This is a genomic window from Acidovorax sp. SRI_002, from assembly GCF_057586455.1.
In genome coordinates, this window is sequence record NZ_JBYCZW010000001.1 from 1 (window position 1) to 57671 (window position 57671).

At 65.2% G+C, this 57671-nt stretch carries 46 protein-coding genes and 1 tRNA gene (1 of these 47 running past the window's edge); 18 read left to right on the forward strand and 29 right to left on the reverse strand.

Annotated elements, in window-relative coordinates; translation table 11 throughout:
* The first annotated feature begins 287 nt into the window (after nt 1–287).
* On the forward strand, nt 288–1598 hold the full coding sequence (locus AC2YJX_RS00005; protein WP_487254870.1) for an HD-GYP domain-containing protein: 1311 nt from the start codon (nt 288–290) through the stop codon (nt 1596–1598).
* A gap of 9 nt (nt 1599–1607) precedes the next feature.
* On the opposite strand, the gene AC2YJX_RS00010 is transcribed toward AC2YJX_RS00005, so the two are convergent.
* On the reverse strand, nt 1608–2213 hold the full coding sequence (locus AC2YJX_RS00010; RefSeq protein ID WP_487254871.1) for an IPTL-CTERM sorting domain-containing protein: 606 nt from the start codon (nt 2211–2213) through the stop codon (nt 1608–1610).
* Nucleotides 2214–2400: 187 nt separating this feature from the next.
* Here AC2YJX_RS00010 and imuA point away from each other — a divergent pair, with 187 nt between their 5' ends.
* Genes imuA through AC2YJX_RS00025 form a run of 3 tightly spaced genes read left to right on the forward strand, consistent with a single transcriptional unit; the run spans nt 2401 to nt 8075 of the window.
* The gene (gene imuA / locus AC2YJX_RS00015; protein WP_431152878.1) at nt 2401–3285 is read left to right on the forward strand and encodes a translesion DNA synthesis-associated protein ImuA; all 885 of its coding nucleotides are present in this window, start codon (nt 2401–2403) and stop codon (nt 3283–3285) included.
* Nucleotides 3248–4801, forward strand: coding sequence for a DNA polymerase Y subunit UmuC family protein (locus AC2YJX_RS00020; RefSeq protein ID WP_487254872.1), 1554 nt, complete (start codon nt 3248–3250; stop codon nt 4799–4801). The genes imuA and AC2YJX_RS00020 overlap by 38 nt, the downstream gene beginning before the upstream one ends.
* A gap of 16 nt (nt 4802–4817) precedes the next feature.
* Nucleotides 4818–8075 carry an error-prone DNA polymerase gene (locus tag AC2YJX_RS00025; RefSeq protein ID WP_487254873.1) on the forward strand — a complete coding sequence of 1086 codons (3258 nt, stop codon included), beginning with the start codon at nt 4818–4820 and terminating at the stop codon, nt 8073–8075.
* A gap of 42 nt (nt 8076–8117) precedes the next feature.
* Here the strand turns inward: AC2YJX_RS00025 and AC2YJX_RS00030 are convergent, their stop codons facing one another.
* Entirely contained in the window at nt 8118–8633 is a 516-nt protein-coding gene (locus tag AC2YJX_RS00030; protein WP_487254874.1) for a M23 family metallopeptidase, read from the reverse strand.
* Nucleotides 8634–8676: 43 nt separating this feature from the next.
* Nucleotides 8677–10968: an AsmA family protein gene (locus AC2YJX_RS00035; protein WP_487254875.1), complete on the reverse strand. Its 2292-nt coding sequence runs from the start codon at nt 10966–10968 to the stop codon at nt 8677–8679.
* 204 nt (nt 10969–11172) lie between these two features.
* Here AC2YJX_RS00035 and AC2YJX_RS00040 point away from each other — a divergent pair, with 204 nt between their 5' ends.
* Both AC2YJX_RS00040 and AC2YJX_RS00045 read left to right on the forward strand, forming a co-directional pair.
* On the forward strand, nt 11173–12090 hold the full coding sequence (locus AC2YJX_RS00040; protein WP_487254876.1) for a pseudouridine synthase: 918 nt from the start codon (nt 11173–11175) through the stop codon (nt 12088–12090).
* A 153-nt stretch (nt 12091–12243) separates the two neighbouring features.
* Nucleotides 12244–14274, forward strand: a complete 2031-nt coding sequence (locus tag AC2YJX_RS00045) for a Cache 3/Cache 2 fusion domain-containing protein (protein ID WP_487254877.1) — start codon at nt 12244–12246, stop codon at nt 14272–14274.
* Nucleotides 14275–14320: 46 nt separating this feature from the next.
* On the opposite strand, the gene AC2YJX_RS00050 is transcribed toward AC2YJX_RS00045, so the two are convergent.
* Complete coding sequence (locus AC2YJX_RS00050; protein WP_121506543.1) at nt 14321–14683, reverse strand: hypothetical protein; 363 nt, start codon at nt 14681–14683, stop codon at nt 14321–14323.
* Between the two features lie 233 nt (nt 14684–14916).
* On the opposite strand from AC2YJX_RS00050, the gene AC2YJX_RS00055 reads away from it, so the two are divergent.
* Together AC2YJX_RS00055 and AC2YJX_RS00060 are read left to right on the forward strand one after the other, a co-directional pair.
* Nucleotides 14917–14990 (forward strand) — tRNA-Gly (locus tag AC2YJX_RS00055).
* 197 nt (nt 14991–15187) lie between these two features.
* Entirely contained in the window at nt 15188–16333 is a 1146-nt protein-coding gene (locus tag AC2YJX_RS00060; protein ID WP_487254878.1) for an ROK family protein, read from the forward strand.
* Nucleotides 16334–16401: 68 nt separating this feature from the next.
* Here AC2YJX_RS00060 and AC2YJX_RS00065 read toward each other — a convergent pair whose 3' ends face one another.
* The 7 genes from AC2YJX_RS00065 to AC2YJX_RS00095 form a co-directional block, all read right to left on the reverse strand.
* Entirely contained in the window at nt 16402–17892 is a 1491-nt protein-coding gene (locus AC2YJX_RS00065; RefSeq protein ID WP_055398084.1) for an NAD-dependent succinate-semialdehyde dehydrogenase, read from the reverse strand.
* Nucleotides 17893–18025: 133 nt separating this feature from the next.
* Entirely contained in the window at nt 18026–18847 is an 822-nt protein-coding gene (locus AC2YJX_RS00070) for an ABC transporter permease (RefSeq protein WP_121419982.1), read from the reverse strand.
* A gap of 21 nt (nt 18848–18868) precedes the next feature.
* Nucleotides 18869–20134: an ABC transporter permease gene (locus AC2YJX_RS00075; protein ID WP_487254879.1), complete on the reverse strand. Its 1266-nt coding sequence runs from the start codon at nt 20132–20134 to the stop codon at nt 18869–18871.
* Between the two features lie 34 nt (nt 20135–20168).
* On the reverse strand, nt 20169–21200 hold the full coding sequence (locus tag AC2YJX_RS00080) for an ABC transporter substrate-binding protein (protein WP_010458579.1): 1032 nt from the start codon (nt 21198–21200) through the stop codon (nt 20169–20171).
* A 66-nt stretch (nt 21201–21266) separates the two neighbouring features.
* Entirely contained in the window at nt 21267–22367 is a 1101-nt protein-coding gene (locus AC2YJX_RS00085; protein ID WP_487254880.1) for an ABC transporter ATP-binding protein, read from the reverse strand.
* 43 nt (nt 22368–22410) lie between these two features.
* Nucleotides 22411–23703, reverse strand: coding sequence for a 4-aminobutyrate--2-oxoglutarate transaminase (gene gabT / locus AC2YJX_RS00090; RefSeq protein WP_487254881.1), 1293 nt, complete (start codon nt 23701–23703; stop codon nt 22411–22413).
* 633 nt (nt 23704–24336) lie between these two features.
* Entirely contained in the window at nt 24337–26145 is a 1809-nt protein-coding gene (locus AC2YJX_RS00095; RefSeq protein WP_487254882.1) for a right-handed parallel beta-helix repeat-containing protein, read from the reverse strand.
* A gap of 480 nt (nt 26146–26625) precedes the next feature.
* Between AC2YJX_RS00095 and AC2YJX_RS00100 the strand changes: the two genes are divergently transcribed.
* Entirely contained in the window at nt 26626–28044 is a 1419-nt protein-coding gene (locus AC2YJX_RS00100) for an aminotransferase-like domain-containing protein (protein ID WP_218300990.1), read from the forward strand.
* Nucleotides 28045–28199: 155 nt separating this feature from the next.
* Here AC2YJX_RS00100 and AC2YJX_RS00105 read toward each other — a convergent pair whose 3' ends face one another.
* The 9 genes from AC2YJX_RS00105 to AC2YJX_RS00145 all read right to left on the reverse strand — a co-directional run bounded on the left by AC2YJX_RS00105 (nt 28200) and on the right by AC2YJX_RS00145 (nt 36774).
* The gene (locus AC2YJX_RS00105) at nt 28200–28874 is read right to left on the reverse strand and encodes a GntR family transcriptional regulator (RefSeq protein WP_055398092.1); all 675 of its coding nucleotides are present in this window, start codon (nt 28872–28874) and stop codon (nt 28200–28202) included.
* Between the two features lie 67 nt (nt 28875–28941).
* Nucleotides 28942–29961, reverse strand: a complete 1020-nt coding sequence (locus AC2YJX_RS00110; protein WP_487254883.1) for a TRAP transporter substrate-binding protein — start codon at nt 29959–29961, stop codon at nt 28942–28944.
* Between the two features lie 58 nt (nt 29962–30019).
* Nucleotides 30020–31285: a TRAP transporter large permease gene (locus AC2YJX_RS00115; protein ID WP_121419988.1), complete on the reverse strand. Its 1266-nt coding sequence runs from the start codon at nt 31283–31285 to the stop codon at nt 30020–30022.
* A gap of 25 nt (nt 31286–31310) precedes the next feature.
* The gene (locus tag AC2YJX_RS00120; RefSeq protein ID WP_487254884.1) at nt 31311–31946 is read right to left on the reverse strand and encodes a TRAP transporter small permease; all 636 of its coding nucleotides are present in this window, start codon (nt 31944–31946) and stop codon (nt 31311–31313) included.
* 149 nt (nt 31947–32095) lie between these two features.
* Entirely contained in the window at nt 32096–33463 is a 1368-nt protein-coding gene (locus AC2YJX_RS00125) for an FAD-dependent oxidoreductase (protein WP_487254885.1), read from the reverse strand.
* Nucleotides 33460–33720: a 2Fe-2S iron-sulfur cluster-binding protein gene (locus AC2YJX_RS00130; protein WP_304505252.1), complete on the reverse strand. Its 261-nt coding sequence runs from the start codon at nt 33718–33720 to the stop codon at nt 33460–33462. Before AC2YJX_RS00130 ends, AC2YJX_RS00125 begins: the two co-directional genes overlap by 4 nt.
* 23 nt (nt 33721–33743) lie before the next feature.
* Complete coding sequence (locus AC2YJX_RS00135; protein ID WP_487254886.1) at nt 33744–34859, reverse strand: NAD(P)/FAD-dependent oxidoreductase; 1116 nt, start codon at nt 34857–34859, stop codon at nt 33744–33746.
* 27 nt (nt 34860–34886) lie between these two features.
* Nucleotides 34887–35822 carry a 4-hydroxyproline epimerase gene (locus AC2YJX_RS00140; RefSeq protein WP_487254887.1) on the reverse strand — a complete coding sequence of 312 codons (936 nt, stop codon included), beginning with the start codon at nt 35820–35822 and terminating at the stop codon, nt 34887–34889.
* A 34-nt stretch (nt 35823–35856) separates the two neighbouring features.
* Entirely contained in the window at nt 35857–36774 is a 918-nt protein-coding gene (locus AC2YJX_RS00145; RefSeq protein WP_487254888.1) for a dihydrodipicolinate synthase family protein, read from the reverse strand.
* A 255-nt stretch (nt 36775–37029) separates the two neighbouring features.
* On the opposite strand from AC2YJX_RS00145, the gene alaS reads away from it, so the two are divergent.
* Together alaS and AC2YJX_RS00155 are read left to right on the forward strand one after the other, a co-directional pair.
* Nucleotides 37030–39657, forward strand: a complete 2628-nt coding sequence (gene alaS, locus AC2YJX_RS00150) for an alanine--tRNA ligase (RefSeq protein WP_487254889.1) — start codon at nt 37030–37032, stop codon at nt 39655–39657.
* A gap of 100 nt (nt 39658–39757) precedes the next feature.
* A complete protein-coding gene (locus AC2YJX_RS00155; RefSeq protein ID WP_487254890.1) occupies nt 39758–42751 on the forward strand; it encodes an HD domain-containing phosphohydrolase in 2994 nt (997 codons plus the stop codon).
* Between the two features lie 60 nt (nt 42752–42811).
* On the opposite strand, the gene AC2YJX_RS00160 is transcribed toward AC2YJX_RS00155, so the two are convergent.
* The 5 genes from AC2YJX_RS00160 to AC2YJX_RS00180 form a co-directional block, all read right to left on the reverse strand.
* Nucleotides 42812–43864: a GGDEF domain-containing protein gene (locus tag AC2YJX_RS00160; RefSeq protein WP_055398103.1), complete on the reverse strand. Its 1053-nt coding sequence runs from the start codon at nt 43862–43864 to the stop codon at nt 42812–42814.
* A gap of 33 nt (nt 43865–43897) precedes the next feature.
* A complete protein-coding gene (trmB, locus tag AC2YJX_RS00165; RefSeq protein WP_487254891.1) occupies nt 43898–44659 on the reverse strand; it encodes a tRNA (guanosine(46)-N7)-methyltransferase TrmB in 762 nt (253 codons plus the stop codon).
* On the reverse strand, nt 44656–45633 hold the full coding sequence (gene gluQRS, locus AC2YJX_RS00170) for a tRNA glutamyl-Q(34) synthetase GluQRS (protein ID WP_487254892.1): 978 nt from the start codon (nt 45631–45633) through the stop codon (nt 44656–44658). Before gluQRS ends, trmB begins: the two co-directional genes overlap by 4 nt.
* Entirely contained in the window at nt 45630–46772 is a 1143-nt protein-coding gene (locus tag AC2YJX_RS00175) for an NAD(P)/FAD-dependent oxidoreductase (protein WP_255669567.1), read from the reverse strand. The genes gluQRS and AC2YJX_RS00175 overlap by 4 nt, the downstream gene beginning before the upstream one ends.
* A 97-nt stretch (nt 46773–46869) precedes the next feature.
* Nucleotides 46870–47808 (reverse strand): LysR substrate-binding domain-containing protein, encoded by a 939-nt coding sequence (locus AC2YJX_RS00180; RefSeq protein ID WP_055398106.1) that lies wholly within the window; start codon nt 47806–47808, stop codon nt 46870–46872.
* 104 nt (nt 47809–47912) lie between these two features.
* On the opposite strand from AC2YJX_RS00180, the gene AC2YJX_RS00185 reads away from it, so the two are divergent.
* The 4 genes from AC2YJX_RS00185 (at nt 47913) to AC2YJX_RS00200 (ending at nt 50735) form a co-directional block, all read left to right on the forward strand.
* Complete coding sequence (locus tag AC2YJX_RS00185; protein ID WP_121506527.1) at nt 47913–48614, forward strand: pirin family protein; 702 nt, start codon at nt 47913–47915, stop codon at nt 48612–48614.
* A gap of 47 nt (nt 48615–48661) precedes the next feature.
* Nucleotides 48662–49075: a DoxX family protein gene (locus AC2YJX_RS00190; RefSeq protein WP_055398108.1), complete on the forward strand. Its 414-nt coding sequence runs from the start codon at nt 48662–48664 to the stop codon at nt 49073–49075.
* Nucleotides 49076–49186: 111 nt separating this feature from the next.
* Complete coding sequence (locus AC2YJX_RS00195) at nt 49187–49741, forward strand: flavodoxin family protein (RefSeq protein ID WP_436130175.1); 555 nt, start codon at nt 49187–49189, stop codon at nt 49739–49741.
* A 109-nt stretch (nt 49742–49850) separates the two neighbouring features.
* A complete protein-coding gene (locus AC2YJX_RS00200) occupies nt 49851–50735 on the forward strand; it encodes a pirin family protein (RefSeq protein ID WP_121419998.1) in 885 nt (294 codons plus the stop codon).
* Nucleotides 50736–50816: 81 nt separating this feature from the next.
* Here the strand turns inward: AC2YJX_RS00200 and AC2YJX_RS00205 are convergent, their stop codons facing one another.
* The 4 genes from AC2YJX_RS00205 to AC2YJX_RS00220 form a co-directional block, all read right to left on the reverse strand.
* Nucleotides 50817–51584: a sulfurtransferase gene (locus AC2YJX_RS00205; protein ID WP_121422718.1), complete on the reverse strand. Its 768-nt coding sequence runs from the start codon at nt 51582–51584 to the stop codon at nt 50817–50819.
* Nucleotides 51585–51703: 119 nt separating this feature from the next.
* Nucleotides 51704–52558, reverse strand: coding sequence for a MinD/ParA family protein (locus tag AC2YJX_RS00210; RefSeq protein WP_121506525.1), 855 nt, complete (start codon nt 52556–52558; stop codon nt 51704–51706).
* Nucleotides 52559–52568: 10 nt separating this feature from the next.
* The gene (locus AC2YJX_RS00215) at nt 52569–53342 is read right to left on the reverse strand and encodes a GGDEF domain-containing protein (RefSeq protein ID WP_055398112.1); all 774 of its coding nucleotides are present in this window, start codon (nt 53340–53342) and stop codon (nt 52569–52571) included.
* Nucleotides 53343–53459: 117 nt separating this feature from the next.
* Nucleotides 53460–55151, reverse strand: a complete 1692-nt coding sequence (locus AC2YJX_RS00220) for a SulP family inorganic anion transporter (protein WP_121506524.1) — start codon at nt 55149–55151, stop codon at nt 53460–53462.
* Between the two features lie 142 nt (nt 55152–55293).
* On the opposite strand from AC2YJX_RS00220, the gene AC2YJX_RS00225 reads away from it, so the two are divergent.
* The 3 genes from AC2YJX_RS00225 to AC2YJX_RS00235 all read left to right on the forward strand — a co-directional run.
* Nucleotides 55294–55785 (forward strand): BON domain-containing protein, encoded by a 492-nt coding sequence (locus AC2YJX_RS00225; protein ID WP_436130177.1) that lies wholly within the window; start codon nt 55294–55296, stop codon nt 55783–55785.
* Between the two features lie 86 nt (nt 55786–55871).
* Nucleotides 55872–57110, forward strand: coding sequence for a PLP-dependent transferase (locus AC2YJX_RS00230; RefSeq protein WP_487254893.1), 1239 nt, complete (start codon nt 55872–55874; stop codon nt 57108–57110).
* A gap of 110 nt (nt 57111–57220) precedes the next feature.
* A protein-coding gene (locus tag AC2YJX_RS00235) for a DUF2189 domain-containing protein (RefSeq protein ID WP_487254894.1) crosses the window boundary here: on the forward strand, nt 57221–57671 show its 5' portion. Its footprint extends 398 nt past the window's final position; only the first 451 of its 849 coding nucleotides appear in the window; it begins with the start codon at nt 57221–57223; its stop codon lies off the right edge, out of view.

The window sequence follows — 57671 nt, forward strand, 5'->3', positions numbered from 1 at the left end:
GCCGCCAGAGAATTTCAGGGTTTACCCAAATTTTTAGCCTGAAAAGAAGGCTTGAACCGCTTTTGCATGCAATGAATGAGGCGTTTATCCGGAATGGTGATCCATGGTTGCAGGACGGCTGAATCGGGTAGTGAATGGCGTGCAGGGAAGTCTCCCGGCCTTGTGAAACACGGGGGGGCGGCGACTGGGACTTGATCTGGCTCAAGACTGTGTGGGGCCCGGGTATTTTTCGTGGATGCCCCTCGGAGAGAACGCTCTATAGTCCCGAATAAGCTTTTGTTATCTGCATGACGGACACCCTTGCGCCTGCGGGCATCGACACTTCGGACAGCCCCCACTACTTGCGCGCGTTGACCGACATGGCTGACCGGCGCACGGTGGTTGCTGACGCAGCCATTTACACCGACAAAGGTATCAAGCTGGTCGAAAAAGGCGCGCGCATCGACAGCCGCCTGTATGACCGCCTGGTGCAGCACAAGCTGCGCGAGCCCATTGACCGCCATCTGTCCATCGAGAATCCCGTGGACGTACCCGCTTTGCTCGCGGCGGGGCAGGCCATGAGCGAACAGGAGGTGCTGCCCAACCTGCTGGCAGAAGCCCTCGGCTCGGCGGCCCGGCTGCTGGCGCCGCTGCGCTCGCTGCCCTTGCCTCCATCCATGGCCTGCAAGCTCACCGTGATGCGCGATCAGCGGCCCGGACTGTTTCAACACAGCCTGCAGATGATGACGGTGGCCGTGTTCCTGGGCATCAAAAGCGGTCTTGCTGAGCGCGACTGCGCCAATCTTGCGGCAGCAGCCTTGCTGCACGATCTGGGGGTGCTGCACATGGATCCGGCCTGGGACGATCCCGACCACAAGGTCGTTGGTGTTCAGCGCAAGCATCTGGTGGCGCACCCCATCACCGCCATGCTCATGATCCGCGATACCCAGGTCTATCCCCGGGCTGTGGATGTGGCGGTGCTGGAACACCACGAGCGCATGGATGGCAGCGGCTACCCGCGTGGCCTGGCCGGTGCAGACATCTCTGTCCTGGGCCGCATCCTGTTGCTGGCCGAGGTGGTGGCGGCGTTCTATGAAAAATACGACGACATGCCCGCGCAGCGCCTGTCGCTGGTGCTGCGGCTGAACCATCGCAAATTTCCATCGGCCCTGGTGGCGCACATCCTGCCCCTGCTGCAGGAAGAAGTCGCCCGGGAATCTGCCCTCATGCCGCTGGGCAACGATGCCTCGCGCCAGATCGATCTGCTGGCCGAAGCTTTTGAATGCTGGGATCAGCTCAAGACCGCACTGCCTCCCGAAACCAGTGTCAAGGCACTGCCGGGAAGCGCCTTTGTGTTCCTCGATGCGCGGCTGCTGGCTTTGCAAAAAGCCTTGCTGGAGGCCGGTTCACACCCTCGGCAGCAGGGTGAACTCATGGCCCAGTTGCAGGGCGATGCCATTGGGATGGCTGAAGTGGCGCTGGTGGGGCGCGAGGCGCTGTGGCAGCTGCAAAGTATTGTGAATGCCAGCTATCGCCGCTGGCCGCAACTGGCAGACCGCGCCACCCCTGCGGATGCAGCGGTGGCGGATTGGTGTGATTGGGCAGTGCGGAAGCTTTGAAAAGGGTGGTCAGCCCACCCGGCTTCGCAGCCAGAACCGATGGTGCATCGCCCAGCCAGCCATGAGCACCGCGAGGACCAGCAGCCCCCATTCAGACAGCGTCGGAATGGATGCTGGCGGCGCGATGCCGATGTGGACCGTGAATGAATCCGCTGTCGGGCCCGTGCCCCAGGTCCAGAGATAGGTGCCCGGTGTGAGCCCCAGGCTGGCCAGCGAGGTCGCAGTCCAGGTGGCCGAGGACGTGAGCGCAGAGCCCGAGACGTAGCCTGCCGGGGCGAAGACGAAACCGGGCATTGTGCTGTCCAGGCCCACCATGTCGCCAGATCCTGCATTCGCCCCGACAGGGCCTCCGCCTCCGAACGCTGGTGGGCCGGATATCCCCAGGTAGGCGTCCACGGTGCCAGCCGTGCCGGTGAAGACCAACCCAGCCGAAGCAATGACCCCGGGGGACAGAGGCCCGCTGCCCGCAGGCGAGAGGGCCCCCAGATTCATGCTGCCACTGCCACTGGCGATCACATTGCCACCGCTTTCAAAAAAGTAGAGCGTATAGGCAGCGAACGTGTTGCCGGACAGGAGCAGCAACAGGGCGACTGCTGCCGATTGGATTGTTTTCATTCAATGGACCCTCTCTTTTTTGTCCTGCCCATTGTAGGGAGCGTGGTGTGCGTTGGCCCAGTTTTATAGAGCCTGGGACGCGTTGCCTCCAAAAGCCCCTCACCCCAAAGTCTTCTCCGCCAGTTGCCCCGGTGCTCGAAATACTGGTTATATTTACAGTATTCATATTGTTCTTCTCGTCTTCGCCATGCCTGCGCTACGCCACTCCCTGGGGGTTGTCGCGTCCGATCTGCCATTGACCGTGCCCGGTGTCTGGCATGCGGACGCATTGGGTGCGGGCCAGTTGCAGGTGCAGTCCACCGGTTATGGTCCTCTGGATGCGCAGTTGCCCGGTGGGGGCTGGCCGGTGGGGGCGTTGAGCGAGGTGCTGCAGCCCCTGGCGGGCCTGCACGAATGGCAGCTGGTGCTGCCTGCCCTGGTACAGGCCACTGCCCCGCGCTCGGGGGCGGTGGTGGTGGTAGCGCCGCCTTGCGAGCCTTTTGGACCGGCGCTGCAGGCCCAGGGCTTGTCAGCCGAGCGGCTGTGTGTGGTGCGGGCCGATGCCGCCGCTGCGCTCTGGGCGGCAGAGCAGGCGTTGCGTTGCCGGGAGGTTCTGGCAGTGATGGCCTGGCTGCCGCAGGTGCAGCCCGCAGCCCTGCGCAGGCTGCAACTGGCAGCAGCGCAGCAACGTCAACTGCTATGGGTGTTTCGCCCGGCCAGTGCTGCGGCGCAGGCCTCACCTGCCTTGCTGCGGCTACAGGTGCAGGGGATGGCCATGCCGGGAGGTGTATGCACAGTCCCCGGGATGCAGGTGCACATTCTCAAGCGCCGGGGGCCGCCCCTGGCGCAAGGGCTGGATCTGCCGGGCTGTCATCCCCGGCTGGCCCAGGTGCTGGCGGCCCAGGCCGGGCGCCGGCGTGCAGCGCAGGTGGATGCTGGTAGCACCTTGGTGGCAGGTCGCCTTGCTGCGGCAGCCAAGGCATCGGGGGCGTTGCCCATGCGCCCTTCATTGGAGCTGCTGGTGCCGTTGGGGGCGGGGCCAGAGGGGAGGGCGCATGCACTGGATCGCGCTGCCATTGCCCTGGTGCGATGAGGCATCCGCACCGCCTGCAGGGGCTGTGCCCACCGCTGCGGCAGGCTGGTGGGCCCTGCGTTTTACCCCGCGTGTGACGCTGGTGGATGCAGAGGCCGTGCTGCTGGAGGTGTCGACCACCGAGCGGCTGTGGGGCGGGCGCGAAGTGCTGCTGGCCCAGGTGCTGCAGGCTTGGGCCTGGGCCGGGGCATCTGCCAGGGGCTCTGCCCCCCCCGCTGCCCAGGTCGCTGGCGAGTGTGGGCCTGCAGGGGAAGGGACGGCGGCGGGCGCACAGCCGACGGGCGCACCCGTGATCTGGGGCAGTGGCCCCACAGCCCTGGTGGCGCAGGCCCGGCTGCGTGTGGCGTTGGCGGGGCTGGCTCTCCCTGCACAGGGGCCGCTGAGCCTGCCTCTACACACACTCACAGCCTTGCGCCCGCATGTGGCCAGCCTGGAGCGCATGGGCTGCCGCACCTGGGGGGCACTGCGGGCGCTGCCCCGCGCCGGGGTGTCGCGGCGTTTTGGTGCGGCGGTGCTGCGGGTGCTGGACCAGGCCGTGGGAGATGCCCCTGAGGCCCACGCCTGGCTGGAGCTGCCCGAGCAGTTTGTGCTGACGGGCGAGTTGCCTGCGCTGGCAGAGTCGGCCGATGCGCTGCTCTGGAGCGCCAGCCGCTGCCTCACGGCCTTGCAAGGCTGGCTGCAAGCGCGGCAGCAGGGCGTGCTGGGCCTGGAGCTGACCTGGCGCCATGACCTGCGGCGCATCGATGGTGTGGCCATCGCCCCCACGCAGGCGCTGCAGGTGCGCACGGCGCAGGCCACGCAGGACATAGGGCATCTGCGGCGCCTGTTGTCTGAAAATCTGGCGCGCACCTCGCTGGCCGCGCCGGTCAATCAGATCACGCTGCGTTTGCTGGAGGCGGCCCCGCTGCCACACCGCAGTGCGAGCCTGCTGCCGCCCGACCATCTGGGCGGCGGAGACCCTGCTGGCGCCCAGGGCGAGGCTTTGCACCAGTTGCTGGAGCGCCTGTCAGCCCGGCTGGGAGAAGACCATGTGCAGGCCCCGGTGCTGCAGGCCGACCACCGCCCCGAATGCATGCAGCAATGGCGCCCGGCGGCCGAGGTGCTGCGCGTGACGGCGGCGGCCTCAAAGCACGCTGCAGCCCGGAATGCCTCCGTCAGTGTTGCCAATACGGCGCTGGATGCAGCTCCCGATGCCCTGCTGCTGCCCACCTGGCTGCTGAACCCGCCCCGGCGGCTGGCGGTGCAGGGCAACCGCCCCTGCCACCACGGCCTGCTGCGACTGTTGGCCGGGCCCCACCGCTTTGAAGCGGGCTGGTGGTCTGCGGCCGGGGAGGGCGCAGGCCCGGCCCCCGGTGAAGGTGCCCTGGCTTTGCGCGACTACTTTGTGGCGCACAACGATGTGGCGGGGCTGGTGTGGGTGTTCCGCGAGCGGCTGGCGCCGGTGCCGTCCGTATCGGACGGCCCCCCAGCCGCCGTGCGGCCCCATCGCTGGTTCCTGCATGGGGTGTTTGGGTGATCTCTGCGGAGGCTCCATGGGCCTGACACCTTCCTCTGCATCGCCTGCACAAGCCACCGTGCTGCCGGGCTATGCCGAGCTGCACTGCCTGTCCAACTTCAGCTTCCAGCGTGGAGCATCGCATCCACAGGAACTCGTGAAGCGCGCGCTGGCGCTGGGCTACCAGGCCCTAGCGCTGACGGACGAATGCTCGGTGGCGGGTGTGGTGCGCGCCTGGGAGGCCGCCAAGGAATGTGGTTTGCACCTCATCGTGGGCAGCGAGTTTTTGTGGGGTGATGACCTGCGGCTGGTGGCCCTGGCGCGCGATGCCGAGGGCTGGGGCAATCTGTGTGAGTTCATCACCGCGGCCCGTGCGGTCGCATCCAAGGGGCAGTACCACGTGGGCCCGCGCAGCCCCTGGGGATTGCTGCAAGGGTGCGAGTTGCTGCTGGCGCCTATCCGGCAATGCTTTGATGCTTCTAATTTGATAGCTGTTAGCGCTTGTCTATCCAGCGCTAGAGGCCAATTTGACTCATATTTTGATGGCCATATCTGGTTGGCGGTCGAACTGCACCTGGCCCCAGACGACAGCCTGTGGCTGGCCACGCTGCAGCGTGTGGGTGCGGCGCTGGGCTTGCCGCTGGTGGCAGCGGGCGATGTGCACATGCACGCCCGTTCGCGCAAGCCGCTGCAGGATGTGATCACCGCCGTACGCCTGGGCCGCAGCGTGGGCGAATGCGGGTTTGCGCTGCAGCCCAATGCCGAGCGCCATCTGCGCCGACGCGTGCGGCTGGCGGGCATCTACCCGCCCGAGTTGCTGGACGCCACGCTCACCGTGGCGGGGCGCTGCACGTTCACCCTGGACGAAATCAAGTACCAGTACCCGCTGGAGACCGTGCCCGCTGGCATGACCCCCGCGCAGGCCCTGGCCTGGCTGGTGCAAGTGGGCGTGCAAGGCGTTTACCCGCAGGGCGCGCCACAGAAGGTGCAGGCGCAGATCCGCAAAGAGCTGGACCTGATCGCACACTGCCAGTACGAGATGTACTTTCTCACGGTGCACGACATCGTGCGCTACGCGCGCAGCCAGGGCATCCTGTGCCAGGGGCGTGGCTCGGCCGCGAATTCGGTGGTCTGCTACATGCTGGGCATCACGGCCGTCCCGCCTGAAAACTCACACCTGCTGTTCGAGCGCTTTATCAGCAAGGAGCGCAAGGAGCCGCCCGACATCGACGTGGACTTCGAGCACGACCGTCGCGAGGAGGTCATCCAGTACATCTACGAAAAATACGGCCGCGAGCGCGCCGCCATCGCGGCCGTGGTTACCACCTACCGCACGCGCAGCGCGCTGCGCGATGTGGGCAAGGCGCTGGGTGTGGCGCCGTCCTTGGTCGATGCCTTTGCCAAGGACCACCACTGGTTTGACGAACAGTTCGCCACCGACCGGTTGCAGGAACTGGCTGAAAGCCTGGGTGCACCGCTTCACCGGCACACGGCCCAGCTGTGGCTGGAACTGGCGGCGGACCTCAAAGGCTTTCCGCGCCACCTGAGCCAGCATGTGGGCGGCTTTGTGCTCACGCAGGGCAAGCTCACGCGCCTGGTGCCCGTGGAGCCCGCGAGCATGGAGCACCGATCGGTCATCCAGTGGGACAAGGACGACCTGGACACCATGGGCCTGCTCAAGGTCGATGTGCTGGCCCTTGGCATGCTCAGCGCGCTGCGCCGCTGCCTGAATTTGCGCGAAGCATTGCGCGGTGAGCGCTGGGACCTCCAGGGCATTCCGCGCGAAGACCCCGCCACCTACGACATGATCTGCGCCGCCGACACCGTGGGCGTGTTCCAGATCGAAAGCCGCGCGCAGATGAGCATGCTGCCGCGCCTGCGGCCGCGCGAGTTCTACGACTTGGTGGTGGAGGTGGCGATTGTGCGGCCCGGGCCTATTCAGGGCGGCATGGTGCATCCCTACCTGCAGGCGCGCGAACGCAGGCGCAGGGGCGAGCCACTGCAATTGGAGAAGCCCGAACTGGAAGCGGCCCTGGCGCGCACGCTGGGCGTGCCGATTTTTCAGGAGCAGGTGATGCAGATCGCCATGGTGGCGGCCGGGTTCTCTGCCGGCATGGCGGACGATCTGCGCCGGTCGATGGCGGCCTGGAAGCGCAAGGGCGGCGTGCACCGGTTCGAGCGCCCACTGGTCGGAGGCATGGAAGCGCGTGGTTACCGTACCGAGTTTGCCCAGGCCATCTTCCAGCAGATGCTGGGCTTTGGCGAATATGGCTTTCCTGAAAGCCACGCCCACAGCTTTGCCTTGCTGGCCTATGCCAGCAGCTGGCTCAAATGCCATGAGCCCGCGTGTTTTCTGGCCGCGCTGCTCAATTCGTTGCCCATGGGTTTTTACACCGCCTCGCAACTGGTGCAGGATGCGCGCCGCCACGGCGTGCGTGTGCTGCCCATCGACGTGACCTGCAGCGACATCGACTGCACGCTGGAGGGCACACCAGAGCCGCTGAGACCGGCGCGGGGGCTGGGCGTGCCGCCACTGCCGCAGCCCGCTGTGCGTCTGGGCTTGCGGCTGGTGGGCAGCCTGCACAAAGATGCTGCCGAACGACTGGTAGAGGCCCGCGCTACAGGCCCTGCCTTTGCCAACACCGAAGACCTGGCCCTGCGCGCACAGCTGAGCCAGCAAGACCTACAGGCGCTCGCTGCAGCCGATGCGCTGGCGGGTCTGTCAGGCCACCGGCGCCAGCAGATGTGGGAGGCGGCCGCGCAGCACACGGCACCGCCCCTGCTGCGCGATGTGCCCGTGCACGAAGCGCCCCTGCAACTGCTCGCCGCGCCCGAGGGCGAAGAGATTCTTTTCGACTACGCCGCCACCGGCCTCACACTGCGCCGCCACCCACTGGCCCTGCTGCGCCCGCGCCTTGCGCGCTGGCGCCTGCAGACCGCCCTGCAGCTGAACACCGTGCCCCATGGCCGCAAGGTGCGCGCCTGCGGCATCGTCACTGTGCGCCAGCGCCCCGGCACGGCCAAAGGCACGATGTTCGTCACGCTGGAGGACGAGACGGGTCCCGTCAACGTGATCGTGTGGCCTGCGCTGGTGGAGACATGGCGCAATGCGCTGCTCAGGTCGCAACTGCTGGCGGTGGAGGGCGTGTGGCAGTGCAGCGTGCCCGAGGGGGAGGGGGGCGCTCTGAAGGCGGCCACGGTAGTGCGCCACCTGGTGGCCCAGCGCTTCAAGGACTTGACACCGCTGCTCGGTCGCATGGCCCAGGCGCTGCAGGGTAGCCGGGACTTTCACTGACCTGCTGAACCGCTTCGGATCATCCTTCTGACTCCCTTGCGGTCACCGCTCCAGCAGATAAGCGTGGGGGTCGATGAAAAACGCTTTTTTGACGCCCTGCGTAGCGCCATCCACCTTCCACGGCGCGGGCAGCATTCGCACGATGGAATAGTGCAGGTGTGGCGGCTTGCCCTGCGCGTTGCCGCTGGCGCCCAGCGTGCCAATCGCCTCCCCAGACGCCACGAAGGAGAAGGCGCCTGTGCCGATCGAGTCCAGGTGCGCAAAGTAATGCAGCCGCCAGCGCGGCCCGAGCACCAGCACCACCTTGCCGCCTTTGGCGATTTCTCCTGTGAACAGCACGACGCCATCCGTAGTGCTCAGCACTGGCGTACCGGTCTTGCCAAAGATGTCGATGCCCTTGTGCACACCCGAGCTGCCCCAGGGTTCGAACCAGAAGGACTTGGAATTCCAGTCTTTTGCGGAGGCCCCGGCCACGGGGATCTGGATGCGCTCCGGCAGTAACAGGCCCGCCACCAGCACGGCCAGCAGGGTGAGGCCCAGAATCTTTGCAATTTTCATGGCGCGATTATTCCGCGCTCGCAATCGTTGCAGTCGCTGTGAATCAGCGCGAAGGGTCTGCCTTGCTGGCGGCCTGCCGTGCAGGCTGCGAGGCCGTGCCGGCTGCCCCCTGGACTCCGGGCTTGACAGGCTGTTGGGCCAGGTTCAGCAGCGGCTTGCAATGGGTGTCGTCGTCTGCTGCCGGCACGGTGATGGGCACCAGGGCCAGCGCGGCGGGGGCCACCACGGCGGCTATCACCGCAGCGCCTGCGCGCAGCAGCAGCGGTCCGGCCTCGACGCCCACATCCGGGTTGCCAAACGTGCCCCTCACATACAGGGGTGAACGCAGCGAAAAGAACTTCCATTGCAAGGATTCGGGCTTGATGCGCAGGTCCAGTGCCTCGGTGCCCAGGTCGATGGTGCCCGTGGCCTCCACCACAGCATCGTCGGTACTCATTTTCACGACGCGGGCGGTTGCCAAGCCATCCACCACCATGAAGTCGGCCACCGCACAGCGCAGGTGCACTTCCTTGTTTTCGCCAAAGAGCTTGCCCACGACGATGCTGCCCACGTTGAGCGCGGCCAGGTCCAGCATCTGCTTGCTCAGCGTGCCCTCGCGCACATACAGGCGCATCTCGCCCGTGCCGTGGCCCAGAAGTACGGCCATGCTGTTGCCGGTGCTCTCCAGGGCAATGGCTCCGTCCATGCGGCCAAAACTTTTCTTCATGAGCTGCACCTTGGGGAACAGGGCCGACAACTGCAGTCCCTGCACGGTGCCGCGTATCTGGGCCTTGAGGGGGGCGCTGCGGCCATCGATGGTGACCTGCGATTCGATCTTGCCTTCTGCCACGCCAAACGTGAGGGGCGCCAGTCTGAGCTGCGCGTTTTCCATTACGGCGCGTGTGCTCAGGTCCTGCAGCGGCAGGCTCTCGGGGCGGATGATGTGGCGGCCCTTGAACACGATGTCCATGTCCATGGCATTCCACCGCTCGGCCGCAAATTGCGAATCCGGCAGCACCTTGCCACCCTGGCTGCGGGTGCGTTGCGTGTTGCCGGACACGCGGGTGCCCAGCGTCGGCCCCAGGTCTGCCAGGCGCAGCTGGTTCGATGTCATGGTGCCGGTGAGCCGGGGGCGCGGTTTGCCCGAGGTGTATTTCAGCGACCCCTGCAGATCACTCTGACCCACCTTGCCGCGAAAATCGTTGTACTCCCACACCGCGCGTTCGGGTTCCAGGCTCCCGGTCAGCCGTCCGCGCGTTTCAAACGCCGGGGTGTTGGGCAGCACCAGCCCGGTCAGGTCGTACAGATCGGCCATGCTGCCGCCTTGGAGGAACACCTGAAAATCCAGCCCCGAGAGCGCCCCGGGGTTGGCCAGCACCCCTTCAGCCGACAGTGCCACGCTGCCCGCGCTGGCATCAATCTGCAGCGGATAGTTCACCACCTTGTTGCGCAGGCTGATGACCTGGCCCGCGCGCCCCTGTCCCTTGATCTGGGCCTTGGCATAGCGGCCCTTCAGTTCAAAGCGCAGGCCATAGGGCATCGCCCCCTGGGAGGATGTGCCGGGGGCCGCGATCGCTGCCGTCGGGGCTGTGCCACTGGCGGCGCTGGCGGAAGCCTTGGCGGCCGGGCTGCCGGGTGGGCTGGGGGGGGCAAAGGGCTCCGTTGTGTCAATGCGTGCCTGCAGGTCCAGGTCTTTCATGCCATCGGCATAGGCCAACACGCCCTGCCTGAGCACGAGCCGGTCTACATCGAAGCTCCACCCGCTCCTGGGGCCGTCCTTGCGCTCAAAGGTCCAGTTGTTGGTGCCATCGGCGGTGCGGGCCAGCGCCACCTGGGGACTGGTGAGTGCCACGGTGTCGATCGACAGGTGCCGCCCTAGCAGCGGCAGCAGGCGCACCGTGGCGATGGCGCTGCCAATGCGGGCCATGGTGGGTGCTTCCGGAAGATCGGCGTTGTCCTTGGGAGGCGGTTTGACATCGGCACGCTGGAAGGGGGGGGTGAACCCCGCCGGCTGGTCCATCACCAGGCGCTCGGCCTGGACAGTGACGCCAGGTATCCATCGTCGCCATCCTTCCTCCTGGGGTTGGGGCCAGTGCCAGGCTGCCGACAATTCGCCCTCAATCGCAAAGTGCCTGCCCGTGGCTTCGCTGACTTTTTCGTTGACCCAGGGTTTTGCACGGTTCCAGTCGATCACGGCCAGCAAGGCGCCGAGCAGCACCAGCAGCGCGGCCACTACACCCAGGGCCACCAGCAACCACCGTGCTACACGTCGACCAACCCCCGAGGCGGGTGCGGGGTGGCCGGTGGACGCGGCAGGGCGGGGAAGATCGGCAGAAGGCGTGGTGGGTGACGGCATGAAGGGTGTATGGGTTATGGCCGCATGCCGCAGAACAGCCATGCTGCACGGGACATGGGTGGGTGCCGCGTTTGCTCATGCGGCACCGGGCCTCCTGGGTTCATGCTAGCCCGCATTGGCGCGCCCAGTGGCAGTGCAGGCGCAACTGCCGCCCTTGTCCTACAGGCGGAAAACGGTGCTGCCGCGCCCTAAAATCCGCGCACCATGCACAACCCCCACCACCCCCACGCCCCGCCCATGCGCGATGGAGTGGGCCCAAGCTGCGTGGTGCTGCCCAGCCAGGGGCAGGGCAGCATGCTGGACTTTCTGGCGCAGCGTCTGCCCGTCGTGACCCGCGACGAATGGCTGCAGCGTATGCAGGCGGGGGATGTGGTGGACGAACGCGGGGAGCCCGTGTCGCCCGGGCGGCCGTTTGAAGGCAGCTTGCGCGTGTACTACTACCGCAGCCTGCCCGCAGAGCCCGCCTTGCCTTTCACAGAAACGGTGCTGTACCAGGACGAGCACCTCGTGGTGGCCGACAAGCCCCATTTCATGCCCGTGACACCGTCGGGCCGCTATCTGCACAACACACTGCTGGTGCGCCTCAAGCGACAGCTGGGGTTGCCTGAACTGTCGCCCCTGCACCGCATCGACCGGGACACGGCGGGGCTGGTGCTGCTGTCGGTGCAGCAGCGCACACGCGGGGCCTACCAGGCGCTGTTCCGTGACAAGCAGATCACCAAACAATACGACGCGATTGCTCCGTGGCGCGAAGACCTCGTGTTTCCCCGCGAACACATGAGCCGCCTGGAGGAAAGCCCTCAGTTCTTTCGCATGCAGGAAGTGCCCGGCGAGCCCAACAGCCACACGCAGATGCAGGTGCGGGAGGTGGCAAGGTCTGGCGCCTGGGCCCGGTACCGTCTCATGCCGATCACCGGCAAACGGCACCAACTGCGCGTACACATGGCAGCGTTGGGCCTGCCCCTGCGCAACGACCCGTTCTATCCAGTGGTCAACGATCCTCCCGAAGGAGACTACTCGCGGCCTCTGCAACTGCTGGCGCGGTCCCTGGAGTTTGCGGACCCGGTGTTGGGCGTGCCGCGGATGTTTGAGAGCAGGCAGCGGCTGAGTCTGGAAGATTAGGGTTTACCACTAGCAATCGCTATTTGCTCGTTGAGGGCGGGGTGGCCCTCATGAAAGCATGGCATTGCTTTGGGTTTTGTTTTTACACACAGATAAGGTAACTTGGTTACCTGTTCTGGGCAGAGGGCCCGGAAACTGCAGAAGAAAACAACAATGAGCCCCACCACCACACACCGTTCCGTCGCGTTCAAGCTGTCGCTTGCGGCGTTACTCAGCCTGCTGCTTGTGCTGCTCATCACCATGGGTATCGTCAGCGCCTTGCTCTGGCAAAACTTTGGACGGCTATCGCGCGGCGATGCCCAGCAATACGCAGCCCAGTTGCGCACCCTGGTGCAGACGTTTGACGAAACCGCGCAAGAGCAGGCCAAACGCGATTTCACCCTGTTCAAGGCCAATTTTCCGGGCAATTTTTCGCTCAGCGAGGCGCCGGGGGCTGACGGCAAGCCCGAGGCCACGCTTGCATTTCAGGGGGTGCCGATCAATGGCGACTTTGAGGTGGTGGATCGGTTTTCCAAAGACAGCATGGGTGCCGTCGCCACCATCTTCGCGCGCACGGGCGACGACTTCATCCGTGTGACCACTTCGCTCAAGAAGCAGGACGGAGACCGCGCCTACAAGACCCTTCTGGATCGCAAGCACCCTGCCTACGAACTGATGAACGAAGGCAAAACCTTCATCGGCCGCGCCAATCTGTTTGGCCGGGAGTACATGACGGTGTATGAACCCATCCGCGAAGGCAACCGCACCATCGGCATCCTGTTCATCGGTTCGGACATCGGCCCCATTCTGGGCAAGCTCAACACCGTGATGGCGGGCCAGAAGCTGTTTGCCACGGGCGCTGTCTACGCGGTCAATATTTCAGCAGGCCCTGCACGGGGCAACATTTTTGGTTTGACGGGCGCCAACGCAGCGCTCAAGGTCGATGAGAAAGTGGATGAGGCCAAGGCCTGGCTTGCTTCACTGTCGGGTATCGAGCAAACCGGCGATTTTGAATCGAGCTGGTCGCCGCGCCGCAGTGGCGACGGTGACACCGCCGCGCGTTATGTGGCGGTGGAGCGCTACAAGCCCTGGAACTGGGCCATAGTGGCCGAGGCGCCGGAGTCTGAAATGATGGGCGAGGCCCGCAGCGTGCTCACTTGGCTGTGGCTGGGTGTGCTGGTGGCGCTGGCACTGCTGACGGTGGTACTGGTGGTGGCCACACGCCGCTTGGTGGGTGCTCCCGTGCAGCAGCTGAGCACCGCGCTGGGTTACCTGGCGCAGGGCGACCTGACCCACGCAGTCACCCTGAAATCCCGCGACGAAATCGGCAGCCTGGCCCAGGCCATGGAAGGCTTTCGTGTCCGCCTGGTCGAAAGCCTGAGCACCGTGCGCACCAGTGCCGAAAGCGTGTCGTCGGCCAGCACCGAAATCGCCCAAGGCAACCAGGACCTGTCGGGCCGCACCGAAAGCCAGGCCAGCTCTCTGGAAGAAACGGCGGCCAGCATGGAGCAGCTGGGTGCCACCATTCGACACAACGCCGACAGCGCCAGCCAGGCCAACCAGCTGGCCGTGGGCGCCAGCCGCGTGGCCGCGCAAGGCGGTGAAGTGGTGTCCAAGGTGGTCAGCACCATGCAGGACATCAACACCAGCAGCCAGAAGATTGCCGACATCATTGGCGTCATCGACGGCATTGCTTTCCAGACCAACATCCTGGCCCTGAACGCTGCGGTTGAAGCCGCTCGTGCTGGCGAGCAAGGCAGGGGCTTTGCCGTGGTGGCTGCTGAAGTGCGCAACCTTGCTCAGCGCACCGCCGCCGAGGCCAAGGCCATCAAAGAACTGATCGGCGCCAGCAGCGCCATGGTGCAGCAGGGCTCGGTGCTGGCCGATCAGGCGGGCACCACGATGCAGGAAGTCGTGAGCTCTATCCAGCGCGTGGCCGACATGGTCTCTGAAATCAGCGCTGCCAGCAGCGAGCAGACCGCTGGTGTGGGCCAGGTGGGAGAGGCAGTGACGCAACTGGACCAGACTACTCAGCAGAATGCCGCCCTGGTGGAAGAAATGGCTGCTGCGGCCAGCAGCCTGCAGACGCAGGCACACCAGATGGTGTCTGCCATTGCGCAGTTCAATCTGGGTGGCGCCAGTGCCAGCCCCGGTGTGCCAAACCGGGCGCGTGGGGGCTCCCGCAACCCGGCAATCTCCGGCTGAACGCTCGCGCACTCGCGGGCGCTAGCGGAGCTTCGCCATGGCAGGATCAGCGAAACGGAATGGGCTTGCTCTTGGCTGGCGCGCTTTTTGGAAGCCGTGAATTGAAGAATTCAGCCAATGCCCGCTGGGTGTCGGGATGCAGCCGCCATGCGGTCCAGCCCAGGCCGATACTGCGCAGGTACACGGTGACGTGCGCGTCTTCCAGCGGGTACTGGATGGCGAGCGTGGGGTTGTCCTGCGACATCACCGGGACCCCGCTCCCATTGCCGTCCTGGGGAGCCGGGGTGACTTCAGGCGTCATCTGCGAGCGCAACATGGCCAACTCACGAATCAGATTTTCGATCTCTGGCGCTGTGAGCGTTTTGTTGATTGCCAGGGTGGCCTGCGTGCGGTCGTCGCTCAGTTGCATGGGGCTTTTCCTTCTTTCGCGGGTAGTTGTGAAGGCTCCATTGTGCTGCCTTCGGTCTGCATCCCGCCGAAGGGGCGCAAACATGGGACGCAAGCCTCTGGCCAAACCCGTTTCGGGCGCGCCGCCGCGTGGCTACAATACGGCTGCTGATGAAACTCTGGCGCGGCAGCTGCCAACCCGGTGTTTTCACAGGCCTCACTGAAATACCGTTGTCCATCAACGGCTTACAGAAGGCGGGTGTAGTTCAATGGTAGAACGGCAGCTTCCCAAGCTTCATACGAGGGTTCGATTCCCTTCACCCGCTCCAGCCCCCTTCGGCTGATCATCTCCCCCCGTCCTTGCCTTTGCTGTTGTTTTGACCGCGCATGCTGCACGGATGACGGCATGGGCGCGCGCCCATCCAGTAGGGCATGTCAAGCCATTTGCTGACGCCACGCGGCCGCCACCCACGCCACCATTCTGGAACGACCTCCTTTGGAGGGGCACTATCGTGTGAGGAAATGAATGGCTTCCAAAGACAAGGACTCAGCACAGAAACCCGCCGCCAGCAAGAAGCCAAGCACGGCGCAGGAAGGCAAGGACGCCAAGGCACAACGCGAGCTGGGCATCGTCGGGCCACATGGCGACATGCGGCTGGCCTCGGTCATCATCGAAGGCTATAGCCTCGAGTTGAGCGACGGCGAAGGCTATGTGGGGGATGTCGCCAGCCGCTCGGCCTTTCGCCACATGCTCGATGCCTGGCGCAAGCTGTATGCATCCATGGAGGGCAAGGACCCTATGGGCACCAAGCCCACGCGCGAACTCAGCAAACATAAGCTGGATGCGTTGCTGGAGAAAGACGGCGTGGCCGCCCAAGCCATCGAAGCCGCGTCGGAAGACTACGCGATGCAGCTGGCGCATGTGGTGCAGCGATTTCTGAAACACAAGACCTGGCGCGGCGTGGAGCGCATCATCATCGGCGGGGGCTTTCACCAGAGCGAGGTGGGTGGCCGCGCCATCGATTGCACCCGCAAGATCCTCAAGGCCGAAAAGGTGCCCGTGGAGCTGCGCACGCTGCGCCACCATGCGGACGAGGGCGGCCTGATTGGCTGGGTGCACCTGGCGCCCCCCGAGCTGCTGCAAAGCTACGACGCCATCCTGGCGGTGGACATTGGCGGCACCAATGTGCGCTGCGGCATCGTGCAAACCCATTTGCACCGCGCCCCCGATCTTTCGCTGGCCGAGGTGGTGCGCCGCGAGAAATGGGCCCATGCCAACGACGAACCCCGGCGCGACGAACTGGTCGAGGGCATCGCCACGCTGCTCGAAGGCCTGATCGCGTACGCCGAGAAAAAGAAGATCCGCCTGGCGCCCTACATCGGCGTTGCCTGCCCGGGGCTCATCGTGGAAGACGGCTCGCTGGCCGGTGGCACGCAGAACCTGCCGGGCAACTGGGAGAGCACCCGCTTTCACCTTCCGCGCGACCTGTGCGAGCGGCTACCGCACATTGGCGATGGCCGCACCCAGGTGTGCCTGCACAACGATGCCGTGGTGCAGGGCCTGTCTGAAATGCCCTTCATGCAGGACGTGGAGCGCTGGGCGGTGCTGACGGTGGGCACGGGGCTGGGCAACGCGAGCTACACCAACCGTCAGCCGCCAGAATTTGAATGATTTTGGCTTCTGGCGCTTATTGGTAAAGCGCTAGCAGCTATAAAATAAATAGCATTTTGTGGGGCTGCTTATTTCTGAATGTCCCCCAGGCACAGGTACTTGATCTCCACGTAGTCGTCCATGCCGTAGTGCGAGCCTTCGCGGCCCAGGCCCGACTGCTTGACGCCGCCAAAGGGCACGTGCTCGGTGGCCAGAATACCCACGTTGGCACCCACCATGCCGTATTCCAGCGCCTCGGTCACGCGGAAGATGCGGCCCACGTCGCGGCTGTAGAAGTAGCTGGCCAGGCCAAACTCGGTGTTGTTGGCCGCGTCGATGGCTTCCTGCTCGGTCTTGAACTTGAAGACCGGGGCAAAGGGGCCAAAGGTTTCCTCGCGCGCGCAGAGCATGTCGGCCGTGGCGTTGGCGACCACCGTGGGCTCGAAGAACTGGCCGGAGCCCAGGCTGGTGAGGCGCTGGCCGCCGGCCACCACCTGGCCGCCCTTGGCCAGCGCGTCGTCCACGTGGCGCTGCACCTTGGTCAGTGCCGCTTCCTCGATCAGCGGGCCCTGGTTCACCCCAGCTTCAAAACCGTTGCCCACCTTGGCTGTCTTGACCTTGGCGGCGAACTTGGTCACGAACTCGTCGTACACGCCTTCCTGCACATAAAAGCGGTTGGTGCACACGCAGGTCTGGCCCGCGTTGCGGTACTTGCTGGCAAAGGCGCCTTCCACGGCGCTGTCGATGTCGGCGTCGTCAAACACCAGGAAGGGCGCGTTGCCGCCCAGTTCCAGCGACATCTTCTTGACGGTGGGGGCGGACTGCGCCATCAGGATGCGGCCCACTTCGGTGGAGCCCGTGAAGCTGATGTGGCGCACCACATCGCTCGCGCACAGCACTTTGCCGATGGCAATCGAGTTGTCGCTGTCGGCGGGCAGGATGTTGAACACGCCCGCCGGGATGCCTGCGCGGATGGCCAGCTCGGCAGCAGCCAGGGCGGTGAGTGGTGTCAGCTCAGCCGGTTTGATGACCACGGGGCAGCCCGCAGCCAACGCGGGCGCGACCTTGCGCGTGATCATCGCCAGCGGGAAGTTCCACGGTGTGATGGCCGCGCACACGCCGATGGGTTGCTTCAAGACCAGCAGGCGGCGGCTGTTGTCAAACTGAGGCAGGGTCTCGCCGTTGATGCGCTTGGCTTCTTCGGCAAACCATTCCACAAAACTCGCGCCGTAGGCGACTTCGCCCTTGGCTTCGGCCAGGGGCTTGCCTTGTTCGGCGGTCATGATGCGGCCCAGGTCGTCCTGGTTGGCCATCAGCAGGTCGTACCACTTGCGCAGGATGATGCTGCGCTCCTTGGCCGTCTTGGTCTTCCAGGGGCCCCAGGCGGCGTTGGCGGCGGCGATCGCGGCCTCGGCGTCGGCCGGGCCCAGGTTGGCCACATCGGCCAGCTTGAGGCCCGTGGCCGGGTCGTTCACATCAAAGCGGCTGCTACCTGCCACCCACTGGCCGTTGATGAGGCCGTCGGTCTTGAGCAAGGTGGGGTCGTTCAGCAGGGCGAGGGGGGAGGTCTTCATGTCCATGGGATGGTCCTTGAGAAAGGGGGCTAAACGTGGGCAGATCGAGGTTCACGCACGAAGCGGCAGCGGTCATTGTCAGCCGCCTGGGCGACGGCCGCATGTCGCCGATGTGAACTTCCGGGCGGCAAGGGGCATATCAGGCACGGCGACCGCGCAGCCACTCCAGCGCCAGCAGCAAGCTGGTGGTGAACAGGATGAGCAACGTGGCCACCGCGGCGATGGTGGGCGAGATGTTCTCGCGGATGCCGTTGAACATCTGGCGCGGCAGTGTGGACTGGTCGGCACCGGCCAGGAAGAGGGTGACCACCACTTCATCAAACGACGTGGCAAACGCAAACAGCGCGCCGGAGATCACGCCCGGTGCAATCACAGGCAGCGTGACGCGAAAGAAAGTGTTGAACGGCGTCTCACCCAGGCTCAGCGAGGCGCGCACGAGGTTGTGGTTGAAGCCTGCCAGAGTCGCCAGCACGGTGGTCAGCACAAAAGGTGCGCCCAGGGCGGCGTGCACGATGATGAGCCCGAAGTAGCTGTCGGCCAGGCCCAGCGGCGCAAAGTACAGGTAGGTGGCTACGCCCACCACAATGATCGGGACCACCATGGGCGCAATCAGGATGCTCATGAGCAAGCCCTTGAATCGGAAGTCAGCGCGCGACAGCCCCACCGCCGCCAGTGTGCCCAGGGCCGTGGCGATCAACGTGGCCGCAGGTGCCACGATGAAGCTGTTGCGCGTGGCGCGGGCCCACTCGGCGGATTCGAACAGGTTGCGGTACCACTTGAGCGACCAGCCGTGAATGGGGTAGGCCAGGAATGAACTCTCGGAGAACGACAGTGGCACCATCACCAGGATGGGGGCCAGCAGAAACACCAGTACGGCCACGCACAGGGCGCGCACCGCCCACCAGCCGAGCTTGTCGGCCAACGTGGCGTACAGGGGGAATTGGGGCAGAAGATGACGCATGGTGAGTGTCTTTTGAAGTGGTTAGCCCAGACTCAATTCGGCTTTGCCAAACCGGCGGTACACGCTGTACAGCACCAGCGTGGCGACCAGCAGCAGGGCGCCCAGCGCGCAGGCCATGCCCCAGTTCACTTCGACGTTGGTGTAGCGGGCGATGTAGTAGCTCAGCATCTGGTCGTCGGCCCCGCCCAGCAGCGCGGGGGTGACGTAGTAGCCGATGGCCAGAATGAAAACCAGCAGCGCCCCGGCACCAATGCCCGGGTAGGTTTGGGGCACATACACCCGAAAGAACGCGGCGATGGGCGAGCTGCCCAGCGACACCGCAGCGCGCAGGTAGGTGGGTGGCACGCTTTTCATCACGCTGTACAGCGGCAGGACCATGAAGGGCAGCAGGATGTGCACCATGGCAATCACCACGCCCGTGCGGTTGAACAGCAGTGGCAAAGGCTCGGCAATGGCGCCCAGGCCCATCAACCCCCGGTTGACCAGCCCCTCGGACTGCAGCAGCACGATCCATGCGGCCACGCGCACCAGGATCGACGTCCAGAACGGCACAAGGACCAGAATCATCAGCACATTGGCCTGGCGTGCGGGCAGCGAGGCCAGCCACCAGGCCAGCGGGTAGCCCAGCAGCAGGCACAGCACCGTAACCACAAAGCTGATGTGAAAGGTGCGCAGCAGGATGCCGCCAAACGCGCGCTGCTCCTCGGGCATGCGTTCGACCTGGCCCAGCGCATCGCGCTGCAGGTCCACCGAGGCGAGCAGGTAGTCGGGCGTCCAGCGCGCCCCGTTTTTGGCAATGGCACGCCAGAAAGGCGCTTCGCCCCAGCGTGCATCCTTGTCGATCAGCTGGTCGCGGATGGACTCGGGCGTGCCCTGCAGGGGCAGGGCGCGGAAAGCGCCCATCACCATCGAACGTGCTCCAGGCACTTCCGAGTTCAGCCGGCGCGCCAGGGCGCCTGCATCAGAGCTGTCGGGCAGGCGGGCCAGGTCTTTGATCAGCGCGGCATAGGCAGCGGGGTTTGGTGCCTCGTGGCGGTCCCAGCCATGCAAGGCCTCGATGGTGGCGGGCAGCGTGTTGGCGACCTCGGGGTTCTCCACGCCGCGCTGCAGCAGCGCGGCAATGGGGACCAGCAGCGTGAGCAGCAAGAACACCAGCAAGGGCAGGGTCAGGGCAAAGGCCCGCCATTTGCGCCGCGCTTCGGCACGCGACAGCGCCTTGCGCAGTGCGCCGGGTGCGTGGGCGTCCAGCGCAAGCGCGGCGGGGGCGATGGCAGAAGAGGCTTGCATGGTGTCTTGCGCTCCGAGGGTGCGGTTTTCTGACTTATTGGGTGGCCCAGGCGGCGAAGCGTTTCTCCAGCGCCTCGCCCTGGTCGGCCCAGAAGCTCACGCCGAACTGGATGGCTTCCTTGGCGTTGCTCGCCGAGGTAGGCAGGTCGTCCAGCACCTTCTTGTCCAGCTTGGCGAGGGCCGTGGTGTTGGCCGGGCCATAGGCGATGTTCTGCGCGTAGGCGGCCTGGTTGGCGGTCTGCATGGTGTAGGCGATGAACTTCACAGCCGCGTCCTTGTTCGGTGTGCCCTTGGGGATGGCCCAGTAGTCCAGGTCATAGATGCCGCCGGGCCAGTAGATCTTGAGATTGCGGCCTTCGCGGTTGGCCGCGTCGATGCGGCCGTTGAACACGGTGGTCAGCACCACGTCGCCCGCCACCAGGAACTGCGGCGCCTGGGCACCTGCTTCCCACCATTGAATGTTGGGCTTGAGTTCGGTCAGCTTCTTGAAGGCGCGGTCTGCACCGTCTTTGGTGGCGAGCACCTTGTACACATCGGCGGGCTTCACGCCATCGGCCATCAGCGCGAATTCGAGGTTGTAGCGCGCACCCTTGCGCATGCCGCGCTTGCCAGGGATCTTCTTGGTGTCCCAGAAGTCAGCCCAGCTCGTGGGGGCAGTCTTGAGCTTGTCGCCGTTGTAGGCCATGACGGTGGACCACACGAAGATGCCCACGGCGCAGTCGGACACCGCAGCGGGAAGCAGGTCGGACTTGCTCACGATCTTGCTGTAATCGAGTTTTTCATACAGGCCCTCGTCGCAGCCGCGTGCGGCGTCTGGCGACTCCAGCTCCACCACGTCCCAGGTCACCTTCTTGGCCTCGACCATGGCCTTGACCTTGGCCTGCTCGCCGTTGTATTCCACGGCCACGATCTTGTTGCCCAGCTTTTCATAGGGCTCGTAGAACGCCTTTTTCTGCGCGTTGGCGTTGGCGCCACCAAAGTTCACGACGGTCAGTTGCTGCTGCGCAAAGCTGGGAAGTGCCAGGCAGGCGGCCAGGGAGGCGCAGGCGATAAGGCTCTTTTTCATGGTGCAGTTTTTCCTTAGGGTTGTGGAGGAACAGGGGACGGGAAAAGGGTGTGGCTGTGCCGGTGGTCAGACCGCGTAAATGCGCGTGGAGACCGGGGGGAACTCCAGCAGCACGGCATCACCCGGTTGTGGATGGGGGTTGCTAGCGGCCGAAGCCAGCGCCACCTTCACCGTGGCGGGCTCTTGGCCATGGCCCAGGTCGCACATCAGGCGCAGGTGGTCGCCGTAGTAGATGGCGCGCGCCACCGTGGCGGGAATGGCCGAGGTTTTGGGGTACTCGGAATGCGCATGCAGCACGATGCGTTCGGGCCGAACACAGGCGTGCACGGCAGAGCCCAGTGCGGCCTGGTTCACGTTCACTCCTGGCAACAGGTAGCCGCCTGGCAGCTGGATGGCGGTGTCGGCGCCCGCGCCTTGCAGGGTGCCCGAAAGCACCGTGTTGTCGCCCACAAAGCCGGCCACGAATCGGTTGGATGGCGCTTCGTACAGGGTTTCCACATCCGCGAGTTGCTGAATGACCCCTTCGTTGAACACCGCCACGCGGTCGCTCATGGTCAGGGCCTCGCCCTGGTCATGGGTCACGTAGACAAAGGTCACGCCCAGCTGGCGGTGCAGTTCTTTCAGCTCGATCTGCATATGCTCGCGCAGCTGCTTGTCCAGCGCGCCCAGGGGCTCGTCCATCAGCACCAGCTGGGGGTTGAACACCAGGGCGCGGGCCAGCGCCACGCGCTGCTGCTGGCCGCCCGACAGGCGCGTGGGCAGGCGGTCGGCCATGCCGGTCAGGCGAACCATGTCCAGCGCCTTCTTCACACGCTCGGCCTGTTCGGCCTTGGGCACCTTGCGCACGGTGAGCGGGTAAGCCACGTTCTGACCCACGGTGAGGTGGGGGAACAGCGCGTAGTTCTGGAACACCATGCCAAAGTTGCGCTTGTGGGGCGGCGTGCCGGTGATCTGCTTGCCATCGAGCAGGATGTCGCCCGCAGTAGGGGACTCAAACCCCGCCAGCATCATCAGTGTGGTGGTCTTGCCCGAGCCCGAGGGCCCGAGGAGGCTCAGGAATTCACCGCGCTGGATGTCCAGGTCTAGCGAGCGCACCACCAGTTGTTCACCGTCGTACGTCTTTTGCACACCGCTGAAGCGGACCAGGGGCTCTGCTGATGGGTTCATGGTTGGGGGCACCTTGTAAGCAGAATGAAGGTCGGGTCGCATGTCAGCCCAGCGCGGCAAAGCTGTCGGCCAGGATGGCCAGGCCCTCTTCGAGCAGCTCGTTGGAGGCGGTCAGCGGCACCAGGATGCGGATCACGTTGCCATACGTTCCGCACGACAGCAGGATGAGCCCGCGCTTGGCGGCTTCGGCGACGACTTTCTTGTTCAGTGCGGCGTCGGGGCGGTGGACATCACCGTCTTCGAACAGCTCGATCGCCACCATGGCACCCAGGCCGCGCACATCGCCGATGGCGGGGACTGTGGCGGCCATTTCTTTCAGTGCCCTGACCAGCAGCGCACCCATGTCCTGGCTGCGGGCCAGCAGGTTTTCCTTTTCAAACGCATCGATCACCGCCAGCGCTGCGGCACAGGCCACGGGGCTGCCCGCATAGGTGCCACCCAGGCCACCGGCTGCAGGGGCGTCGATGACGTCGGCGCGGCCCACCACGCCAGACAGGGGGAAGCCGCCTGCCAGTGATTTGGCAGTGGTGATGAGGTCGGGCGCCACGGGCCATTGCTCGCATGCAAACCAAGTGCCGGTGCGGCCAGCGCCGGTCTGCACTTCGTCGGCGATCAGCAGGATGCCGTAGCGGTCTGCCAGGGCCTTGAGGCCGGTGACGAATTCGGGTGGCGCCACGTAGAAGCCGCCTTCGCCCTGCACGGGCTCAAGGATGAAGGCTGCCACACGCTCGGGCTCGATGTCGTTCTTGAAGATCAGCTCCACTGAATGCAGGGCCTGCTCCACGCTGACGCCATGCAGCGCGTTGGGGAACAGGGCGTGGTACATCTCGCCAGGGAAGGGGCCGAACCCGATCTTGTAAGGCGCGACCTTGCCGGTAAGGCCCAGCGTGAGGTTGGTGCGGCCGTGGTAGCCGCCCGTGAAGGCGATCACGCCGGGGCGTTTGGTGTAGGCGCGGGCGATCTTGATGGCGTTTTCCACAGCCTCGGCGCCCGTGGTGAGCAGCAGGCTCTTCTTGGCAAACGCGCCGGGGGCCAGGGTGTTCAGGCGCTCGCACACTTCCACGTAGGGCTCGTACGCCACCACCTGGAAGCAGGTGTGGGTGTACAGTTCCAGCTGGGCTTTGACTGCAGCGATCACTCCGGCGTGCAGGTGGCCGGTGTTGAGCACGGCGATGCCACCGGCAAAGTCGATGAAGCGGCGGCCCTCCACATCCCACAGCTCGGCGTTAAGCGCCTTCTGGACGAAGAGTTCATGGGCCTGACCCACGCCCCGGGCCACAGCGGCATGGCGGCGGGTGAGGAGGGCGGCGTTGGTGAAGTGGCGGTCTTGCTGCATGGCGGTGGGCGGGTGGGTTGAACACGAAATGAAGGAATGGGCGAATTCTGGAATTCGCGCCACGGCCCGTCCATGTACACCGGCATGCTGTTTTGCGCGCACTGTGCAGGTCCTCCATCCTGTACAGGCAATCCCTGATTTGGTGTGCGCCAACACGGTGCACAATGCAGCCCCTTTTGCGTAGCCGTAGTGCAATCCCCCACGCTGATCTGCAGGAAAACCGGGCACTCGGGGGATTGAAGGGGTTTGTATCGGGATGCAGCGGCGGGCCGCTTGCCATCTTCCAAAACGGTGCGTAAGAACCTGTTCAAAATCTTTTCAGGGACCGCATTGGAGTGCCATCGTGATGGACGTGGAAGCTTCGGATGCGCCGCATGGGCTCATGCCCATGCAAGCAGCTGAGCCGTCCAATCGCCCGATTTCACTCCAACCCTGCGGGCAAGTGCCTTGCCGGGCGGTCTGCGGCGTTGCGGCGCTTGCTGATAGCCAAGCTATCAACTGCGCACCGCGCCTTGCATCCCATCCCGGCAAGGTACTTGTGCGACCCTGAAAAGATCTTGAACAGGTTCAAAGAACAAAAAAGGCCTCGCAGCGTGCTGCGAGGCCTCTGCTGGCCGAAACGAGAACGCTCTGCTACCGGGCGCACACCCCGGTCGTTGCAGCCGCCCCGGTCACCATGGTGTTGTTCGTGACCACACTGTTCGGTGCAATCACGCGCACCACCGTGCTGCCCGCGTGGGGTGTGGGGAAACATGCAATGTTGTTACGCACCACAGCGTTTCCATCGGGTACATCGCCATTCTGGAATTCGGTGTGGCCCACATTGATGGCTGTCTGGAAGGTCGTCTGCGTATTGATGATGACGTTGCCCTCAATCACGATCCCGGGTGCCGACTGCACTGCCATGCCCGTGTTGCCGGCGTTGATGAGTTTGTTGTTGCGCACCACGAAGTTGCGGAACCATTCGGCCGAGTCATACCCCTGCGTGATCGACATCTCCCAGCAGCCATCCGTCGCAGCATCCTGCTCAATCCGGTTGCCCTCAATCAGTACGCCGTCCATCTGGCCGTGGAAGGTCATGTTGCCCCCTTGGCAGATGCTATTGACCACCGAGTTGCGGATGTAGCGGTTGTTGCGCAAGGTGACGTTGGTTCCACTCAGTCCATGGCTGCCCGACAGGTAGGTGCCGTGGTTGAAGCCGCTGCCGCTGAAGTTGTTGGCCTCGATCAGGTTGCCTTCGATCACGCTGTTGCGGAACTGGCCCAGGATGCCCATGCTTCCGTTGTGATGGATGTGGTTGTTGCGGATCAGCACGTTGTTCACACCGTGGGGAGCGCGTGCCTGCGAGTGGATGGCAATCTGGAAGCCGGATATCTCCACGTTCTCAATCACGATGTCGCGGACATTGCCACTCAGCCAGAAGCCCCAGGCCGAGTTGTTGGAGCCGTGGAGTCGCAAATTGCGGAACACGTAGCCGCCGTCGTTGGAGGTGTTGGCATAGCGCCCTCCCAGCTCAAAGGGCGCGATGGCATTGTTGTTGGTGTTGAGGAGGGGGGCGGGCCCTGCGCCATACGCATCGAAGGTGAGGGGCGCGTCTGCGCGGACGTTCATGTTCTCGAACGTGGTGACACCCACTACCCAGGCACCGCCGCGCGCAAAAAGCAGTGCTGTGCCCGCAGGCAGTGTGTTGACATTGATCCCCGTGAGGTTCTGCTTGGGTGCCGCCTGCGTGCCGGGGTTGGAATTGCTCCCTGGCACGCAACCGGTGGCGGCGCCCGCCTGGCAGTCCGAGAAGTAGTACGTTACGGAGCCACCGGGCGTCGGTGCTGGCGGAGGCGCCGGTGGAGCCGGCGGTGCCGGAGGCGTTGGCGGTGGGGCGGGCGGGGCGGGCGTTGGGACGGGGCTGCTGACGTAGCACGCCTTTTTCACCTGCCGCAGGGGGTCGCCAAAGGTGGCGTTGTTGCACATCACGTTGTTGGTGAATGCGCGCGCGGCAGTCCAGGTGGTGCCAGCCCCATAGACCACCTTGGCCGTACCGGTAAAGCTGCATTGCTGCCCCTCGACGGCACACAAGGTGTAGCCCGGTGGCGGTGCTGTCAGCACGGGATCGGGCGCAGGAGCTGGCGACGGTGCGCTGGCATAACAAGCCTTTTGCACACCCCACAGGGGGTCGCCAAAGGTGGCGTTGCTGCAACTGACACCGTTGGTGAAACTGCGGGGGCTGGTCCAGGTCGTGCCTGCTCCATAGACCACGTTGGCTGCGCCGCTGAAGCTGCATTTCTGTCCCTCGACGGCGCACGGCTTGTAGCCTGCCGGTGGGGTGTGGGCCGCCTGCGCCAGTGCAGGGCCTGTGGCTGTGCCCAGGCATAGACCCAAGGCAATGGCCCATGGCCTGGGTTGAAAAATCCGTGAAGAGTTGAGTTCAGATGTTCGTTTCAGCATGGGTGTCCCTCGGTGTGTTGGGTATTGGTTTTCAAACCCGATTTGCGGTCACCGATGCCAATCGAGTTGGGGGGCAAGCCTATCGCTGGGGCATGGGTGTGTGCGCATTGCGGCGGCGGAAAAAGGGACGGGCGGTGGATGCAATCCGACAGCCGCTGCATCGGACAAAAGACTGAATACCGCCCATCGGTTGGGCACTACCGTTCACGGTCTGCGGGCCTTTTCGAGCGCGGCATCATCAACGCGCAAGACATCCCACAGCCCTGCAAATCGCTGGAGACCGCTGCCCCAGGGTAGGTGGGGCTGACGGACAATAGGGGCATCCCGGCCGGACCGGATGCGGGCTCAGCGGTGGTACCTCCAGGCACGCGTCGCTGTTGACGGGAGCACACTGTGCAGGTGTCCCGTCCTGTACAAGCAATCCCTGAGTTCGCGGGTGTTGGCCCGGTGCACAATTTGGCCCCTTTCCCTGTTCTTTTGATGCTCACTCTCAGCCCGGATCTTCAGACACCGCTGGTCAGCCAGATCGTTGATGGCCTGCGGGGTCTCATCGCTGGCCAGGTGCTCAAACCTGGTGCCAAGCTCCCCTCCATCCGCGCCTTTGCGGCAGCCCACGGCGTGAGCGTGTTCACCGTGGTCGAGGCCTACGACCGCCTGGTGGCGCAGGGCTGGCTGGTGTCGCGCGCCAATGCAGGTTTTTTTGTGAAGCGACGGGGCGATGAGGGCGCGTCGCCCGGTACTGGTGCGCCCGAGCGGCCGGTGCCCCGTTTTGATGCGCGCTGGTACCTCAAACAAATTTTTGAAAACCGCAACCTGCCCATGAAACCCGGCTGCGGCTGGTTACCTCACGACTGGCTGTTTGGCGATGCGGTCAAACGCAGCATGCGTCAGCTGTCGTCCGACGGGCCCGAGCTGGATGGCTATGGCCTGCCCCACGGCCACATGGCGCTGCGCATGGTGGTGGCCGAGTCGCTGGCCGAACACCATCTGGCGGTGGACGCCGACCAGGTGCTGCTGACCCAGGGCTCCAGCCAGGCACTGGACCTGGTGGCGCGCCGCATGGTCAAGCCTGGTGACGTGGTGCTGGTGGACGACCCGGGTTACCCCAACCTGCTGTTCATGCTGCGCTTTGCAGGAGCCCAGGTGGTGGGTGTGCCGCGCACCGCCACCGGCTACGACCTGCCGGCGCTAGAGACCCTGCTGGCCGAGCACAAACCCACGGTGTTTTTCACCCAACCGCGCCTGCAAAGCCCGACCTGCTCGGTGGCATCGGTGGCGCACCTGCACCGGCTGCTGCAACTGGCCGAGCAGCACCACTTCATGCTCGTGGAGAACGACATCTATGCCGACATGGACCCCGGTGTGCGCCCCTCGCTGGCCAGCCTGGACCAGCTCAACCGTGTGATCTACCTGGGCAGTTTCTCCAAGACGATTTCGCCCAACCTGCGCACCGGCTTTCTGGCGGCGCGGCGCGATCTGCTCGATGAGCTGGTGCAGCTCAAGATGATCTCGGGCCTGACCTCGTCAGAGATCACCGAGCGCATCACCTTTGGCGTGGTGACCGACGGGCGCTGGCGCAAGCACCTCAAGTCCCTGCGCGAGCGGCTGGCCGAGGCGCACCGCACGGTGGGGCGGCGCTTGCTGAACCTGGGGTTCGAGCTGTTTCACGAGCCCGAGGCGGGCATGTACCTGTGGGCGCGCCATCCTGATCTGCCCGACAGTGCCGAGCTGTCGAAGGAAGCCACGGGTGCGGGCATCATGCTCGGCCCCGGTCAGCTGTTTCTGGTGGAGCCGCGCCCCACGGGCTGGCTGCGGTTTAACGTGGCGTTCAGCCAGGACGAGCGCCTGTGGCGCTTTCTGGAGCAGCGCATTCTGCTGGGCCAGCAAGTGTCGGAATAGGCCTGCTGTTGCCGCTGCTGGGGTGAAAAATTTGAGCCTTTTTGGCCGCTAGCGCTTATTGGTAAAGCGCAATAAGCTATAAAAATTAGAGCAATTGCCCTTTGGAACTGAGGCTGTCCACGCGGTTGCAGGCGCTGTGTGCGTGGTGGCGCGTGCTACCGGTCAATGATGCGCCGCGCAAACCGCTCCAGATACTCCATCAACTGCTCCGCGCCGGCAATGGCCTGGGCTTCGTCGCCACTGGCAATGCCCTGCGCCAACTGCATGTGCGCGCGGGCGCCCTCTGACACCTCGCCTTCGTGCTGGTAGGCGTACCAGAAGCGGCGGCACTGCACGATGAGCGGTTGCACGCATTTGACGGCCGAGTGGTTCTGGCTGGCCTGATGGGTGACGAGGTCCAGTTCATGGTCGGCCAGCATGTAGTCGTCGAGGTGGCCGCGCGCTGCGGCCTGCACCATGTTTTCCGCACAGCGCACGATGGCCTGGCGCTGCGGCGCTGTGGCGCGGCGTGCGGCGTTGGAGGCCAGCAGGCGCTCCAGCACGCGGCGGGTCTGGATCACGTCCAGGTGGTCGGCCAGGTCGATGTGCGACACCAGCAGCCCGCGCCGGGGCTGCTGCACGATGAGCCCGATGGACACCATGCGCAGCAGCGCCTCGCGTACCGGTGTGCGGCCCAGGCCCGTGCTCTCGGCGATCTCGGCTTCCACCACGGGGCTGCCGGGCTGCAGCTGCAGCGTGGAGATCATGGTCTCGATGGCGTCGTAGGCCACGTCCGCCGCGCGCCGCTTGGGCGCGGGGTCTTGCTGGGGGGAGGGGCGGCGGAGTGTCATCGGGCGTGAAGGACGTTGCGGGAGGCCGCATCTTATGGGATGCGGCCCCGGTGACCCTTGCGGACCGTCAGAGGCTTGCGCCCGCCTTGCGCAGCTCGGCAATCTGCGGCGCCTTGGGCAGCCACAGCTTGTCGAACTCCTGGATGATGCCGTCGGGGTTGAACGACGATGCCGTCTTGAAGGCGATGGACGTGCCCTTGAACTTCTCGATCAGCCCGGCCTCGGTGGTCACGATGTCATTGATCTGCGCATCCAGCGACTGGGCCACCAGCTTGCGGATGATGTCCTTGTCCTTGGCATCCAGCCCCTGCCAGATACGGCCGGACACCAGCGGCGCGAACGGCATGAACAGGGCGTTCATCTGCAGCAGGGTCTTGGCTACCTTGTCGAAGCGCTGGTTCCACGAGAACTCGATGTCCGCCTCCAGCCCGTCGACCTGGCCGTTGCTCATGGCATCAAACACCTGCGGCGTGGGGATGGGTGTGGGCGCGGCGCCGAGCATTTGGTAGAAGTCGCGGTACACCGGCGTGGGGTTGATGCGCAGCTTCATGCCCTTGATGTCGGTGGGCACGGCGATGTCCTTGGTGGAGAACACGGCACGCATGCCGGTGATGCCCCAGCCCAGGCCGATGGTGCCAGTCTCGCGCGGCAGCACTTCGAGCAGTTTGGTGGCAGATGGGTGTTTGACGAGTTTGGCCACGGCAGGCGTGGAGCGCACCAGGTACGGAGCATTGATCGCCGCGATGCTGGACACGCGCGAGCCGAGCTCGGCCGCCTGGATCCAGCCCATGTCGAGCGCGCCGGACTGCAGCTGCTGCATCATCGCCGCTTCGTTGCCCAGCTGGCCCGAGTGGAAGACCGTGACGCTCAGTCGGCCATCAGTTTCCTTCTTGAGTGCCTCGCCAAACTGCAGCGCGGCGCGGTTCCAGGAGTGGCCCGCAGGCGTGATCAGCCCCAGGCGAAACTCCTTGGTATCGGCTGCACGTACCAGCGCTGGAAAGCCCAGCCCCGTGACGGTGGCAGCGGCCACGGCGTGGCGCTGGATGAAATGGCGGCGGGTGACAGTGTGGGCGGGCGTGGTCGTCATGGTGAACTCCGTGTGAAAGAACCTTGGGAGGGGGACGGGGGATCTGTTGCTCGACGGGCTACTTGAGCAAACCGAGCGACAGGCTGGGGAACAGCGACAACATCACCAGCGCCACGCAGCTGATGATGAAAAACGGCAGCGTGACGATGAACATCTTTCCGGGCTTGGCCCCGGTGACGGCCGACGCGACAAAGAAGCTCAGGCCCACGGGCGGAGTCATCAGCCCCAGCACCAGGTTGACGACGATCACCACACCAAAGTGGCGCGGGTCAATGTGATAGACCTCGGTGGCAATCGGCAGCAGGATGGGCGCGGTCATGATGAGGCCGGGGATGCCGTCGATCACCGTGCCGATGACCAGCAGGATCACGTTGGTGAGCAGCAAAAAGGTGACCGGATCGTGCGCCACGGTCTGCACCCAGGCGGCCACCATCTGCGGCACCTTGCCGTAGATCAGCAGCCACGAGAACACGGCAGCTGCCGCCACCAGAAACAGCACGATGGCCGAGTAAATGGCTGAGCGCAGCAGGATGGCGGGCATCGCGTTGAAGCGGAACTCCTTGGTCACGTACCGACCCACCAGCGCCGATACCAGCGCACCCACGGCGGCAGATTCGGTCGGGTTGGCCAGGCCACTGAGGATGGAGCCCACGATGATGATGGGGATCAGCAGCGTGGGGCTGGCCTGCACCACGGTGCGCGCGCGCTGGGCCAGCGTGCGCTTTTCGCTGCGCGGGTAGTTGTAGACAAAGCCCATGAGCGCGATCACGACAAAGAACAGCACGGTGAGCAGCACGCCGGGCAGGATGCCTGCAATCAGCATGTCGCCCACGGCCACCTGGGCCAGCACGCTGTAGACCACAAACATCACCGAGGGCGGAATGATGGGCCCCAGCATGCCGCCATACACCGTGAGGCCGGCTGCAAAGGTCTTGTCGTAGCCCTGCTTTTCCATCTCGGGCACCATCACCTGCGACATGATGGCCACCTGCGCCGTGGCGGAGCCGATGATGGACGACACCAGCATGTTGGCCAGGATGTTCACGTAGGCCAGCCCGCCTTTGACCGAGCCAACAAAGGCCATGGCCAGGTCTACCAGCCGCCGCGTGATGCCGCCGCTGTTCATGATCTCGCCGATCAGGATGAACAGCGGAATCGCGATGAGGCCATAGCTGTCCACCCCGCCGAACATCTGCATGGGGAACGACTGGAACAGCACCGGGCTTCCGATGCTGACGATGTAGACCATGCCTGCCAGACACAGGCAGACCCCGATGGGCACACCCACCAGCAACGCGGCAAGGAAAAACAGGGTGGTGATCATGGTGGGGTCCTGGTGTAGAGGTCAGTCAGTTCACGGCGTCGGCGCTGACCACGTCGAAACCTGAGTGCGTCACACGCTCTGCGGCGCCCATGTCTTCGAGCAGGTTGGCCAGTGCATGCACGCTGAAGGTGGCCGAGAAGATCGGCAGGATGAGTTGCAGCACCCAGGTGGGCCAATTCAGCGTCTGGGTGCGCTCGGTATAGATGAAGTTGAAGCTCTCGGCGGCGAACTCCTTGGCGTCAAAGCCGTAGCGCGCAATACCGATGGGGTCCATCCACACCCAGCACAACACCAGCATGGCCAGGCCAAACAGCAGCACGCCGGACGTGGCCACCACCTTGAATGCCTTGGCGCCCCGCGCGCCGAGGTGGTCGGTCAGCATGGTCACGGCAAAGTCCATGCGCAGCCGCGTCATGACCGAGGCGCCCACAAAGGTCAGCCAGACCACCGTGTAGACAGCCGCCTCGTCCACCCAGTAGATGGGCATGCCGGTGTAGCGCGTGACCACGTTGAGCAGGATCAGCAGCACCAGCAACGTCATGAGGGCGGTGAGCAGATGCCGCTCCATGCGCAGAACCTGCGTGGACAGCGCCAGCACCCAGCGGACGGGAGCGCGCGGCGCCGGAGATTGCGGGGCGGGTGGACTGTTGGGTGTGGGCATGATGGGGTTCCTGGGGAGGAGGGCGCGGCGATGAAAGAAAAGCCTTGTGCTTTTTAATATCTAACAAATATATTTAAAAGCAAGATGGATGCCTGCCGGGTGCGGGTAAGCCCTGAAAGGAGGGACGGGGGAAAACGGCTGCGCGCGCGTCAGCCCGAGGGAGCTGCGGGCTCGCGCTGAGCGCTGGTGGTGGGCGCGGGCGTGCAGGCGGCCAGCGTGCCAATGCGTGTGGGCGCCAGCAGATGCCGTGGGGCGGCAGGCGTCCAGCCAAACAGGTGCTGTGCGGCAGCGCCGCAAATGCGGCCCTGGCAAGCGCCCATGCCGCAGCGGGTGTGGAGCTTGGCATCGATCCAGCCGTCGCGATCGGCCAGTGCAGCGTAGGGCACGTCTTCGCAGCGGCACACCAGGGTGCCGGGCTGCGCCAGGGTTTTGAGTGCTTCGTTCAGTGGAAAAGAAGCCTGCAACGCCTGCGCAAAGCCCTCCCAGCGTGCCAGCTGCGGGCGCAGCGCTTGGGCCTGTTGCACCTGTCCCGCTGCCACATGTCCTGCCATGGCGCCCTGAACCAGTGCACGTTCGCTGCCGCCAAAGCCGGTGGCTTCACCCGCGGCGAATACACCGGGCACGCTGGTGCGCATGTGGGCATCGACAGCCAGGCCCTGGCCACCGCTCAACGGCCCGCCCAGTGCGCAGCCCAGCATCTGCCCCAGGTAGGTGTTGGGCACCAGCCCGAACCCGCAGGCCACGCGGTCGCAGGCCATGGTTTCTTCGGCGTGTTGGCCTTTGCGCAGCCTCACTGTTTGCACCTGCGTGGTGCCTTGGACTTCCAGCACATGGCTGCTGGCGCGCAACTGCGGGTGAAGCAGCGTGAGGGCTTGCAACGCCTTGGCAGGCCAGCGCGGCAGTTGCGCTGCAAAGCCAGCGAGCGCGCTCCACGGCGCCTGCTCCGCCACGCGCACCACGGTGGCACCCGCTTTGTTGGCGGTGGCGGCAGCGGCCAGCAGCAGAGGGCCTGTGCCTGCAATGACGATGCGCTGGCCGCGCACGTCAAGCCCTGCCTTGATGAGGGCCTGCAAGGCGCCTGCACCCGTCACACCGGGCAACGTCCAGCCCGGAAAGGGCAGCAGCAGCTCGCGGGCTCCGGTGCACAGCACGATGCGGTGGCTGTGCTGGGTCCAGCCCCGGTCTGCGTCTTCCAGCAGCAGGGCCGGGGCCTTGTCGCCGGGTTGCGGGTCACCCAGGCCCACCACGCGGGTGCCAGGCAGCAGGCGGATGTTGGTGTGCCGGGCCAGCGCCGCGCGGTGCTGTTGCGCCAGGGCGGGCAAGACCACCTGGGGGCCATCGCGCCAGATTTGCCCGCCGGGCTGCGGGTTGTCGTCCACGATGGTGATCGCTGCCCCGCTGGGTGCGGCAGCGAGGGCAGCCGCCAAACCTGCAGGGCCTGCGCCAATGATGAGGATGTCGCAGCGCTCGTGCGCCGAGTGTTGCTCGGTCATGGGTGGGGTCACGGGCTGGTTCATGGCGTGGCGCTCCCGGGTGCTGTGCCGACATCGGTGTGAATCGACATGCCCTCGGTGCAGACCGTCTGGCACGCCAGGCGCGTGCGGCCGTGGATGCGGACCCTGCATTCGTGGCACACCCCCATGCCACACAGCGGTGCCCGCGCCGCGCCGGTGACCGAGGTGCGTGTGGTGCCGGGTGTTTGCTGCGCCAGCGCGGCGGCGACGCTGGTCCCTGGGGGCACCTGCAGGGGGTTGCCATTCACCACGATGTGCACCAGGGCGGGTGTTCTGGATGCGGTCATGGTGTGCTCAGGCCCGCAAAGCGGGCAGGTGCAAAGGGCGTGGGGTCGATCGCCGGGGTGCCCCCTGCGATCTGGGCCGCCAGCAACTGCGCGGTGGCCGGGGCGGTGGTCACCCCCAGTCCTTCATGTCCCACGGCCAGCCACAGGTGCGGGTGTTCGGGGTGCGCGCCAATCAGCGGCAGGCTGTCGGGTGTGGCGGCGCGAAAACCGGTCCAGGTGCGAATGGCGTTGAGGTCGGCCAGGCCCGGCAGATAGTCGAGTGCCCGTTGCAGCATGCGCGCCATCACGGCGTTGTTGACGGCGGGGTCGGTGGTGTCGAACTCGCGCGACGAGCCGATCAGCAACTGCCCCGTGGGCCGGGGCTGCACGTTGAAGGCCACCGAGGTACCGTCGCTGTGGTGCGCGCTGGTGATGTAGCCCAGCTCCACCAGCTGGTGGTGCACGGTGCCCGGGTAGCGGTCGGTGATGACGAGGTGGCCCTTTTTGGGGCGCAGCGGCAGGCCGGGGCACAGCTGCGGGGCGTGGATGCCGCTGGCCAGCACAATGGCGCCTGCGCTGCGCTGGCTTCCATCGCGCAGGGTGACGGTGTGGCCGTCGATCTGCATCGCTTCAGCCTGCTCCAACACAAGGTGTCCGTGGGCTGCGGCCTGCTCCAGCAGCCACTGGGCGGCACGCGGTGCATAGACCACGCTGTCGCCATTCACCTTGAGCGCGCCGGCCAGACCGGGGCGCAGCGCGGGTTCTGCGCGGGCGAGGGCTGCGGCATCCAGCATCTCGCAAGCTACGCCTTGTGCTTGCAAGGTGGAACGCTTGGCGTGCGCGGCCTGCAGCTCTTCCTCGTTGGCAGCCAGCCAGAGCGTTCCGCAGGCCGTGAAGGCGCAGCCGGCATCCATCTGCGGTGCCCAGGCGTGCCAGAGGTCGAGCGACGATTTGCTCAGCGCCAGCTCAGCCGGGTTGTCATCCATCACCACCAGATGGCCCATGCCTGCCGCCGTGGCACCGCCCAGGCGCGCATCGATGATTCGCACCGACAGGCCCGCCCGCGCCAGCGCATGGGCACAGGCCGCACCGACGATGCCAGCGCCGATCACAAGGACGTCGGTGGTTTGCATGGGGCCTGCGCTGTGGGAGAAGGCGGTTTACAGCCGGATGCCCCAGCCGAATGGGTCTGCATCTTCGATCAGCAGGGTCGCTTCCGCGCTCATGTAGGCGCGGCCACGCAGGGTTGGGATGAGCTTGCCATCGTCCTGTAGCGTGTAGCTGGCCTCGAACTGGCTGCCGATGATGCTGGCCTGGCGCCACACCTGGCTCGGCTGCAGCTTGCCATCGGCGGCGAGGCAGGCAATCTTGGCGCTGGTGCCGGTGCCGCAGGGCGAGCGGTCATAGGCCTTGCCGGGACACAGCACATAGTTACGGCTGTCGGCCTGGTCGTCGTCGGCAAACAACTCGATGTGGTCAATCTCACCGCCGTTGTCGCCCCGAATGCCCTGGTCTTTGAGGGCTTGCTGCACGGCGCAGCTGTAGGCCATCAACGCCTCCAGGTTGTCGCTGGCTACACGCTGGCCGTGGTCGGAGATCAGGAAGAACCAGTTGCCGCCCCAGGCCACATCGCCCACCACGCGGCCATGGCCGGGCACATCCACCGCCAGCTGGTGGTGCAGTCGGTAGGCGGGCACGTTGCGCACGCTGACCGAACCATCAGCGTGCAGGGTGGTGGTGACGGTGCCCACCGGGGTTTCGATGCGGTGCTCGCCAGGGGTGATGCGGCCCAGGTAGGCGAGCGATGCGATCAGCCCGATGGTGCCGTGGCCACACATGCCCAGGTAACCGCTGTTGTTGAAGAAAATCACGCCCGCTGCGTTGGCCGGGTCTTGCGGCGCGCAGAGCAGCGCCCCCACCACCACGTCGCTGCCACGCGGCTCCAGCACGGTGGCGGCCCGCCAGGCATCGTGGCGCTCGGCCAGCAGCGCACGCCGCTCGGCCATGGTGCCGGTGCCCAGGTCGGGAAAACCGTCGATGACAAGCCGGGTCGGCTCGCCGCCCGTGTGGGAGTCGATCACGTGGATACGTTGCATGGTGCTGTGGTGCTGGTGTAGGGCGCTCAGTGTCTCAGGCGACAGACTGGTATTTTGTAGGGCGCGTGGCCAGGGCCTTGCGCACCACACTCTCCACAAACGCACGTTCTTCGCCCACCAGGGGCAGGCGGGGGCGGCGCATGTGTTCGGTGCCAACACCCACCAGCGCATCGATGAGCTTGAGGTTCTGCACGAGCTTGTTGGACACATCCAGGTGCAGCATGGGCGTCATCCACTGGTAGAGCGGCAGCGCCTCGGCAAATTTGCCCGCTTTCATCAGGTCGTACAGCGCCACGGTTTCGCGCGGGAAGGCGCAGCCCACGCCGGCCAGCAGGCCGTCGCAGCCCAGGGCCAGGCCTTCGTAAGCCAGGTCGTCCACGCCCAGGAAGAGCTGGTAGCGGTCGCCCACGGTGTTGCGCAGGTCGGTGATGCGGCGGATGTCGCCGGTGCTTTCCTTGATGGCGGCGATCCACTCGCAGTCGGCCAGCTCCACCATGTGCTCGGGTTTTAGGTCCACGCGGTAGGCCACAGGGTTGTTGTAGACCATCAGGGGGCGCTGGGCGGCGCCCGCCATGGCGCGCACATTGGCCATGGCCTCGCGGGCATCGGCCACGTAGATCACCGAGGGCATGACCATGTAGCCGGCCACGCCGAGCTTGTTGCCGCCGTCGATGTACCGCAGGGCTTCGCGGGTGCTGGTCTCGGACACGTTGGCGAGCACGGGCACGCGGCCATCGGCGGCTTCGAGGGCGATCTTGGCAACGTGGAGCTTTTCTTCGAGCGTGAGGGTACTGGCCTCGCCGAGAGAACCGCAGGTGACCAGCCCGTGGATGCCGTTGCGGATCTGGAAGTCGATGTGACGGGCTGTGCCCTCGGCGTCGATGGACTCGTCGGCGTGGAACTTGGTGGTGATGGCAGGGAAGATGCCTTGCCAGCGGGGTTGTGGGTTCACGAGGGGCTCCTTGGATGAGTGGGTGGGTTGCAGTTATTAATATATTAACAAGATATTTAAAGCACGCAAGCGGATTTTTCAGCATCCGTTAGCGCATGGAGTGGAGGCGTCTATCCCCGCCCTGTCGCCCTCCCGCCACGGACCGCCAGCCTGCAAACCTATAATGAAAGGTTGGTCCCCATAGGGGCAGTGACAGGCAGCGCGCAGGCGCTGGTCCTGCGGCCTGCCTGCTGCGTGCAACCACTCCACAACACCATGAGCACTCCCACTTTTTCTGTCGCTGACATCCGCAAGTCCTTCCTGGACTTCTTCGTCTCCAAGGGCCACACCGTGGTGGCATCAAGCCCCCTGGTGCCCGGCAACGACCCCACGCTGATGTTCACCAACTCGGGCATGGTGCAGTTCAAGGACGTGTTCCTGGGCACCGACAAGCGCTCGTACAACCGGGCGGTGTCGGTTCAGGCCTGCCTGCGTGCGGGTGGCAAGCACAACGACCTGGAAAACGTGGGCTACACCGCGCGCCACCACACCTTCTTTGAAATGCTGGGCAACTGGTCGTTTGGCGACTACTTCAAGCGCGAATCGCTCAAGTGGGCCTGGGAGCTGTTGACCGAGGTCTACAAGCTGCCGCCAGAGCGCCTGCTGGCCACGGTCTACCAGGAAGACGACGAGGCCTACGACATCTGGACCAAGGAAATCGGCTTGCCACCCGAGCGCGTGATCCGCATCGGCGACAACAAGGGCGGCCGCTACAAGTCCGACAACTTCTGGATGATGGCCGACACCGGCCCCTGCGGCCCCTGCAGCGAAATCTTCTATGACCACGGCCCGCACATTGCAGGCGGCCCTCCCGGCAGCCCCGATGAAGACGGCGACCGCTTCATCGAGATCTGGAACAACGTGTTCATGCAGTTCAACATGGACGAGACGGGTGCCGTGACCCCGCTGCCCGCACCCTGCGTAGACACCGGCATGGGCCTGGAGCGCCTCGCTGCCATCCTGCAGCACGTGCACAGCAACTACGAGATCGACCTGTTCGACGCGCTCATCAAGGCCGCCGGCCGCGAGACCGGCGTGACGGACCTCAACAACAAAAGCCTGCGCGTGATCGCCGACCACATCCGCGCCACCGCGTTTTTGGTGAGCGACGGTGTGATCCCCAGCAACGAAGGCCGTGGCTACGTGCAGCGCCGCATCGTGCGCCGTGCCATCCGCCACGGGTACAAGCTGGGCAAGAAGACCCCGTTCTTCCACAAGCTGGTGGCCGACCTAGTGCGCCTGATGGGCGATGCCTACCCATCCCTGCGCGAGCAGGAACAGCGCATCACCGAGGTGCTCAAGGTGGAAGAAGAGCGCTTCTTCGAAACGCTGGCCAACGGCATGGAAATCCTGGACGCTACCCTGGACGGCGGTGCCAAGGTGCTGCCCGGCGACGTGGCGTTCAAGCTGCACGACACCTACGGCTTCCCGCTTGACCTGACCAACGACGTCTGCCGCGAGCGGGACGTGGAAGTGGACGAGGCCGGCTTCAAGACCGCCATGGAAAAGCAGAAGGCCCAGGCCCGCGCGGCCGGCAAGTTCAAGATGGACAAGGCGCTGGAGTACACCGGTGCCGCCAACCAGTTCACCGGCTACGAGCACCTGGCAGAGACTGCAAAAATCGTAGCAATCTATGTAGATGGAACAAGCGCTGCGGCCCTGAAAGCCGGCCAAAACGGCGTGGTGGTGCTGGACACCACCCCGTTCTATGCCGAAAGCGGCGGCCAGGTGGGTGACGAAGGCGTCATCACCAGCGGCTCGGCACGCTTTGCGGTGGGTGACACGCTCAAGATCAAAGCCGATGTGTTTGGCCACCACGGCACGCTCGAAGATGGCACGCTGAACGTGGGCGACACCGTGCAGGCCCAGGTCAACACCGCCGTGCGCGCTGCCACCATGCGCAACCACTCGGTCACGCACATCATGCACAAGGCCCTGCGCGAAGTGCTGGGCAGCCATGTGCAGCAAAAGGGCAGCTTGGTCAATGCCGACCGCACACGTTTCGACTTCACCCACAACGGCGCTGTGACTGCTGCGGAGATCCGCGAGATCGAACGCCGCGTCAATGAAGAAATCCTGGCCAACCAGCCCACGCAGGCCCGCGTGATGGACATCGAATCGGCCCAGAAGACCGGCGCCATGATGCTGTTCGGCGAGAAGTACGGCGAGACCGTGCGCGTGCTCGACATCGGCACCAGCCGCGAACTGTGCGGCGGCACCCACGTGCAGCGCACGGGCGACATCGGCCTGTTCAAGGTGGTGGGCGAGGGTGGCGTGGCTGCGGGCATCCGCCGCATTGAGGCCGTGACGGGCGCCAACGCGCTGACATATCTGCAAAACCTGGAAGACACCGTGAACCAGGCCGCCAGCACCCTCAAGGCGCCGGTGGCCGAGCTCAACGGCCGCATCAGCCAGGCGCTGGACAACGCCCGCGCGCTCGAAAAGGAAGTGGCTGCCTTGAAGGGTAAGCTGGCCTCCAGCCAGGGCGACGAGTTGGTGAACCAGGCTGTGGATGTGAAGGGCCTCAAAGTGCTGGCTGCCGCGCTGCCGGGTGCCGACGCCAAGACCCTGCGCGACACCATGGACAAGCTCAAGGACAAGCTCAAGACCGCTGCCATCGTGCTGGCCGCTGTGGATGGCGACAAGGTGCAGATCGCTGCAGGCGTGACGGCCGACAGCGTGGGCAAGGTCAAGGCCGGCGAGCTGGTCAACTTTGTGGCCCAGCAAGTGGGTGGCAAAGGCGGCGGCAAGCCCGACATGGCCATGGCCGGCGGCACCGATGCCTCCAAGCTGCCAGCGGCGCTGGCTTCGGTGACAGGCTGGGTCGCGCAGCAACTGGGCTGATGTACCGGTCGCCATAGCGGCACCAGCCGCTCTGGTGTGGCAGCCATTTCTGCCAAAAATAGGGTGACGGAAAACCGGCTTTCCCCCTACATTCAAGCGCATGGACCCCCTGCGCGAAAGTCCGCAAGAGCCGGTGCCCGCCCACGGCACCCGTTCCGGTTCGCCTGATTCGGGAGGGGCCGAACTGCCCTGGTGGCGGCGCATCACCGTTCCGTTCGAGGTGGTGATTGCCTCGGTGGTGGTATCTGCCATGCTGCTGCTCACGGTGCTCTTGGTCTACCAGGTAGGCACCAGCGCGCGGCAGGCCATCATCGCGGCGTCGGACGACAGTGCGCAGCACATCAGCCTGTTGATCAGCGAGCGGGTGCACCATATCGTCGACCCGGCAGATGCCACGCTGCGGCTGCTCGCGTTTGATCCCATTGCTTCGGCCACCACCCTCCAGGCGCGGCTGCGCCGCCTGCCGGTGTTTGTGCGCCTGCTGGAGCAGAACGCTTTGCTGTCGGCGGTCTTCATCGGGTATTCCGACGGGCAGTTTTTGCTCATGCGTCCGCTGCGCAACGCTGCGCTGCGGGCACGGCTTCAGGCGCCTGCGGAGGCTGCATTCCTGGTGCAGTCGATGGCGCGGGAGCGCAGCGCGGCGGGTCTGATGGGCCTGGTGGGTCGCTGGAACTACTACGACGCACAGCTGCGTCTCATCGATTCCTCCGTGCGCCCCGGCTACCGCTATGACCCCCGGTCCCGCCCATGGTATGCCGAGGCGGCTGAAAAGAACACGCAGGTCCTCACTGCCCCCTATGTGTTTTTCACCACGCAGGAGGTCGGCGTTACGCTGAGCCAGCCCAGCGAAGACGGCCGTGCTGTGATCGGCCTGGATGTTGCGCTCACCGACCTGGGCCGCGAGATCGGAGAGCTGCGGCTGATGCCGCGCACCGAGATCGCTGTGGTGGACCAGGACCAGCGCGTGCTGGCCTACCCGGACATGTCCCGCGTGCTGGTACGTGAGGACGGCGACCAGCCCAGCCTCAAGCTGCGCACACTCGACGGCCTGGGGGTGCCCAGCCTTCAGGCCCTGCACAGCTTGGACATGAAAGAGGGGCCTTCGCGTCGCTTTGTGGCAGGTGGCGAGGAGTGGCTGGCCAAGGTCATGTCACTCAAGTCGCAGCGCTGGGAGGGGCTGCACATCCTGATGGCCATTCCCACCCGGGAGCTGCTGGCGGATGTGAACGAAAACCTGCAGCGCCAGGTTTGGCTGTCCCTGGGGCTCATCGCGCTGATGCTGCCTTTTGGGTGGCTGGCCGGGAGGCGTGTGGGGCGCAGCCTGTCGGGGCTGGCCACGCAGGCGCAGGCCTTGGCACGGTTTGATTTCCGGCGGCCGACACAACACCACATGTCGCGCGTGCGCGAGGTGCGCGCACTGGGTCAGGTGATGGACCGCATGTCCGACACCATCCAGGAGTTCCTGCACATCACGCACCACATCAGCGCCGAGTCGCGCCTGGACCTCATGCTGTCGAGCGTGCTCTACGAGCTGGTGCGCGCCACCAGCTGCACCGGCGGTGCGGTGTACCTGGTAGAGGCTCAGCGCGCGGGCCTGCTGCGCACGGCAAGGTATTGCGAAGATCCTGAGCACCAGTCGCTCTACCCGGAGCACCTGCCCATGGTGTTTTTCATCAACCCTTCCGAGCCGCACGACGGCGACCAGCACCCTGATGACGACCAGGCCACGCCCCAGCGCGTGCTCCGCGTGCAGCTACGCACGCGCGACGGCCAACCGCTGGGCCTGCTGGTGCTGCGCTACCGTGCGGACCAGCAGCAGGACGATGTCCACTTCCGGGCGTTTGTCGAGAAACTCTCGGGCACGTTGTCGGTCGCCATCGAGACGCGCAGTTTGATCGAAGGGCAAAAGAAGCTGTTCGATGCCGTCATCCGCCTGCTGGCCGACGCGATCGACGCCAAGAGCCCTTACACCGGCGGCCATTGCGAGCGGGTGCCCCAGTTGGCGGAATCCCTGATGCAGCGCCTGTGCGAGGCCGAGGAAGGTCCATTTGCCCACGTCGCCATGACGGATGCCGAGCGCTACGAATTCCGCCTGGGCGCGTGGCTGCACGACTGTGGCAAGGTCACCAGCCCCGAGCACATCATCGACAAGGCGACCAAACTGGAGGCGCTCTACAACCGCATCCATGAGGTGCGCATGCGCTTTGAGGTGCTGTGGCGCGACGCGGAACTGGACTACTGGAAGCAGCACGTGTCCGGCGTGGACCCGGTGCGGCTGCAGCGCGAGCTTTTGCAGCGGCGTGACCGCCTGCAGGAAGAGTTTGCCTTTGTGGCCCGCAGCAATGTGGGCGGTGAGTTCATGGCCGATGCCGACATCAAGCGGCTGGCCACCATCGGGCGCCAGGTGTGGCAGCGGCATTTTGATGACCGGCTGGGCTTGTCAGCAGCCGAATTGGGGCGGCTGGCGAATGTGCCGACGCGCCCCTTGCCCGCCAATGAGCCCCTGCTGGCAGATCGGCCTGAACACATCGTGCCCTGGGGTGCCCGCAAACCGCCGGTGGAGGTTGGCAACCCGGCCAACCTGTGGAGCTTTGACATGGTGCTGCCACCGCAACAAGCCCACCTCGGCGAGCTGCACAATCTGTCGATCCAGCGCGGCACGCTCACTGCAGAAGACCGTTTCAAGATCAACGATCACATCGTGCAGACCATCGTCATGCTCAGCGGCCTGCCGTTCCCGCCGCATCTGGCGCGCGTACCGTCGATTGCGGGCTCGCACCATGAAAAACTGGACGGTACGGGCTACCCCCGGCGCCTGAAGGCTTCAGAACTGACGCTGGCAGACAGGGTGATGACACTGGCCGATATCTTCGAGGCCTTGACGGCGTCAGACCGGCCCTACAAGCCGCCCAAGACTCTGTCGGAATCGCTCAAGATCATGGGCCACATGGTGCGCGAACGCCATATTGATGCCGAGGTGTTCCGCTTCTTTTTGCGCAGCGGGGTCTGGCGTGAGTATGCGGAGCAGTTCTTGCCTGCTGCGCAACGGGATGTAGTGGATGTGGAGGCGATCCTGGAGTCGTTGAGCCAATGAGCCAATGAGCCATTGCGCTGAAGGCGGGCAGTGGTGCCCTTTCGCTCCGTATGGGTAGCTTCAGAACAGCTCGACGTCGTCGTTGGCCACCTTGGCGGCCAGTTGGCCGCTGGCCACCAGGTCGTCATAAAAGCAGACCTGGTTGCGTCCGTGTTCTTTGGCGTAATACAGCGCCTGGTCGGCCTGGCCCAGGATCTCCACGGGCGAACCCTGCATGGTGCTCACAAAACCCAGGCTCACCGTGACCTGGCCCACCTGCGGGAAGTTGTATTCCTGCACCGCAAGCCGGAAGCGGTTGAACACCTTGTGGGCGGTGCTCAGCGTGGTGGAGCGCAGCAGCACCACGAATTCTTCGCCGCCAAATCGGAAGATGCGGTCGTGGCTGCGAAACGAGCTGCGCAGGATGTTGGCAATCAGGATCAGCACTTCGTCGCCATACAGGTGGCCAAAGCGGTCGTTGACCTGCTTGAAGTGATCGATATCCACCACCGCCAGCCATTGCTGCACGGGCTCGCCGGGCTGTGAGCCTTCTTCGGGGGGAAGAGATTCGGTAACAGTGCCTGGGCGGCCACTGGAAAGGCCATTGAGCGCGTGGCGCGAGAACTGCTCGTCGAAGGTCTTGCGGTTGAACAGGCCGGTGAGGGCGTCGCGTTCGCTGTAGTCCAGCAGGCTCTGGTAGTTCTGGTAGACCTGGAACACGCCCTTGAGCACTTCCAGCTTGTGCGCCGAGAACGCGCGCGACTGCGTGATCTCCAGGCAGGTGGTGACCTTGTCATGCATCCACACCGGCAGCCAGAGCACATGGCGCCCCCTGCGGGGCGATGCGAGGGCGCTGTCCCCCTGGCTGGCTACGCAATCGCGAAGTGCGGGGTATTTTTCCAGCGTTTCGCGGCGAGGGTCTGCGGCGGCTTCTGAATCGGTCGAGACGAGCTGTCCGTCCTCAACCCAGGAACGGGGGCGTACATGGGCCACGCCGTCAACGGTGAAAAGCTCCAGCGCGCGCACTTCAACGATGCCACTGAGCGTTTGCAGCGTGGACAGCACCGACACCTCCAACCGCAAGTGGTCGCGGTGGCCAGTCATTTCCACCAGGTTCTGGAGAATGGGCTTCATTGGGATGTACGGTGGAGCACTAGGCACAGCTTGTCAATGTCGTCGCACGAACACAACATCCCACACGCCATGCCCCAGCCGCAGGCCCCGGTTCTCGAACTTGGTCAGGGGCCGGTAGTCGGGCTGCGGGGCAAAGTCCGTGGCGGTGTTCTGCAACAGGGGTTCGGCGCCCAGCACCTGCAGCATCTGCTCGGCATAGGGCTGCCAGTCGGTCGCGCAGTGCAGGTAGCCACCGGGCTTGAGGCGGGCCGCCAGCTTGGCCACCAGCGGGCCCTGAATCAGGCGGCGCTTGTTGTGTTTGGTCTTGTGCCAGGGGTCGGGAAAGAAGATGTGCACACCGTCCAGGCTGCCCTCGGGCAGCATGTGGTCGATGACCTCCACGGCGTCGTGCTGCAGGATGCGGATGTTGGTCAGCTCCTGTTCGCCAATGCGCTTGAGCAGTGCGCCCACACCCGGCTCATGCACCTCGCAGCACAGGAAGTTGTCATCGGGGCGCACGCGGGCGATGTGGGCCGTGGCCTCGCCCATGCCAAAGCCAATTTCGAGAATCAGCGGTGCCGTGCGGCCAAAGGCCGAAGCGGCGTCGAGCGGCGCCGGGGCATACGGCAGGACAAAGCGGGGGCCGAAGTCTTCAAAGGCCTTGGCCTGGCCCGTGGTGGTGCGGCCAGCACGGCGCACAAAACTTTTGATGGTCTTGGGGTGGGTCACGCCAGCGGGAACCCCGCCAGATGTCGTCGCGGGGGCTGCAGCGGGCGCAGCGTTGGGGGCGGAAGCGGTAGGGGTCAGTTCGGTCACGGTGCGCCATTGTAGTTTCGTCGCCACGCGGCGACCCACAGGGTCAGTGCGTCAGAGATGCCAGGGCTGTGCGGGGCAGGCAGCGGTGGCAGGCCCAGCACCCGCGCGGCATCGTCAAGAGCCTGAAGCGGGTGGGACAGGTCCAGCGCGCGGGCGCCGTTCTGCTTGGAGAGTTTTTCGCCGTTGTCGCCACACACCAGCGGGGTGTGCAGGTAGCGGGGCGTGGGCACGCCCAGGGCCTGCTGCAGCAGGATCTGACGCGGGGTGTTGTCGGCCAGGTCTTCGCCGCGCACCACATCGGTGACGCCCTGGTCGGCGTCGTCCACCACCACGGCGAGCTGGTAGGCCCAGAGCCCGTCGGCCCGGCGCAGGATGAAATCACCCACCGCTTGTTCCACGTCCTGCTGCTGCAGACCCAGGCGGCGGTCCTCCCACTGCAGGAGATGATTTGCTATTATTTTTGCAGCTACTGGCGCTTTGCCATCAAGCGCCAGGGCCTGTTTTTGCTTGAAATCTGTGACATTGAACCGCCATGCGCGCCCGGCGCGGCCCTGCAGCCCGTGGCGACAGGTGCCTGGGTAAGGCAGCGCGGCATGGCGCTCACGCGTGTGGCCCTGGGCGGCATGGGCGTCTTCGATGTCCTTGCGCGAGCAGGCGCAGGGGTAGGCGTGGCCTTGGGCTACCAATTGGTCCAGCGCCCGCTGGTAGAGCGGGCTGCGGGTGGACTGCCATTGGGGGGGAGCGTCGGGCACCATGCCGCAGCTGGCCAGCTGTTGCAGGATGAGCCGGTCCGCCCCCGGCACGCAGCGGGGTGTGTCCACATCTTCAATGCGAACAAGCCACTGGCCCCGGTGTGCCCGCGCGTCCAGCCAGCTGGCGAGGGCCGCTACCAGGGAGCCCGCATGCAGCGGCCCCGTGGGCGAAGGGGCAAACCGGCCCACGTAGCGCCGTGCAGCGCCCACCTCGGCCGTCATGCCACGGCAAGTGCCAGTTCCAGTCCCGACACGAAGGCGTCTTCAACCCGGTGCCCCAGGCACCAGTCACCGCATGCACCCAGGCCCATGGATTTGTCCCACAGGTGGCTCTTGCCCAGCGGGTGGGTGGTTTGGGCATAGCGCCAGCGGCGTGTATCCGCATGGGCGGGGGCGGCACGAATACCCGTGACTTCGGCAAAGGCCTTGATGAGCTTGGCCTGCACGCGGGCTTCGTCGTCTTCGAGGTGTTCGGCAGACCAGGCGGGGCTGGCCTGCACCGTCCAGCGTTCAACCACATTGCGGCCGGGCTTGGACGACTCGCGCGCCAGCCAGGCGATGCGGTGGTGTGTGCTGCGTGCCGCATTCCACTGCGGGCCCAGCGTGGTCAGGCCGGGGCGCACGGCCTGCGGGTAGGCCAGCATCAGTGTCCAGCAGGGGGCAATGGCCACCTTGGACAGGGCGTCGGTCAGCGGGGTGTCCACCGCCGAGCTGGCCAGCAGGGCCTGGGCGGGCACCGAAGGCTGGGCCAGCAGCACAGCGTCGAACCCGGCATAGACGTGCTGGCTGCCCGCAGGCCCTTCGGTGCGCAGTTGCCAGCCAGGGGCGTTCAACGAATCGGGCTCGATGGAGGTGACGCGGGTGTGGGTGATGAGCTGGCCGGCCTTGAGCAGCGGCTCGGCCCAGGCGCCCACCAGGGACTGCATGCCTGGGCTGGCCACCCAGTGTGCTTCGCGGTGTGGCAGGCCCGCAGCGGCCACACGGCCTGCGGCGTCCAGCACCTGCACCGAATTGGCGCTCCAGCGCTTGCAGATGCCGGGCACGGTGTCGATGGCGCGGGCAAAACGCGGGTCGCGCACGGTGAAGTACTGGGCACCCGCATCAAAGTTGCCAAAAGGGGTGTCGATGGTGGCAGTACGGCCGCCCGCCTGGGAGGATTTCTCGAACACCGTCACGCGGTGTCCGGCCTGCACCAGGGTGCGTGCACAGGCAATACCAGCCATGCCAGCGCCGATGATGGCGAAGTGGCGCTGGGGTTTGCCAGAGAACGTGGTGGGGGCTGCGGGGGCTGCAACGGGGGGGGTTGCCAGTGCAGTGTTGCGTCGGAGCCGTTTGGCGGGAAGAGGATCGGGTTTGCTCATGGGAGGCCTTTCGGTGACGGTCGGCAAGCGAGATGCAATACAAAACCAACAGGAACCACTCTACACGCGGTATCACCCTGTCGGGACTTGATCGGGATCAGAAATGATGGTGGTTTTCCAGCAGAGCGCGGCGTGTGGTGGGGCTTTGCAGCTGGTTCAGCCACCATTGCAGCGCGCGGCCTGGTGCGGTGAAGCCCGGGCCGCCCCAGGCGTAGTGCACACGCACGTTGCGTTCCGGGCGGGCCACGCGGCGCTCGACCAGGCGGCCGGCCTCCAGGTAGGGGCGCACCATGGGCTCGGGCAGAAAACCGCCGCCCAGGCCACGCAGCTGCACGCGCACCTTGGCCTGCATGGTGTCCACCGTCAGTACGTCCTGCCCACCGAGCAGGCCCATGGTGGCGCCGCCACGTGTGGCCGAATCAGCCACGGCCACGGCCCGGTGTTCCAGCAAGGTGGCGTCTGAGATCGGTTCGGCAGCCGCCGCAAGCGGGTGGTGGGGCGCTACTACGTAGATGAACAAGACATCGCCCAGCGTGCCCTGCTGCAGGCCCGCCACGTTGTTGCCCGCCACGGATACGCCGATGGCCAGGTCGGCCCGGCCGGAGGTCAACGCCTCCAGCGTGCCGGTCATGATGCCGTCGCGCAACTTCAGCCGCGTCGGGGGTTTCATGGCGTAAAACGCATCCACCAGCTCCAGCATGGTGTGGGGCGAAATGATGCCGTCGATGGACAGCGTGAGCTGCGGCTCCCAGCCCGTGGCCACGCGGCGCACGCGGTGGGCCACGGCGTCAATGTCCTGCAACAGGCGCGCGCCTTCGCGCAACAGCTCCACTCCGGCCTCCGTGGGGCGGGCCTGGCGTGCGCTGCGGTCGAACAACAGCACATCCAGTGCGTCTTCAATCTGCCGCACGCGGTAGGTGAGGGCGCTGGGCACCAGGCCCAATTGCCGTGCGGCGGCAGCAAAGCTGCCCGCCTCAGCAATCACCTGCAGCATGGTCAGCGCATCGGGGGTCAGGACATCGCGTGCGTTTTGCATGGTGGTGCCATGTTAATTCAGATTATTTGAACATTGCCATCAATTCATCTGCCCCTGCAGGGCGCACTGCAGTCCTACAGTCGAGTCTTGAAAGGAGCACTCACATGCTGACTGTTCGTAAATCGCAAGACCGGGGCCACGCCGACCATGGCTGGCTCAATTCCTTCCACAGCTTCTCGTTTGCCGGGTACTACGACCCTGCCCACATGGGCTTTGGCAACCTGCGGGTCATCAACGAAGACCGCATCGCACCGGGCACGGGGTTTGGCACCCATGGCCACCGCGACATGGAAATCATCAGCTATGTGCTGTCGGGCGAACTGGCCCACAAGGACAGCATGGGCAACATCAAGGGCATCCCGCCCGGTGACGTGCAGCGCATGAGCGCAGGCACCGGTGTGCAGCACAGCGAGTTCAACCACGCTGCAGGCCAGACCACGCACTTCCTGCAGATCTGGATCGAGCCCAATGTGCGTGGCATCCCGCCGAGCTACGAGCAAAAGACCTTTGCCGAGGCTGAAAAGCGCGGCGCCCTGCGCTTGGTGGCATCGCCCGACGGCGCCCAGGGCTCGGTCAAGATCCATGCCGATGCGGCCCTGTACGCAGGCTTGCTGGATGGCGCTGAATCCGCCACGCTGGCGCTGAACCCCGCCCGCAAGACCTATGTGCACTTGGTGCGCGGTGCACTCAGCGCCAATGGGCAAGCCCTGTCGGGCGGCGATGCGCTGCTGATGGAAAAGGAAACCACCTTGTCGTTGACCGATGGCCACGACGCCGAGGTGCTGGTGTTTGATCTGGCCGCCTGACATTCGACGTTCATTCTTCAACCCACTTTCACCCGGAGTTCTTCACCATGTTCACATCCCTGCAAAACCCCCTGGCTCTCGCATCGCGCCTGTTGCTGGCCGCCCTGTTTCTGCCTGCGGGCATCAGCAAGCTCACCGGCTTTGCTGGCACTGTCGGTTACATCACGTCGGTAGGCCTGCCCATGCCCACCGTGGCCGCCGCCGTGGCCGCTGCGGTCGAGGTGCTGGGCAGCCTGGCGCTGATCTTCGGCTTTGGCACGCGTCTGGCAGCGCTCGCGCTGGCATTCTTCACGCTGGTGGCCAGCTTCTTCTTTCATGCGTTCTGGGACCTGCCCGCTGACAAGCAAATGATGCAGCAGCTCATGTTCTTCAAGAACGTGGGCGTGACCGGCGGCCTGCTGGCACTGGCAGCGTTTGGCGCAGGCGGCTGGAGCCTGGATGCGCGCCAGTCGGGCCGCTGAGCGATCCCCTCAAAAGGCCTGCTGACCGCAGGGCTGTGGTTTCCAGCATTCAATCCGTTCTTCCGCCGTTCTCGCTTTCCTTGTTCCCCTCGTTTCAACAGGAGTTTTCTCATGGCACACATCGCAGTTGTTTACCACTCGGGTTACGGTCACACACAGCGCCTGGCGCAGGCCGTGGCAGAGGGCGCTGGCGCCCAGTTGATCGCCATCGATGCCGAGGGCAATCTGCCCGAAGGCGGCTGGGAAACGCTGGCCGCTGCCAGCGCCATCATCTTTGGCTCGCCCACTTACATGGCCGGCCCCAGCTGGCAGTTCAAGAAGTTTGCCGACGCCTCGTCCAAGCCCTGGTTCAGCCAGGCCTGGAAGGACAAGCTGTTCGCAGGCTTTACCAACAGCGCCAGCACCAATGGCGACAAGCAGATCACGCTGGACTACATGTTCCACCTGGCCATGCAGCACGGCGGCCTGTGGGTGGGCAACGGCATGATGCCCGCCAACTCCAAGGCCGCCACGCGCAACGATGTGAACTGGATCGGCTCGTTCAGTGGCGCCATGGCGCAGTCGCCATCGGACGCCTCGGCCGCCGAGATGTTCCCTGGCGACCTGGAAACCGGCAAGCAGTTTGGCCAGCGTGTGGCAGAGATAGCTGCCAAGCTGGGCAGCTGAACCGCTGAAGCTGGTAGGCTGGCGGCGTTGTTGTCCAGCCCTCAAGGAGCCACCCGATGAATCACCTTTTTGACCTTGTCTCTGTCGTCGATGCGATGGGGGTGCTGTCATGAACGCTTCCCTGCGTCTGTCGGGCCAAGCCAAGGACCTGGGTGGTGGCTTCACGGTACGGCGCCTGCTGCCCGCCGTGCAGCGCCAGGCGGTGGGGCCCTTCCTGTTTTTTGACCACTTCGGTCCGGTGACGGTGGAGCCCGATGCGGGCCACGATGTGCGGCCTCACCCCCACATCGGCCTGGCCACCGTGACCTACCTGTTCTCTGGCGCCATCATGCACCGCGACAGCCTGGGCTATGTGCAGCAGATTGAGCCCGGTGCCATCAACTGGATGACGGCGGGGCGCGGCATCGTGCATTCCGAGCGCCGCCCGGAGAGTCTCGCAAACCAGGCCTACGTGAACCATGGCATTCAGCTGTGGGCTGCTTTGCCGGTGACCCATGAAGAGGCAGAGCCTTCGTTTGTGCACACGCCTGCCGCTGCCATTCCGCAAGTGCTGGTGGGAGATGCCACGGTGCGGGTGCTGATTGGAGAAGCCTTCGGGCAGACCTCTCCAGTTGCCACCTATTCGCCCACGCTGTACCTGGATGTCCAGTTGCCCGCCGGTGCCACGTTGGAGATTCCGGCGCTGGTGCCCGAGATGGCGGTCTATACCGTGGATGCTCCGGTCCAGCTCAACGGAGACACCGTGGCTGCGCAGATTCTGGCAGTGGCGGAGCCCGGGCAGGCCACACACCTTGCTGCAGGTGATACCCCGGTGCGGTTGATGGTGATCGGTGGCGACGCGCTGGATGCGCCGCGCCACATGTGGTGGAACTTTGTCTCCAGCCGCAAGGACCGCATCGTGCAGGCTGCCGCTGACTGGGATGCCCAGGCCATGGGGCAGGTGCCGGGGGAGGTGGAGTGGATTCCACTGCCAGAGCGCCGCTTCAAGGCCTGACTTGGCCAAATTGTTGGCTTTGAATGCCTGAAATTTCAAGCAAAATTGGCATCTAGCGCTTGATGGATGAGCGCTATAAGCTCACTTATTGATAGCGTTTTCGCTGTCGGTGGGTAAGGGGTCGGTAGACAGGTCTGCCGCCAGCACCCTGCGTTCATCGAACACAAAACAGCCGCCGTGGTAGTGCGCGCCATCGGTCAGTTCAAAGTATTTGAGGATGCCGCCTTCGAGCTGGTAGACATGCGAGAGGCCTTCTTCGCGCATCAGGATCGCGGCCTTCTCGCACCGGATGCCTCCGGTGCAGAAGCTCACCACGGTCTTGTCCTGCAGCTCGGTCTTGTGCGCGCGCAGGGCTGGCGGGAATTCGGTGAACTTGTCGATGCGCCAGTCGATGGCGTTGTCGAAGGTGCCAGCGTCCACCTCGAAGGCGTTGCGGGTGTCCAGCGTGACCACTTCGCGCCCCTCATCGTCATGGCCCTGCGCCAGCCAGCGTCGCAGGGTGGCCGGGTCCACCGAGGGCGCGCGGCCCTGGGCGGGGCGGATGGTGGGGTGGTCCATACGGATGATCTCGCGCTTGACCTTGACCAGCATCTTGCGAAACGGCACCGTGGCCGACCAGCTTTCCTTGGGCTCCAGATCGGCAAAACGGGCATCGGTGCGCAGCGCATCGACAAACCCGCGCACGGCCTCGGCCGCGCCCGCCAGAAAGAAGTTGATGCCTTCCTCGGCCAGAAGGATGGTGCCCTTGAGTCCCGCCGCCGTGGCGCGCGCATGCAGCAGCTCGCGAAGGGCCGCCGCATCGGGCAAAGGCACGAACTTGTAGCAGGAGATGTTCAGGACGGTGTCGATGGGGTTCACGGCAAATCAAATGAGCGCAGCGAGGGGCGCGCTTTCACTTCGGTCAAGGCAACTCGCTGAGGCCAGCGGGGGCACCGCGCTGCTGCCGGGCTGTGGCGCCTGCGAGCGTCTCAGGCGGCCGGGGTCAGCAGCGTGGTTTCGATCTTGTTGGCCAATTGGGCAATCGCCAGGGCCGCAGGGCAGCCCGGGGTTTGCAGCAGCAACAACTGGCGGCGCATGACCGCGTCGCGTACCGAGGGATCGGCCGGGATGTCGCCCATGTGGATCAAGCGCATCGGGCGACCGGATTCAGTGGTGACAAAGCGGTCCAGCACCTGCTGCAGCTGGCTGGTGATGGCGCGGCCGTCGCCTGGACGCGCGGCCTGGTTGATGACCATGCGCACATGCTGGCGCTTTTGCTGCATGGCCAGCACCTTGATGGCGGCGTAGGCGTCGGTCAGCGAGGTGGGTTCGGGCGTGGCCACGATGAGCACCTCGGACGCCAGCGAAATGGAAAACAGCACCACGTCGGAAATGCCGGCGCCGGTGTCCAGCAGCACCACGTCGTACTGGGGCGTGAGCGCCTGGATCACGCTCAGGAATTGATTGCGCACCTCGGGCGTGAGGCGCGAATACTCGACCATGCCCGAGCCTGCCAGCAGCACGTTGAAGCCACCCGGGGCCTGGATCACGGCCTCTTCGAGCGTGGCCTTGCCGGTGAAGACGTCGTGCAGGGTGATTTTGGGGTGCAGGTTTAGCACCACGTCCAGGTTGGCCAGGCCCAGGTCGGCGTCGAGCACCAGCACGCGCTGGCCACGGCGGGTGAGGGCCGCAGCCAGGTTGGCCGACACAAAGGTCTTGCCAACCCCGCCTTTGCCGCTGGTGATGGCAATGATGCGGGCACCCGTTGCAGAGTGCGAGGGTGAGGCGGCGCCAGCAGGAGCCGCTGGCGATGTGGGTGGGGGAGGGGACAGCGCGTCGCTCATCTTCTAACTTTCAGTAGGCGCTGCCTGTTGGGTTGGGGTCCACCGGAGGCAGGTCGCCCCAACCCGAGGGGGTGTAGAGCGGGCCAAACAACAGGCTTTTCTCTTCGGCACTGACAGTGCTGTCGGGTTGCTCCTCAATGCTGACGCGGTTGCGGCCTGCCGCCTTGGCCTGGTAGAGCTGGTGGTCGGCACGATCGGTCCACAGCAAGGTGGTGGAGCGGATCCACTGCAGGGCAAAGGCGCCGCCAATGCTCACCGTGACGTGGAGTTCCACCGAGCCCGAGACCTTGATGGGCGTGTTGGCAACGGCACGCCGGATACGTTCGGCCACCACGCTGCCAAAGCCGGCCTGGCATGCGGGGAGCACCACGGCGAACTCCTCGCCACCGTAGCGCGCCAGCGTGTCCATGGGGCGCACGCAGGCACTGAGCGTGCGCGCCACCGACTGCAGCACGATGTCGCCAGCCAGATGGCCATGCGTGTCGTTGACCTTCTTGAAATGGTCAATGTCGAGCATCAGCAGCAATGCTGCCTCTCCCGAGCGGGTGACGCGGTCGATTTCGCGTTCCAGCACGGCGCGGAAGTGCCGGCGGTTGGCCAGACCGGTGAGCGGGTCTTTGAGGGAGAGTTCACACAGTCCGTCGATCAGGCCCTGCAGGTAGCGCGAGGGCACCTCGCGGTGCAACGCTGCTTCGCTGCCGCCAGCCTGAGCCACCAGCGCGTGGGCAGTATCCAGGCGAAGGTCGCGCAGATCTACCAGATGAGAGGCCGCAGAGTCAGACACAAATGGAGCAAAAAGAGTTTGTGCAGTGTACCAGTGCGCCAGCGGGAAGGGCCCCCGCCCCAGGTCTAGGTGAAACCCGCAGCGGTACTGGGAAAAGGGGGGGGGAAGGCTCCTGCATCACACCCGTTCCACCGGCTGCGGAAGCTGCTGCAGCGCTACCAGTGCTTCGGCGTCGGTGCGGTACATCGCGAGGCCCGTTCCGGGCTCCAGCAAACCGGCCTGGCGCAGAACCTGCTCTACGGGAAGCTTGAGGCCGCTGAGGTGCAATGTGCCCCCCCGTGATTGCAGCAGGGCCAACAGCTGCGCGAAGGTCTCTACGCCCGTCACGTCGATCCGGTTGATGGGTTGGGCCATCAGGCACAGGTGCACTACATCGGGATGGGTAGCCAGGTGCTCGGTAACGCGCCGCTCCAGGGCGCTGGCCGAGGCAAAGTCCAGCTCGGCATCCATGCGCAGCGCCAGCAGCCGGGGAGCCAGAGCGGGCAGATGCCACAGGTGCCGGTCGCGCAGGCTGCCATCCGGGTGCAGGCCCACTTCAATGATGCGGGGGTGCAGCCGCTGGTACAGAAAGTGGCTGAGGTTCATCAGCAATCCCACCAGCACGCCCCAGTACATGCGCGGGGCCGTGGCCAGCGTCAGTGCGAAGGTGATGCCGCCGATCACGGCCTCTACCCTTGACACCCGCCACAGGCGCAGCAGCATGCCGGGCTTGATGAGGCTGGTCACGGCGGTTACCACCACGGCAGCCAGCACCGACTGCGGCACGTGGTAAAGCGCCGGAGTGAGCCACAGCAGCACCACGAGTACCAGGGCAATGGCAAACAGCGTGGCCCAGCCGCTTTTGGCGCCCGCATAGAGGTTGATGGCCGAGCGCGAGAACGAGGCACTGGTCGCAAAGCTGCCAAACAGTCCGCTGCTGATTTTGGCCAGGCCCTGGCCAATGAGGTCCTGGTTCTCATTCCAGCGCTCACCGGACCGCTGGCTTTCTACCTTGGCGCTGGACGCCGTCTCCAGAAAACTCACCAGCGTGACGACCAGCACCGGCATCACCAGCGCAGAAAAGCTGGACCATGGCAGCGCACCGGGCCAGTACGGAGCCGGCAGGCCCGAGGGCAACGCGCCCACCACGGCTCCGCCAGCGTCGGCATAGTGCAGGGCCCAGCTCAGGGCGCCGGCCGCGCCCACCACCACAATGGCTGCAGGAAAATTCGGCCGCCAGCGGCGGGCCAAAATCAGCAGCGCCAGACTGCCCAGGCCAAAAGCCGCCGCCGTGAGGTCAAACAGCCCGGTCGAAGGCGTTGACAGCAGCGCCCCCCAGTCTGACCGTAATCCGGTGAGTGCGGCCAGCTGCGAGCCCAAAATCAGTAGCGCCGCTGCCTGGGTAAACCCGCTCAATACGGGGGACGTCACAAGATTGAGCAGCCAGCCGAACCGCGCCATCCCCATGACCAGCTGCAGCAGGCCCGACAGCAAAGCGATCCACGCTGCCATGGCCACCCATTGCGCGCTGCCCGGCTCGGCCAAGCCTGTGAGTGACGCGCCGATCAGCAGGCTGGTAAGCGCTGTCGGCCCCACGCCGAGCCGCGTCGATGCGCTGAACAACACCGCCACCAGTGCAGGAATCAGCGAGGCATAGATACCCGTCACCAGCGGCATGCCCGCCAGCGCTGCGTAGGCGACCCCCTGCGGCACCAGCATCAGGCCCACCGTCATGCCCGCCCAGAACTCGCCTTTGATCAGGGTGCGGTCTGGCCGGGGCCAGGACAAAAAGGGGAACCAACGGGTGAGTGACGCAGCGGAAAAAGCCATGGGTACATTGTCGCGCCTCGGCATCGGGCCAGCTTTGCGCAATTTGCGGCATCGTCCTACAGGTGCCTAGGCTGCATCCGACCTAGTGCGCACCTGCCTGCGTTTACAGTCTCGCCATGTTTCAACCGCAAGGAGTTTCCGCATGAACAATCTGAAGATTTCCCAGCGTCCTGCACACCGTATTGCAACCATCCTGGCCGTGAGCGCCCTGGCCTTGGGCCTGTCTGCCTGCGGCAAGAAGGAAGAGCCGACTGTGGGCCAGCGCCTGGATTCCGCCGTCGAAAAGACCGAGCAGGCCGCCGCCGAAGCCCGCGCCAAGGCCGAAAGTGCCATGGAGAACGCTCAGACGAAGGTGGAGCAGGGTGCTGCGAGTGCAGAATCTTCGGCCAAGGATGCCGCCAACAAGGGCATGGTTTTTCTGAGTGACGCAGAAATCACCGCACAGATCAGCGCCAGCCTTGCCAAGGACCCCGACCTGAGCGCAGTGAAGATTGATGTCGATACAGCCAATGGCCGTGTGACGCTGAAAGGCCCCGCACCCTCCGCCGTGGCCCGTGAGCGCGCCGAAGGCATTGCCAAGGCCGTGAATGGCGTTAGTTCTGTGAACAATCAGCTGGTGGTCAGCGCGAGCTAAGCGCGCGGGCTGGCATCAGCCCCGGCGCCGCAAACAGCGCTTCACACCACGCGCCGCCCGGGTTCACGCCCTGGCGGCGCGCTACCATGGTTGGCATGAAAGAGCACGACACCGACCTCGCCACCCGCATCGTCCACCATGACTACGTTCCTCCTGCTGGTTTCGTAGCACCCCAGCCGGGGGTCTACAAGGCCTCCACTGTCATCTTTCCCAACGTCGCGGCCATGCGCTCGCGCGAATGGAAGGACAAAAGCGGCTACACCTATGGGCTGCACGGCACACCTACCACCTTCATCCTGGAAGAGCGCCTGTGTGCGCTGGAGGGCGGCCTGCAGTGCGTGCTGGTTCCCAGCGGCCTTGCCGCCATTGCCAACGTGGCCTTGGCCCTGCTTCAGCCCGGCGACGAAGTGCTGATCCCGGACAACGCCTACGGCCCTGGCAAAGACCTTGCCAATGGTGAACTGGCGCGTTTTGGCATCACCCATGGGTTTTACGATCCGCTCGACCCAGCCGATCTGGCCGCCCGCATCACCCCTGCAACCCGGCTGGTGTGGCTGGAGGCTCCGGGCTCGGTCAGCATGGAGTTTCCCGACCTGTGCGAGCAGGTGCGCATCTGCCGCGCACAGGGCGTGACCACGGCGCTGGACAACACCTGGGGCGCGGGTCTCGCGTTTGCGCCGTTTGACCTCACAGGTGATGGCAGCCTGGGGGTCGATATTTCGGCCCACGCGCTCACCAAGTACCCCAGTGGCGGTGGCGATGTGCTGATGGGCAGCGTCATGACGCGGGACCCGGGCCTGCACATGAAGATCAAGCTCACCCACATGCGGCTGGGCTTGGGGGTGGGGGCCAACGACGCAGAGGCTGTGCTGCGCGCACTGCCCAGCATCGGCCTGCGCTACCGCGCCCATGACGAAGCGGCCCGCACTCTGGCGCGATGGCTGCAGCAGCAGCCCGCCATCGCGCAGGTACTGCACCCCGCGCTGGAAGGAGCGCCCGGCCACACACATTGGAAGGCACTGTGTGGCGCAGGGCAGGTCGGGGCGGGGCAGGCAGCGGGCCTGTTCAGCGTGATGATTGATGCCCGCTACACCCAGAAGCAGGTGGATGCGTTCTGCGACGGCCTGCGGCTGTTCAAGCTGGGCTACAGCTGGGGCGGCCCCATGAGCCTGGTAGTGCCCTACAACATCGCGAGCATGCGCAGCCGCCCGCCCGCACACTTGAAGCCGGGCACGCTGGTGCGGTTTTCGATCGGGCTGGAGGCGGTGGAAGACCTGCGGCGCGATCTGCAGCAGGCCCTGGAGCACGCCTTCCCGGCAGGCTGAGGCCTGTCTTTTTTGCGCGGGGTGGTAGTTTCCTCAGTGGCGCACCGCCGAGGGCTGGCTTAGTGTGAGTGTTCGCGGGTGTCCCGCTGCCACTTCCAAGAACTGCCCGAATGACCGCCACCCCATCGGATTCCTCCAACCCTCTCCCTGCGTGTGCCGATCCGGCCCAGCAACCGGCGCCAGACACCTCGGTGGCCCAGCCCGTGACCCTGCAGCGCCTGGGGTTGGCGGACCCGTTCCGTTGGCTGGCCAGGGGCTTGCAGGATGTGCGCGCGGCTCCCGGCATTGCCCTGTTTTATGGCGTTTGCTTCTGGTGCATGGCGCTGGTGCTGGGCTGGGTGTTCCGCACCCGGCCTGAATACACCATGTCCCTGGCGAGTGGCTGTCTGCTGGTAGGCCCCTTCTTGGCGATGGGGCTGTACGACACCAGCCGTCGGCGCGAGGCGGGGCTCAAGCCCGAGCTGAGCGAATCGCTCACCTGCTGGGACAGCCACATGGGCAGCATGGGCATGCTGGTGCTGGTGCTTGTGGTGCTGGAGCTGCTGTGGGGGCGTGCATCGC

Coding starts and splice junctions, on each gene's coding strand:
- AC2YJX_RS00005 (WP_487254870.1), top strand. CDS start 288: ATGACGGACACCCTTGCGCCTGCGGGCATCGACACTTCGGACAGCCCC.
- AC2YJX_RS00010 (WP_487254871.1), bottom strand. CDS start 2,213: ATGAAAACAATCCAATCGGCAGCAGTCGCCCTGTTGCTGCTCCTGTCC.
- imuA (WP_431152878.1), top strand. CDS start 2,401: ATGCCTGCGCTACGCCACTCCCTGGGGGTTGTCGCGTCCGATCTGCCA.
- AC2YJX_RS00020 (WP_487254872.1), top strand. CDS start 3,248: ATGCACTGGATCGCGCTGCCATTGCCCTGGTGCGATGAGGCATCCGCA.
- AC2YJX_RS00025 (WP_487254873.1), top strand. CDS start 4,818: ATGGGCCTGACACCTTCCTCTGCATCGCCTGCACAAGCCACCGTGCTG.
- AC2YJX_RS00030 (WP_487254874.1), bottom strand. CDS start 8,633: ATGAAAATTGCAAAGATTCTGGGCCTCACCCTGCTGGCCGTGCTGGTG.
- AC2YJX_RS00035 (WP_487254875.1), bottom strand. CDS start 10,968: ATGCCGTCACCCACCACGCCTTCTGCCGATCTTCCCCGCCCTGCCGCG.
- AC2YJX_RS00040 (WP_487254876.1), top strand. CDS start 11,173: ATGCACAACCCCCACCACCCCCACGCCCCGCCCATGCGCGATGGAGTG.
- AC2YJX_RS00045 (WP_487254877.1), top strand. CDS start 12,244: ATGAGCCCCACCACCACACACCGTTCCGTCGCGTTCAAGCTGTCGCTT.
- AC2YJX_RS00050 (WP_121506543.1), bottom strand. CDS start 14,683: ATGCAACTGAGCGACGACCGCACGCAGGCCACCCTGGCAATCAACAAA.
- AC2YJX_RS00060 (WP_487254878.1), top strand. CDS start 15,188: ATGGCTTCCAAAGACAAGGACTCAGCACAGAAACCCGCCGCCAGCAAG.
- AC2YJX_RS00065 (WP_055398084.1), bottom strand. CDS start 17,892: ATGGACATGAAGACCTCCCCCCTCGCCCTGCTGAACGACCCCACCTTG.
- AC2YJX_RS00070 (WP_121419982.1), bottom strand. CDS start 18,847: ATGCGTCATCTTCTGCCCCAATTCCCCCTGTACGCCACGTTGGCCGAC.
- AC2YJX_RS00075 (WP_487254879.1), bottom strand. CDS start 20,134: ATGCAAGCCTCTTCTGCCATCGCCCCCGCCGCGCTTGCGCTGGACGCC.
- AC2YJX_RS00080 (WP_010458579.1), bottom strand. CDS start 21,200: ATGAAAAAGAGCCTTATCGCCTGCGCCTCCCTGGCCGCCTGCCTGGCA.
- AC2YJX_RS00085 (WP_487254880.1), bottom strand. CDS start 22,367: ATGAACCCATCAGCAGAGCCCCTGGTCCGCTTCAGCGGTGTGCAAAAG.
- gabT (WP_487254881.1), bottom strand. CDS start 23,703: ATGCAGCAAGACCGCCACTTCACCAACGCCGCCCTCCTCACCCGCCGC.
- AC2YJX_RS00095 (WP_487254882.1), bottom strand. CDS start 26,145: ATGCTGAAACGAACATCTGAACTCAACTCTTCACGGATTTTTCAACCC.
- AC2YJX_RS00100 (WP_218300990.1), top strand. CDS start 26,626: ATGCTCACTCTCAGCCCGGATCTTCAGACACCGCTGGTCAGCCAGATC.
- AC2YJX_RS00105 (WP_055398092.1), bottom strand. CDS start 28,874: ATGACACTCCGCCGCCCCTCCCCCCAGCAAGACCCCGCGCCCAAGCGG.
- AC2YJX_RS00110 (WP_487254883.1), bottom strand. CDS start 29,961: ATGACGACCACGCCCGCCCACACTGTCACCCGCCGCCATTTCATCCAG.
- AC2YJX_RS00115 (WP_121419988.1), bottom strand. CDS start 31,285: ATGATCACCACCCTGTTTTTCCTTGCCGCGTTGCTGGTGGGTGTGCCC.
- AC2YJX_RS00120 (WP_487254884.1), bottom strand. CDS start 31,946: ATGCCCACACCCAACAGTCCACCCGCCCCGCAATCTCCGGCGCCGCGC.
- AC2YJX_RS00125 (WP_487254885.1), bottom strand. CDS start 33,463: ATGAACCAGCCCGTGACCCCACCCATGACCGAGCAACACTCGGCGCAC.
- AC2YJX_RS00135 (WP_487254886.1), bottom strand. CDS start 34,859: ATGCAAACCACCGACGTCCTTGTGATCGGCGCTGGCATCGTCGGTGCG.
- AC2YJX_RS00140 (WP_487254887.1), bottom strand. CDS start 35,822: ATGCAACGTATCCACGTGATCGACTCCCACACGGGCGGCGAGCCGACC.
- alaS (WP_487254889.1), top strand. CDS start 37,030: ATGAGCACTCCCACTTTTTCTGTCGCTGACATCCGCAAGTCCTTCCTG.
- AC2YJX_RS00155 (WP_487254890.1), top strand. CDS start 39,758: ATGGACCCCCTGCGCGAAAGTCCGCAAGAGCCGGTGCCCGCCCACGGC.
- AC2YJX_RS00160 (WP_055398103.1), bottom strand. CDS start 43,864: ATGAAGCCCATTCTCCAGAACCTGGTGGAAATGACTGGCCACCGCGAC.
- gluQRS (WP_487254892.1), bottom strand. CDS start 45,633: ATGACGGCCGAGGTGGGCGCTGCACGGCGCTACGTGGGCCGGTTTGCC.
- AC2YJX_RS00175 (WP_255669567.1), bottom strand. CDS start 46,772: ATGAGCAAACCCGATCCTCTTCCCGCCAAACGGCTCCGACGCAACACT.
- AC2YJX_RS00180 (WP_055398106.1), bottom strand. CDS start 47,808: ATGCAAAACGCACGCGATGTCCTGACCCCCGATGCGCTGACCATGCTG.
- AC2YJX_RS00185 (WP_121506527.1), top strand. CDS start 47,913: ATGCTGACTGTTCGTAAATCGCAAGACCGGGGCCACGCCGACCATGGC.
- AC2YJX_RS00190 (WP_055398108.1), top strand. CDS start 48,662: ATGTTCACATCCCTGCAAAACCCCCTGGCTCTCGCATCGCGCCTGTTG.
- AC2YJX_RS00195 (WP_436130175.1), top strand. CDS start 49,187: ATGGCACACATCGCAGTTGTTTACCACTCGGGTTACGGTCACACACAG.
- AC2YJX_RS00200 (WP_121419998.1), top strand. CDS start 49,851: ATGAACGCTTCCCTGCGTCTGTCGGGCCAAGCCAAGGACCTGGGTGGT.
- AC2YJX_RS00210 (WP_121506525.1), bottom strand. CDS start 52,558: ATGAGCGACGCGCTGTCCCCTCCCCCACCCACATCGCCAGCGGCTCCT.
- AC2YJX_RS00220 (WP_121506524.1), bottom strand. CDS start 55,151: ATGGCTTTTTCCGCTGCGTCACTCACCCGTTGGTTCCCCTTTTTGTCC.
- AC2YJX_RS00225 (WP_436130177.1), top strand. CDS start 55,294: ATGAACAATCTGAAGATTTCCCAGCGTCCTGCACACCGTATTGCAACC.
- AC2YJX_RS00230 (WP_487254893.1), top strand. CDS start 55,872: ATGGTTGGCATGAAAGAGCACGACACCGACCTCGCCACCCGCATCGTC.